We start from the raw sequence: 57671 nt of genomic DNA on the forward strand, positions 1-57671 counted from the left end.
CTTAAAAACCTCAAGGTCTTCAAATGAATTGTAATGTGCCATCACTGAATACTTTATCAAAAAGTAATAATAATAGCAATAAAAATAATAATTATTGCTTATTCACCACTGTACTCGAAGCCTGATCTACACTCATTACCACAAGATCTGCGATGTTAACATGATAAGGCCTTGTTACCACAAAATGAATGATATCTGCAATATCATCTGCTTGTAAAGGTTTGAAGCCTTGGTATACCTTATCTGCTTTTTCTGAATCACCTTTAAAGCGTACCTCGCTGAATTCGGTTTCTACCATTCCCGGATTTACCGCACCTACGCGTATGTTGTAACCGTTGAGGTCTAAACGCATTCCTTGATTAATGGCGTCTACAGCATGTTTACTTGCGCAATACACATTGCCTTTAGGGTAAACTTCTTTACCCGCGGTAGAACCAATATTGATGATGTGGCCACTGTTTTGAGCAATCATTTTTGGGATGATCATATCGCTTACATAAAGCAACCCCTTTACATTGATGTCAAACATCGCATCCCAATCATCTGAGTTTCCGTCTTGAATAGGGTCTAGACCGTGAGCGTTTCCGGCATTGTTGATGAGAATATCTATTTTCTGAAAGTCTTCCGGCAAGTTTTCGATCGCTTCTTTAACTGCTGATTTATCACGTATATCGAAGCTTAACGTATGAACATTTACATGATTTTTTAATTCTTCCTTTAAAGCAGTAAGTCGCTCCTGACGTCTTCCGCAGAGAATTAGATGGATTTCATTTTTTGCAAAATATTTTGCAGTTGCAGCGCCTATACCACTAGTAGCACCTGTAATTAAAGCTGTTTTAGCAGACATGGTTTTTTATTTTGTTTGAGTAAGTATTAAGTATAAAGTTGGTGATTCACTTTTTAGAGTTTATTAAAGGAATATTAAACTTCGTTAATTGCTGTTAAAGATTTTTTTGACAGTAAGAAATCACCTCATTTTTGAAAATGTATTTAAAAACAAATAGAATATTATGAAAAATACTTTGAAATATGGGCTGTTATTAGCCGGAATACTGGGATTAAGTTCGTGTAGTGATGATGATAATAATTCAAGCTCAGAGCGCGGAACTGCTAAGATGGCTGTTCGTCTTGTAGACGCGCCTGGAGATTATAACAATGTCTTTGTAGATGTAGAGGCTGTTGTTGTGAAATATAGTGATGATTTCATCGACGATGAGTTTGACGATGATGATGACTTTATACTTGTTGATGGTGAATTAGAGCTTGATACTGATGATGAGGTTTACGATCTTCTTGAGCTTACTGGTGGAGCTTATGCAATACTGGCAGATGAAGATATCCCTGCAGGTTCAATTAGCCAGGTGAGACTTATTCTTGGTGATGATAATACGGTTGTTGTAGATGGTGAAACATTCCCATTGCAAACTCCAAGTGCGCAGCAATCTGGACTTAAAGTTCAGTTTAACCAAACGCTAGAAGCTGGTGTTGTGTATACTGTAGTTCTTGACTTTAATGTAGAAGAGTCTATAGTAGAGCAAGGTGATGGCGGTTATTTATTAAAGCCTGTTATTCGTGCAAGTGCTATTGAAGCAACCGGCATGATCTCTGGTTCTTTATTGCCACTTAATGTGCCTGCAACAATAACTGCAGCAGGAGAAGGTATTGTAGTGAGTACTAATGTAAATAGTGACGGAGACTTTGTATTAAATGGCCTGCCGAAAGGAGTGTATGATTTAACTATAGATGCAGAACTTGTAGCAGATGTTATTACCAGTATTACTGTTGAAGATGTAGCTGTTGTAGATGGAGAAACTACCGCTCTAGGAAGTATTACAATTGAATAAAATTTAAATATCACGTATATTTGAAAAGCAATCTGAAAAAGGTTGCTTTTTTTTTTGCAACATTTATTTTTAAAGACCGTCTTTAAAAGCACCCCTTATTCAGCTTCCTGAAGCCTTTAAAATATGGGGTTTTTAACGATTGATTAACAATATCATTAGTAATAAAATTTAACCTTGTAGACCTCAGAGTCATATTTTAAACAGCATAAACATATGGAAGATACAGGCGCATCTGTAGATATAGGAGCGATTAACGAAAAGATTGAAAAAGAAAGTGCATTTGTAAAGGTTCTTACTATGGAGATGAATAAAGTCATCGTAGGACAAAAGCACATGATAGAACGTTTGTTGATAGGTCTTCTGGGCCGGGGTCATATTTTGCTTGAAGGTGTTCCCGGACTGGCAAAAACCTTAGCAATAAATACACTTTCTCAAGCAGTACAAGGTAGTTTTAGTCGTATTCAGTTTACGCCAGATTTACTTCCTGCCGATGTTGTGGGAACGCTAATCTACAATATGAAGCTCAATGATTTTAGTATTAAAAAAGGTCCCATTTTTGCAAATTTCGTATTAGCAGATGAAATCAACCGTGCTCCTGCAAAAGTACAGAGTGCGCTACTTGAAGCGATGCAGGAAAAACAAGTTACCATAGGTGATGAGACTTTTGTATTAGACAAGCCGTTCTTAGTAATGGCAACTCAAAACCCAGTAGAGCAAGAAGGTACGTATCCACTTCCTGAGGCTCAGGTTGACCGTTTTATGTTGAAGACTGTAATTGACTACCCTAAACTAGCAGACGAGCAACTTATCGTGAGACAAAATTTAAAAGGGTCGTATGAGAAAGTAAATCCTGTGGTTTCTGTTGAGCAAATTCTACGTGCTCAGGAAGCAGTTAAAGAAGTGTATATGGATGAGAAAATTGAGAAATATATCCTCGATATCATCTTTGCAACCCGTTATCCTGAGAATTATAAACTGGCAGATTTAAAGCCGTTAATCAGCTTTGGCTCTTCTCCTCGAGGTAGTATTAACCTTGCGACAGCTTCTAAGTGTTTTGCATTTATAAGAGGTCGTGGTTATGTGATTCCAGAAGATGTGCGTGCGGTAGTACACGATGTATTGCGTCACCGTATTGGAATTACCTATGAGGCAGAAGCCGAAAATGTAACTACAGAAGAAATAATAAACAAGATCGTAAACGAGATCGAAGTACCCTAGCCCCCTAACCCCCACGCGGGGGGAACGCCAATCAGACCGAAAAAATTTCTTAAAATTTCTGAAAACAAAATTGATTTGAACGCTAATCAAAAAAGAGTAATTAATAATTCCCCCTTCGGGGGCCAGGGGGCTTATGGACACTAAAGAGCTTTTAAAAAAAGTACGCAAAATTGAGATCAAAACCAGAAGGTTGTCTGATCACATTTTTGGTGGGGAATACCATTCTACCTTTAAAGGAAGAGGTATGACCTTTAGTGAAGTGCGTCAGTATCAGTTTGGCGATGATGTGCGTAATATAGACTGGAATGTCACCGCGCGTTACAACGAACCATACATTAAGGTCTTTGAGGAAGAGCGCGAACTCACCATGATGCTTGTAGCCGATGTGAGTGGTTCAGAATTCTTTGGTACAGACCAGCAGTTTAAGTCTGAAATTGTTACCGAAGTTGCTGCAACGCTTGCTTTTTCGGCATTACAGAATAATGATAAAATAGGTCTCATTTTATTCACTGATGAAATAGAGCTTTATATTCCTCCTAAAAAAGGAAAATCTCACGTTTTAAGAATTATACGTGAATTACTGGAGTTTAAACCAAAAAGTAAAAAAACCGACTTAACGCAAGCCTTAAAGTTTTTGTCTGGTGTGATGAAGAAAAAGGCAATTGTTTTTGTGCTTTCAGATTTTATAGCAGACGGTTACCGCGATACGATGAAAATCGCTGCAAAGCGACACGACATTACCGGGATTCGCATTTATGATAAACGAGAAGAAGAGATCCCTAGCCTCGGAGTTGTTCAGATGGAGGATGAAGAGACTGGTGAATTACTTCTGGTAAACACGACTTCAAAAAAGGTACGCAGTAATTATTCAAAATATTATCAGGACCGCGTTAATTATTACAAAGAGAGCTTTACCCGTAGTGGTGCCGGTGTGATCGATGTGCGTACTGATGAAAGTTATGTAAAAAAACTATTAGGTTATTTTAAACGAAGAGGATAAAAATAAAATGAATAGTAACCCTAATACACTTCAAAATACAACCTGCTTCTTAAAATACAAATCTATAGTTTTAGGTTTTGTACTTTCAGTTTTTGCATTGACTCAGGTACAGGCGCAGCAGGTTACAGGAGCTGTCGATACGACTTCAATCCGTATTGGAGAACAAATCACCTATGAAGTTTCGGTAGAAGCTGATTCTACAGATCTTGTATTATTTCCAGAAGGGCAAACCTTTCAGCCTTTAGAGATGATAGAGGCTTATAAAATAGATACTTCTTTCGCCGGTGCAAAAATGAATTTGATAAAACGTTACGGCTTAACTCAGTTTGATAGCGGATCGTATACTATTCCACGCCAGTTGGTTTCCATTAATCAGAAACCTTTCTATACAGATTCTATTGCGATTGAAGTGAACAATGTAGTCGTTGACACAACCAAGCAAGGTTTATACGACATTAAAGATATTGTTTCAGTAGAACGTGCAACTAGTAAATTCTGGACGTATTTACTGTATTTTCTAATTCTTGCCGCTTTAATAGGTGCTTTTTTATATTTCATAATCCGTAGAAGTCGTAAAAAGGCTGAAGCCGAAAAAAAATTACCTCCCTTTGAACAGGCAATATTTTCTCTTAAACAATTAGACGAGGAATATAAAGAACCTGCTCGGGGTGTTGATGAGCGTGATGTAACTAAGGCTTACTACTCAAAACTTACAGACATTGTAAGACGTTATCTTGATGAAGAAGTCTATGATCGCTCTATGGAAAGTACTTCTTCTGAGTTGATAGATCGCTTGATGCAGGAAAAACAAGAAGGCAAGATTGATTTGAGTAAAGAAACAATTCTCAAACTGGATCAAATCTTAAGACGTGCCGACCTTACTAAGTTTGCCCGTACCTCTCCGGGAACCGGTCAAGCTGAGGCAGATCGACTTGTAGCCGAAGAAATTGTAAAAGAAACTAAAGAAGCTATCCCAGAGCCTACTGAGGAAGAGTTGATGCGGGATGCAGCATATAGGGAGGCATTAGCAAAACGTCGTAAGAGAAAGCTCATTTTAACTTCGGTAATTGGAGTGTTTGGAATTTTAGTTATTGCAACTGGTATTTTGGTTGCAACTAAAGGTTTTGATTACGTAAAAGATAATTTTATAGGTCACCCGTCTAAAGATTTATTAGAAGGTGATTGGGTGCGTAGTGAGTACGGTTATCCACCTGTGATTGTGAGTACACCGCGCGTATTAGAACGCAATGAGATTGCGCTGCCGGATTCTTTAAAAACTCAGATGGATATGAGCACTTTTACATACGGAAGCCTCATAGATGAGTTTTATATTGTGGTAAATAATACCCGTTTTGGTGGTAAAAATGAAGCTGATTTAGAAGCTTCGTCACAAGGATTTATAAGTACACTAGAAGCGAGTGGGGCCAAGAATCTGATTGTAAAATCTGAAAAGTACACAACACCAGAGGGCACTGAAGGTTTACGCGTTTACGGTACAGGTGAATTTCCAAACAGTATTAATGCACAGAAATTCAGTCCTGGGGCATACGAGATGTTGCTATTTACAGCTCCGGGAGTTTTGCAGCAGGTACTAGTAGCGCATCGTGAAGATGATCAATATGCAAAAGAAATGGCCGCCCGAATCATAAATTCAGTAGAACTTCAAAAAACAGTACCTACCGATGTTAAGTAATTTTGAATTTCAAAATCCTGAGTTTTTCTGGTTGTTTTTAATACTACCGGTAGTTGTGGTTTGGTATTTTTTTAAAAGAAATAAACTTACTGCACAGGTTAAAATTTCCAGTTTAAAAGGTTTTAAAACGGGTAGTGGTTTACTGGCAAAGTTTAGACCTATACTTTTTGTGTTGCGCTTGCTGGCTTTGGCTTTTTTAATTACTGCTTTAGCAAGACCGCGTACGGTTGATGTTTCAACTAGAACAAATACCACGAGAGGAATTGATATTGTGATTGCGATAGATGTTTCGGCGAGTATGCTTGCAAAAGATTTAAAGCCTAACCGTTTGGAGGCACTTAAGAATGTTGCGGCACAATTTATTGCAGATCGTCCCAATGACCGTATTGGGCTAGTAGAATATGCCGGCGAAAGCTATACACGTACTCCAATAACCAGCGATAAAAGCATTGTGTTGAGTTCGTTAAATGATATTCAGTATAACACTATTATTGAAGGCGGAACGGCAATAGGAATGGGGCTTGCTACTTCGGTAAACCGATTAAAAGACAGTAAAGCAAAAAGTAAGGTGATCATTTTGATGACTGATGGGGTGAACAATGCTGGATTTATTGAACCGACCACAGCGAGTGAGTTGGCACAAGAATTTGGGATTAAAGTGTACACCATAGGTTTAGGAACTAATGGCACAGCACTTACTCCTATTGCATTGCGAGGTGATGGAGGATTTCAATACGGAAATGTTCCTGTAGAAATCAATGAAGAACTATTAAAGGAAATCGCAGATAAAACGGGTGGATTATACTTTAGAGCGACAGATAACCAGTCGCTTGAAGAGATTTACGATGAGATCAATAAATTGGAGAAAACAGACGTTGAAGAGTTTAAGTATACCAATTATGAGGAGAAATACAGACCGCTAGTTTTATTGGCTGGTTTGCTGCTTATGTTTGAGCTGTTGCTGAGGTATACCGTTTTCAAGAGTTTCGTTTAAAAAATAGTAATAACAGTAATATTTTAATTTGTGTATTTACTAGAAGAAAAAATATGGTTTTGGGCATTTTTAGCTATTCCAGTAGTGGTTCTGCTTTATTTTGCAGTTACACTTTGGAAAAGAACTGCACAAAAACGCTTTGTAGTAAACCGCGAATTGCTGGAGAAATTAACGCCGCAACGATCGGTTTTTAAACCTGTATTGAAGCTTATTGTGTTTTGTCTCGCACTTGCTTGTATGACTGTAGCTCTGGTAAATCCTAAGATAGGGACCAAATTAGAAACGGTTAAACGTGAAGGTGTAGATGTGGTTTTTGCGGTAGACGTTTCAAAAAGTATGGATGCAGAAGATATTGCACCCAGCCGAATTGATAAAGCAAAACAGCTGGTAACTCAGATCATTAATAATCTGGGTAGTGACCGTGTAGGTATTATTGCTTACGCAGGTAGTGCATATCCACAATTGCCTATAACTACAGATTACAGCAGTGCAAAGATGTTTCTCAACTCGATGAATACAGACATGCTGTCAAGCCAGGGTACTGCAATAAAAGATGCTATAGAACTTGCGAAGACCTATTACAATGATGAAGAGCAGACTAATCGAGTTTTGGTTATCATTTCAGACGGGGAAGATCACGAGGGAGATGCCGCTTCAATTGCTGAATCTGCACAAGAGCAAGGCATTCGTATTTTTACGGTAGGAGTAGGTTCTGAAGCGGGTGATCGTATTCCTATTAAGCGAAACGGAGTGGTACAGTCTTATAAAAAAGACCAGAACGGTGAGACCGTGATTACAAAATTAGACGCTGAAACCCTTAAGCAAATTGCAGCAGAAGCCAACGGAGAATACATTGACGGAAACAGTACACAAAAGGTTGTAGATAAGATGAAAACTGCGCTCAGCCAGATGGATAAGAAAGAGTTTGAGGCCAAGCAATTTGCAGATTTTAAAGATCAGTTTCAGTGGTTTGTCGCTGCGGCATTATTCTTGTTATTTATAGATGTCTTCTTGCTTGAGCGCAAAACAGCTTGGGTTAGAAAACTGAATCTGTTTAATGAAAATAAGACTAAACCTTAATCTGATTGAAGATGAAGTATTTTAAAAATATACATACGCTACTAGCCATATTCTTTATGTTTTTAGTGGGTGTTGTTTTCGCGCAAAGCGAAAAACCAGATCCCGCGATTATAGAGGCGCAAGATTATGTAGCTGAGGCAAATGATGACTTTGTTTCTAATGAATTTGCTGCTGCAGAATCTAGTTACAGAAAAGCTGTTGCTAAAGACCCTGCAAATACGACCGCAAAATACAATATGGGTAATAACTATTACCGAAACAAAAAATATGGTGAGGGTATGAACAGATATCTTCAGGCTGCTGAAGTAGCACAAACGAAGACTGAAAAGCATAAAGCGTTTCACAATTTGGGCAATGCGTTTTATCAGCAAAAAGATTACAAGAAAGCCGTAGAAGCATACAAAAATGCGCTGCGTAATGATCCTACAGATGAAGAAACCCGTTATAATTTAGCTCTAGCTAAAAAAGAAGAAGAGAAGAACGGTGGTGGCGGTGGTGACGACGATAAAGAAGATCAAAATCAGGATCAGAACGAAGATAAAAAAGATCAGGAAGGCGATGGTGATGATAAAGAAAGCGATGATGGCAAGCCAAAAGATTCTGATGATCAGGGAGATGAGAAGAAAGATCAGGGCGACGATAAAAAAGACGATGAAGGAAAGCCTGAGGATAAAGATGGTGATCAGAAAGATAAGGGTAAAGATGGCGATAAAGAAAAAGAACAGCCTCAGCCACAACCGGGTCAGGGGCAGTTATCTCCTCAGCAAGTTAAAAGTTTGCTAGAGGCTATGAAAAACGAGGAAAATAAAGTACAGGATAAAATGAATGCTCAGAAAGTTAAAGGTGCTAAAGTTAAAACAGATAAAGACTGGTAAGCTACAGCTGAGCGATAAAGCAGCAATTACGATGAAGATGAAGTTAAAATTTTTGCTGATTGTCTTTTTTGCAGGCTTCTCTGCATACTCACAGGTAGCGTTTGATGCCGTAGTGAGTAAAGAAACATTGGGTGTTAATGAGCGCCTGCGTGTAGACTTTGAGATGAATAAAGATGGGGATAATTTTAGACCTCCCAGCTTTCAGGGATTTACAGTGGTAGGTGGTCCCAATCAGTCAATCAGCAAGCAATGGATTAATGGGAAAGCAAGTTTTTCAAAAACATTCTCCTATTTTTTACAACCCAAAGCCACCGGAAAATTAAAAATAGGTCAGGCAGAGATAGAAATAGAAGGTACGGTTTACAAAACCATACCCATAGAGATCAATGTTACGGGTGCTGTAGATTTGCAGAAAGATCCTAACGATCCTCAAGTTGCCGCAACTGAAAATGTGCATTTGGTTGCTGAGGTTTCCAAATCTGACCCTTATTTGAACGAAGCTTTTACAGTGGTCTATAAGCTCTATGTTTCTCGTGAAACAGCTGTAAACGGCTGGAATGAGCTTGACGCACCTAAGTTTGCAGACTTTTGGAGTCAGAGTATAGATGAGAAACAATTTAAGGTTTATGATGGTTCGTTTAATGGGAAACCCTATCGCTATGTGATCCTGAGAAGAACATTGCTCTATCCACAGAAAACAGGAGAATTAACTATTGAACCGCTCGCTTTAAATATTAATGTGGAAGCACCAACTAATCGTAGAGATATCTTTGGGATGCGCATTACCAGACCGGCAAAAATTACTGTAACTGCTCCTACTCGCAAAGTCAATGTAAAAAGCCTGCCCGAAGATGGTAAACCTGAAAGTTTTACAGGTGCTGTAGGTAGTTTTGATTTTGATGTAACTGCCAGCAAAACTAAACTGGATGCACAAGAAGCGCTTGATTTAACTTTAACAGCTAAAGGAAACGGGAATCTTAAGTTGTTCACCTTACCAAAACCAAAATTACCAAGTTCACTAGAAGTTTATGAGCCTGAGAATGATCAGGATGTTCGGGTTTCTCTGAATGGTATGGCAGGTTCAAATTCTGCACGATACACCATTGTTCCGCAACAAAAAGGAAATTATCCTATTCCGCCGATACGTTTTTCTTATTTTGATCCTTCTACAGAGCAATACAAGACATTGAGCAGTGATGAAATTATAATTGATGTAGAGAACGGTCCTGAAGTTTTAGCTTCAAACGATGATAACAAAGTACCTGTTAAAGCTGTAAATCAATTCAATTATATAAAGTCTGATGCTAATCTGGTTGCTCAGAATAAGGATTCTTTTTTTGCGAGTACAACATTCTGGGGTATGCTGGCAACACCAGTTATTTTAATTCCGTTAGCGATTTTATTTGGAACTAAACGCAGAGCATATCAAAATGATGTAAAAGGGAACAGACTGCGTAAGGCAGATAAACTGGCTCGTAAATATCTGGGAGATGCCAAGAAAAGTCTGGGAGATCAGACCGCTTTCTATCTCGCCCTTGAAAAGTGTCTGCATAATTTCTTAAAAGCTCGTCTCAATATACAGACTAGTGATATGAGTAAAGAGCGTATAAGTAAGTTGCTTCAAGAACGTGGTGCTACGGTTGAAACTACTGCAGATTTCCTGAAGCTTTTAGAAAGCTGCGAGTTTGCACGATATACACCATCAAGCAGTGATGCGATGCAACACGATTATGAGCAGGCTTCCCGTGTAATTTCTGAAATAGATAAACAGTTATGAAAATACAGGGTTTAATGTCAAGATATAGCAGTATTTTAGTTGCGCTTGTTGTAGTGCTATGTGTTTTTTCAGCAAGTGCTCAGACTGCGCAACAATTGTTTGAGACTGGTAATTCACAATATGCGCAGAATAATTATGAAGAGGCAATTAAGAATTATGAGCAGGTTTTAGATGCCGGTTATGAGTCTGCAGAAGTGTATTATAATCTGGCAAATGCCAATTATAAGCTCAATAGGATTGCACCTAGCGTTTATAATTATGAAAAAGCATTAGCACTAAAGCCTAACGATAAAGAGATTAAAAACAATCTTCAATTCGCTCAGAATATGACGGTTGATGGAATAACACCTTTACCTGAAAACACGTTTAAAAAATGGTGGAATCAACTCTTAAATTTGTTTACACTTGACGGTTGGGCACTTGTTACAGTAGTTTTAATTGTGTTGTTTACTCTTAGTTTTCTTGTGTATTACTTTGGAAGCAAAACAGTTTTAAAACGCTCTTTTTTTACCATTGCTTTCGTTTCTTTAGGTTTAGGATTACTCAGTCTGACTTTAGCATTTCAGGCACGATCTAATGAAAAAAACAAGCGCTTTGCTGTCGTTTTTTCACCAGAAGCAGAAATAAAAAATGCGCCTAATATGGGTAGTGAAGAAGTGTTTGTTTTGCATGAAGGCACTAAGGTGCGTGTTATTGAAGAACAAGGAGACTGGCAATTAATACGTCTTGCAGATGGTCAAGAAGGTTGGATACCTAAAACTTATATAAAGCTGCTGTAAATAATATAGGTAAACACAGTATCTTGGCTTTACTCAAATGTTTTACTCTATAGTGGAGATGTAAATGCCCAAGATTGTTTCTAAGTCAAAAGTTATATCCTTTTCAGGTCTTGTTGACTCGAGCTAATTATTTTTTTAAATTAAGGTTTTTTTAACTTTTCTTTTATAGATTTACGAATAACAAGCTATAATTCAGGTTTTGATTAGTAAATCGTATTTTTTTATAATAATATTTGTGTCTTTTTTAGTCACGCCTTTTGTTGTATCTATTTTGCAACAGGATGACTATGACTACGCGCTTACAATTTCAGAAGAAGAAAAAAGCGCAGACGGAACCTATGATTTTGAAAAAGATCTAAAGGTAAAACAAGACTTTGTAGTTTACTACTATGAGGAATCTGAGCGATTTTTGCAACCCACTTTCTATCAAGGATTTTTATTAAGCAGCGGTTATCTTGACCCTGTCTTCCCTCCTCCTAAAAGTATTTAATTTTTATTTTAGCGACTTATTAATAGATTGTCATTGAAGTTATTCATAGTTTCAATAGCTAAAGCGCATATCAGCGTTTTATAATTCTTATTTATAACCAAAAAACAAATAGCATGGATATTAAGAAAATATTCGAGAACAACAAGGAGTGGGTTCAGGAACGTTTAGATATTGAGCCTGAATATTTTAAAAAATTATCTCAGGGGCAATCTCCTGAGATCCTTTATATAGGGTGTAGCGATAGCCGCGTTTCTTCTGAAGAGTTAATGGGCGTAGGTCCCGGAGATGTTTTTGTACATAGAAATATTGCTAATATGGTACCTAACACAGATCTAAACTCGATGTCTGTAATCAATTATGCTGTAGAGCATCTAGAGGTTAAACACGTGGTGGTTTGTGGTCATTATTACTGTGGAGGTGTAAAAGCAGCTATGCAGTCTGCTGATCTCGGGCTTTTAAACCCGTGGTTAAGAAATATCAGAGATGTTTACCGTATTCACAAAGATGAATTGAGCCTTATTGAAGATGAAGAAGAGCGCTATAAAAAATTTGTAGAGCTTAATGTGCAGGAGCAGTGTGTAAATGTGATTAAAACTGCCGATGTACAAAAGGCGATTCGCAATAGAAACCTTACGGTTCACGGATGGGTATTTGACATCCACTCTGGGAAATTGATCGATCTTAAAATTGACTTTGATGCAATTCTCGAGAACATCATGGAAATTTATCGATTAGACGAATAAAGAAACGTATTGATCCAGAGTAGTAGTTAGCTGCTCTGGATTCTTTATTTAAAAGTTGGATATACTTGACAGAATTGTACTCTTCATAAGTTGTAATGATCTTAAAATTTACAGTATTGAAAAAAAACTAACAAATTAAAAATTAAAACTATGTTTAAACATTTAAAGAGCGACTTGCCATCTAGTATTGTTGTATTTTTTGTAGCACTACCGCTGTGTTTAGGTATAGCACTTGCAAGTGGAGCACCATTATTTTCAGGTCTTATTGCAGGTATTGTAGGTGGTATCGTAGTAGGAGCTTTAAGTGGATCTAGTTTAGGAGTAAGTGGACCTGCTGCGGGTCTTTCCGCAATCGTTTTAGTGGCGATTTCAAGTCTGGGAGGTTATGAGAATCTTTTAGTAGCTGTTGTTTTAGGTGGAGTAATTCAGTTGCTATTTGGAGTTCTTAAAGCAGGGATTATTGGATATTATTTTCCTTCTTCAGTAATTAAAGGAATGCTTACTGGTATAGGTATCATTATTATTTTAAAGCAAATCCCTCACTTTTTTGGGTATGATGCAGACCCTGTGGGTGATTTAGCATTTGCTCAGGTTGATGGTAGGAATACATTTACTGAAATAGCCAGAGTCTTTGATGGTATAAGTCTTGGGGCAACTTTAATTGCAATTATAGGAATGGCAATTCTGGTTCTATGGGAAGCAGTTTTAGGTAATAAAGGGAAGGTTTTTAAGTTAGTGCAGGGACCTTTAGTCGCTGTCGTTCTGGGTATATTATATTTTGTCTTTACTCAGGATTCTGAAACTTGGGGTATTTCAAAAGAACATCTCGTTAAAGTGCCTGTTCCAGATGACTTTAATTCATTTATAGGTCAATTTACATTTCCTAATTTTAAAGTTATAGGGGAGCCACAAATCTGGATAACAGCTTTTACAATTGCATTAGTTGCGAGCTTAGAAACACTTCTATGTGTTGAAGCAACAGATAAGTTAGACCCTAAGAAGCGAACAACACCTACCAATCGCGAACTTTTTGCACAGGGAGCTGGTAATATTATTTCAGGAATGATAGGAGGTTTACCGGTTACTCAGGTAATTGTGCGCAGTTCGGCTAATATTCAGTCAGGAGGACAAACCAAAATGTCTGCGATCATTCACGGCTTTTTATTGCTCATATCTGTGATTCTTATTCCCAATGTTTTAAACCTGATCCCCTTGTCTGTATTGGCAGCTGTGCTCTTACTTGTAGGGTATAAGTTGGCAAAACCAGCAACATTTAAACGCATGTGGGATTTAGGGTGGAAACAATTTTTACCTTTTGTAATTACAATAGTGGGGATTGTTTTTACCGATTTACTTATAGGAATCAGTCTGGGGCTTGCAGTAGGGATTGTTGTGATACTTATAAAGAATTATCAGAATTCTCATTTTTTACATATTAGAAAAGAGGAAAAAACAGGTCAAGAAGTAGTAAAAATGACTTTAGCAGAAGAGGTAAGCTTTATTAATAAAGGTGCTATTTTAAAAGAATTAAATAAGTTGGGTGATGACTCATTCCTTGAAATAGATGTGCGTAAAACGCGCTATTTAGATCATGATATTATTGAAATTCTTGATGACTTTAGGTATAAAGCAAACGATAAAAATATTGATGTGAAAATAATTTCAGAACGTGGAATTATTGAAAACCCTAAAGATTATGAGATGTTTTTCAATCAAGAAAAAAAAGAGAATTTAAAAGTTACTAGATAAAACCTATATTAAAAATCCCTGAACAATTCTTTTTGGGGTTTTTCGTTTTAGGCAGATTGAAGCTCTAAGGAATTATTTTCATCTTGATCATTCCTGTCTCTAAACTCATCGACTTCCTTTAAAATACTGGGAAGAAATAAAGGGCCTAAGGGTTCTATGGTTTTATAGAGAACAGATTGTTCTCTTGTCTCTTTATCTATAATATTTAAAGTGTTTGTCATTGCAGCAAGAAACATAAGGATCACACTAAGAATAAAGGCCGTTTTAAGAAGTCCAAAGACTGCGCCCAGAATTTTATTTACGATACCCAGCATAGCAAATGAAGCCACTTTGGTAAGCACTTTCCCAGCTAAAGTGATCACAAAAACAATAATGATAAATGTTATGGCAAAGGCAGCGAGATTTATGGTTTGTTCACTCCAGCTTACTTTTTCATTTAAAAATTCTACAGCATAATATGAGAAATGAATAGCACCATACACTCCTAAAATTAAGGCAATAAGTGAAGCTACTTCAATTAGCAATCCATTTTTTAGACCTTTAAAGAGCCCAAAAATCAGTAAAATTCCGATTACGATATCTAGATAATTCATAGGTTAAAGATACTATTTTGCCCAATATACCCTCTTGTTGTGCTGAGATCAAAAGGAGTATGCTTAATCATTAGTTAAATTATAAAGGTTTATTGATTAGTAAACTTACGTGTGGTATTAGATTGTAGCTTCTTACCTATATTTGCGGCATGGCAAGAGATGAACAATTAAAAGAGCGGTGGGACCAGATCGTGAGTAAACTTTCTGACCGTTTTGCAGATGGAGAACAATTAGATCTGGATGCTATTATTTACTTAATTGGTGTTCAGGAGTTGGGTAAACCGGGAATGCGCTTTAAAAAAGACGATAAACTCAATCTGATGCATATAGCAATATGCAGATTATTAGAGCCTTTTGGGTTTTATAAGTTTGATTTTCAAGATGAAGATGGATGGCCTCATTACGAAATGTTAGAAGCTTTACCACCTTTAAAGGCTGGTGAACAGACTTTGTTGATGAAAGAAGCAATAGTTCAATATTTTGTTGAAAAAGAACTCGTGCATTAAAAGAATTGAATAAAATGAGTTTGTCTAAACCATGCTACTAGCCCTGCTACAGGAAGTTTTTCCTAACGATACCGGCCCTATTTACAAAGAGACAATTGCTGGCAGATTTCCTGTTGAACCGTTCAACACGTATAGTAATCTGATTTTTTTGTTTATTGTAATTTACTTTGGTATAAAAATTTACAAAAAGCCTAGAAATCAGTGGTTTTTAATAATCGCTTTGCCTTTTGTATTTATAGGCTATGTGGGCGGTACACTCTATCACGGTTTGCGCAATGAAGAAGCCTGGTTGCTTTTAGACTGGGTGCCCATTCGCGGACTCAGTTTTGCAGCAGTGCTGTATTTTATTTTTAAATGGAAAAAAACCTGGGGAAAACGCCTCATTTTTATTAGTACAATTGGTGCTGCATTCATCGGTTTGCGGTATTTACCACTTCCGGTTAAATTAGAGCACAACATAGGTTATCTCATAAGCGCGTTAAGCATTTTGATTCCTGTCATTGGATATTTAATAAAAACAAATGGACGACACCTTAGGCCGGTGGTAACAGCATTTGTGATTTTTGGTCTAGCAGTTTTATTTCGGTTTTTAGATAAACGGCTTGATTTTGAGTTTTTCTGGATGGGAACCCACTGGCTTTGGCATCTACTAGGTGGTACGGCAGTATTCTTTATCCTGCAATATATTTACCGGGACAATAAAGCCGAAGCCGTTGATATTTCCTAAATTTGTGACTTCTAAAATTGCGTGAAGAACACTTTTCTAGAAGCTGTTTATAATGCAAAAATTATCGCAGATTAAAACCCAAAAATGGGATTGAAGAAGAATTATGTTAGATAAAATAAAAGAATTAATTGCGGAAGCAGAGGCTTTTACTACAACCTCACTTGAAGAAGCGGAAGCTTTTAGAATTAAATTTTTAGGAAAAAAAGGACTGTTTAATCAGTATTTTTCAGAATTCAAAAACATCCCTAACGAGCAGAAGAAAGAGTTTGGGCAAACAATGAACACCCTTAAAACTGTGGTTCAAGATAAAGTAGATGCGCTTAAGGCAAGTCTAGAATCAGCAGAAGAAAAAGGTACTTATGGTGATTTGACCAGACCCGGTGATGCAATCACTTTAGGTTCTCGCCATCCTATCTCAATTGTAAAAAATCAGATTATTGATATCTTTTCAAGAATAGGTTTTAATGTTTCTGAAGGTCCTGAGATTGAAGATGACTGGCATAATTTTACCGCGTTGAATCTACCGGAATACCATCCGGCTCGTGATATGCAGGACACGTTTTTCATTCAGACAGATCCAGACGTTCTGTTGCGTACACATACCTCATCGGTACAAGTGCGGTATATGGAAGGAAACAAACCACCTATACGTACAATTTCTCCTGGTAGAGTTTTTCGTAACGAAGCTATTTCAGCGCGTTCACACTGTTTTTTTCATCAGGTAGAAGGTTTGTATATAGATAAAGATGTTTCATTTGCAGACCTTAAGCAAACACTTCAGCACTTTACTACAGAGATGTTTGGTAAGAGTAAAATTCGCTTAAGACCTTCTTACTTTCCATTTACAGAACCTAGTGCAGAAGTTGATGTGTATTGGGGTCTGGAGACAGAAACCGATTACCGAATGACAAAAGGAACCGGTTGGTTAGAAATTATGGGTTGTGGTATGGTAGATCCTAATGTATTAGAAAACTGTGGTATAGACTCTAAAGAATACAGTGGCTTTGCATTTGGTATGGGGATAGATCGTATCGCTTTATTATTGCACCAAATATCAGATATACGCTTATTAAGCGAGAATGATTTGCGTTTCCTGAACCAGTTTAAGAGTGCATTGTAATATCTGATTCAATTCAGAAAGAAATAAATATTTGCTATGAAAAAGTATATTGTAATTGCGATACTTCTTATCGCATTAGCTGGTGTTGCCTATTTGACTTTTGTCATAGCAGCAATTAAGATTGTTATAGGAAGCATTTTTTTGGGTATAATGGCGCTCGCGCTATTAGCCTTATGGATTATGTGGAAGGTTAACGACGACTAACTATGCGAAAAGACATCAACATTCCTGAGGTTAAAGACGTTTATGTAGCGGCAGTTAAAGAGTTTAATGAGGCGCATCGTACATATGATTGGAATGCTTATATCATAAATGATTCAGAGCAGCCATTAGAACTTGTTCTTATCGTTTCTAATGGTTATAATGAGAAGAAAACAACCAGCCAGATGCGACATAAATTGCAAATTTTGCCTGCAAAGTCTTTTGCTAAAATTGAATTTATAGAGGATAGTGTTTTAGAGCTGACTAATGAATTTGCAGTCACCTATTTTCTAGACGGAAAAATGTTTGAAAAGAAATTTATTTTTCCTGGCGGAAGCATCAAAGATAAAAACAAAGGTCCGGTTCCTTCTATGCTAAAAGAAGGAGTTTTAGCGAGCTAATCTATTTTATCTGTTAACTTTTTAAAGGTTTGTTTAGGATCTTTTCCTTTGTATAAAACTTGATAAACCGCATCTATTATGGGTGTTTTTGCACCCAATTCCTGATTGATTTTATAGGCACTTTCTGCTGCGTAATAGCCTTCAGCAACCATACTCATTTCCATTTGAGCGCTTTTTACAGTGTATCCTTTTCCTATCATATTGCCAAACATTCTGTTACGGCTAAATACAGAATAACCCGTTACCAATAAATCTCCCAAGTAGGCAGAATCATTGATGTTACGCTTCATTTTATGAACCTTCTTTATGAATTTTTTCATCTCTCTGATCGCATTGCTCATCAACACACTCTGAAAGTTATCACCATAACCTAAGCCGTGTGCGATTCCGGCAGCAATTGCATAGATATTTTTAAGCATTGCGGCATATTCTGTACCTATAGTATCATCACTAATTGTCGTTTTGATGTACCAGCTTTTAAGATGGTCTGCAACCACTTGAGCGTGTTCTTCATCAGCGCAAGCGATAGTTAGATAAGAAAGACGTTCAAGCGCTACTTCTTCCGCATGACAGGGGCCTGTTATTACACCAATATTCTCAAAAGAAATGTCATATTCTTTGTGAAAATGAGCGCCAACGATTTGCCCGGTTTCTGGTACAATCCCTTTAATCGCCGAAAAAATAATCTTGTTTTTAAAGCTAGCGGTAACCTTTTCCAATTCTTTACCCACAAAAGCAGATGGCACTGCAAAAATGAGATAATCTGCGTATTCTATAATCTCATTAATATCGTTACTTAGTTTCAATCGGGTGGTGTCAAACTCTACAGCACTCAGGTAATTAGGATTGTGTTTTTCTTTTTTTAAATGCTCAAGAGCATAAACACTGCGCATATACCAACCTATTTCTTCTACATTTTCTGAAAGCATTTTTACAATCGCCGTTGCCCAGCTTCCACCTCCTATAACACCAAATTTTAAGGTCATAATTTTTAATTTTTCCACATTGTGGAATTAAAATATATCGTGATCTATATCACTTATAAACCCAGTTACCGCAAGGTTTTAACTGAATTTCATTATTCAAAATTTAATATCTAAAGGTACAGATTTTAGACCGCACCTAAAATCTTGAAAACCACTTTAATAATTTTTTGGCACGCGGTTTGAATATGTTAAAACACAATTCAGAGCATGACGTCAACGCTAAGAATCTAATTGCAGCTTTTGTGATCGCAAGAGCACCAAACTTAAAAACGAACAATTATGAGTACATTAAAACTACTTAGCGGATTTTTATTAATACTTACTGTATTCACATCTTGTTATACAGATGTATATGTAGAAGATGAAGTTTTAGAACCGGTTGTACCTCTTTCTAGAGTGCTTGCTGATTATGAGCTTTGGTATGTAGATATCAACCAGACTCAAGGTAATGGCAACATCCCTTTTATGGAAAAAGCTTTTACACTGTCTTTTTTAAGCGGAACAGTAATGGCAAATAACAACCTGGCAGGAATAGGTGATCAAGGTAGCGGTTATGGTATAGAGATCGGTTACTATGATATCTTTGATTATGATTTAGACATCAGTCACGATATAGATGGTTTTTATTCTTTTGAAATACGTGTATTGAATACTAATACACTTGAGCTGTACAATAGCTTTTCAAATACCTCCTATATATTAAAGGGGTACCAGCGTAATACGTTTGATTATGACCGGTTGTTTTATGACAATATTCATTTTTTTCTGCAGGAATATGCTGCCTGGGAAAAAATATATACCAGTGCTTCAGGCTCAATAAATGAATTTGATGCCGAAAATTTCTTGCAGTTTTTGCCAGCAAATTCCGGAGGAAATTTTCAGAGTTCACAAGATGTACGTGGTACTTCTGTAAATAACTTGTATTGGGATTACTCCGGTATTTATGAAGTACAGGATGTACAGAACAATGCATTGTTAAAAACGTTGACATTAGATTATGATTATTTTGCAAATGAATTCTTTGAACTTTCAATAGTAGATGATGCAACCATTGCTTTGTATCACCCTTCTTCAGGAACAGAATACCGTTTTAGAGGTAAAGGCTACATTCAGTATAAAACACCTTCAGAAGGTAAGAGTCGTTTAAAGCAAAGCGAAATAGAACAAAATATTAAGACGATAAAAGCGTTAACTAAATAGGCAATAGAAGATTTTTTTGGTTGGTTAGTTGAGATCGCCCTGTTGAGTTATTCACAGGGCGATTTTTATTAGCACCGCCAAAAGGGTTAATACCCCAAGGCTTGCCTCAAAATTGAAAATTTGTTTCTAACGAATACCTCGTGAGCCTGCCCCGAAGTATTTTACTAAGAATCAGCTGTAAACATTCACATACATTTAAGTAGGCATTATTAATAGCTTAAGACGGTATTTTGTAAATTGAATCTTTGTAACAGAAACTAACTAAAGAACACAAAAATGGGATTATTTTCATTCATTAAAAATGCAGGAGCAAAAATAGGCATCGGTAAAAGCACAGCTGAAGAAGCTGCAGAAAAAAAGGCTGAAGTGGCCGCAGCCGCAGCTGCCGCAAATAAAAAAGCAGAGGCTTCTTTAAAAGAAACAATAGGCGATTTAGGTCTTGAGGTTGAAAATCTTGATATCTCTATTGATGGTGAGAAGGCAACAGTAACAGGTAAAGCTAAAGATCAGACTACAAAAGAAAAAGTAGTACTTGTTGTGGGTAATGTAGAAGGTATTGCTCAGGTAGATGATCAAATGGAGGTTGAGCATAAAGAACCAGAAGCACAGTTTCACACAGTAGAATCAGGTGATACATTAAGTAAAATTGCAAAGAAATTTTATGGCAATGCAATGAAATATCCTGTAATATTTGAAGCAAATAAGCCAATGCTTAAAGATCCAGACAAAATATATCCGGGACAGATGTTGCGAATCCCGAATTTAGATTAAAGTCATAATAAAAAAGCTTCAATAAATACTGAAGCTTTTTTATTTGTAAAAGTTCATTTCGTCAATATACCGCCATACAGATTGTGGTAATAAAGGCTGGCAATTTTTGCCGGCCTTTATTGCTTTACGAATAGCGGTAGACGAGATTTCAACAACCGGGGCTTCAATAATATGAATACGCTTGTTTTTTAATATTTCGTGTTGCGTTTGATCCTTACTGTCCGCAATACGCGGATATACATAGATATCGTGATGCTCTAAAATCACTTCATAATTCTTCCATTTATGAAGGGTGCGCAAATTGTCTTCGCCCATAATCAGGCAAAACTCGTGTTGTGGATATTTCTCTTTTAAATGCGCTAGCGTATTACTTGTGTAATTGGGTTGCGGCAAATTAAATTCAATAGTACTGGCTTCAATAGTAGGATATTCTTCAACAGCCTCAAGTACTAGCTGATAGCGGTGATTGTTATCTAGAAGTGTTTTTTTCTTTTTAAATGGATTATGAGGGGTAATTACCATCCAGATTTTGTCGAGGTCACTGTATTCTGCGAAATGATTTGCAATGATTAAATGCCCTACGTGTACTGGATTAAATGTCCCAAAATAAAGTCCAATTTTCATATCTACTTCTTGACGTGCTTTTTGACTAGTTCATAAGCTTCTGCAAGTGCTGTGTCTAAATCATTGTTCTCTATGATGTAGTCAAATTGTGGAGCTGTAGCAAGTTCTATGCTGGCTTTTGCAACACGCATATTAATGCGGTCTTCACTCTCAGTCTTACGTTTTTTGAGTCTTATCTTAAGCTCTTCAATACTTGGTGGCTTAACAAAAACAGCCAGAGTACGCTCGGGATATAACTTTTTAATATCTAAACCGCCTACCACGTCAATATCAAAAATCACATGTTTGCCAAGCTTCCATATGCGTTCTACTTCACTTTTTAAAGTTCCGTAGAAATTATCGCGATATACTTCTTCCCACTCTAAAAACTCATCATCTTTAATGCGTCTTTTAAATTCTTTGAGCGAGAGAAAATAATAATCTACTCCGTGCTTTTCATTAGGTCTTGCTTCGCGCGAAGCTGCAGAAATACTGAATTCCAGATTTAATTCTTTTTTTTCAAGAAGCCATCTTACGATGGTGGTTTTACCACTTCCGCTAGGTGCAGAAAAAACGATAAGTTTTCCTGTATCAGCCATTTTAAAGTACGTTTAGAAGTTGCTCTTTAATTTTCTCTAGTTCATCTTTCATGCGCACAACGATCTGTTGCATAGGAGCGTAATTTGACTTAGAACCTATTGTATTGATTTCCCGACCCATTTCCTGGCTTATAAAAGCAAGCTTTTTACCATTAGAATCTTCAGAATTTAGGGAGCTTATAAAATATTCCAGATGGTTGTTTAAGCGAACCTTTTCTTCGGTGATATCGTATTTTTCTAAATAGTAAGTGAGTTCTTGCTCAAAGCGGTTTTCATCAACCTCAGCTTTAAGATCGCTAACAGCTTTTGTAAGACGCTCACGAACTCCTTGCATACGCTCAGGATCAATAGTTATAACTTCTTCAAGATTAGTAGAGATGTTCTTAATGCGAAGTTCAAAGTCTTCTTTAAGTACCTTTCCCTCATCGGCACGGTATGTTTCTATTGCATTTAGAGCTTCATTAAGCCCTCCTAAAATAGTCTGGTATTCTTCTTCGTCAATCTCATCACGCTCTGTTTTTAAAGCGTCTGGTAAACGTGTTGCTATCTTAAGAAGTTCGATAGGCGCGGCGTCTGGAGTAACAGCTTGTAACTGCTTCATGTATTGTTTAACAACATCAGTATTGATAGAGCTGCTGGTTTCTTCGCCATTCAATTCAACATAGAGACTAAAATCTATTTTACCACGCTGTAATTTTTGAGCAATCAGATTTCTTAGTTCTAGCTCTTTCTCTCTGTAGAAAGAAGGTATTCTGGCATTTAGGTCTTGATTTTTACTATTTAGGGATTTGATTTCAATAGTAATTTTTTTAGTGGGAAGCTGGCTTACAGATTTTCCAAAACCGGTCATAGATTTAATCATGCGAAATATTTAAACGGCAAAGATAGCAAAACCTATCGGCTTGTTACTATGCTTACTGTTTATCGTATAAATTAATAATCCCGTATATGAAGTATACGGGATTATCTAGCTGTTATAATGAAATAGATTGCTATAATTTACGCACCCAGATGTTTCTAAAACTTACAGGATTACCATGATCTTGTAATTTAATAGGGCCTTCACCGTGTGCAGGATTTTTAGGCTTTCCTATATACTCTGTGGTTCCTTTTATCTCGGTGTTATCTTGTACTAAAACACCATTATGCAAAACCGTTACTGTAGCAGATTTAGTTTTAGTTCCGTCAGCATCAAACTCTGGTTGATGATAAATAATATCATAAGTCTGCCATTGCTCTGTAGGTTTTGTAGCATTTACTAACGGAATACTTTGCTTATATATAGCAGTTGCTTGTCCGTTGGAGTAGGTTCTGTTTTCGTAGCTGTTAAGCACTTGAACTTCATATAATCCCTGTAAAAAAATACCGCTGTTTCCACGACCTTGACCTTCGCCCTCAATAACTTGAGGAGCTTGCCATTCTATGTGCAACTGCATGTCTCCAAAACTCTCTTTGGTCTCAATATCTCCGGTGCCACCTACAACTGTCATCGAACCATCTTGATTGATTTGCCAAGGCGCATTTACAACAGACTCTTTAGTGCTTTCCCATGCATCTAAATTTTTGCCGTCAAAAAGAACGATTGCATCAGAAGGAACCTCTTTATCGTTAAAAGAAACTACAGCAGGTTCTGGCTCCCACACTTCTGTAGCTTCAGGGTCTGTGATGGGAGCTTCTTCTGCTACTTTGGTGGTGTCTTCAGCAGTAGTGGTTGTCTCATCACTCTTTTTTTCTGCAGATTCATTACATGAAAAAAGCATACCTGCAACAAGAAATGGAAGGATTAGATTTCTATTCATAACTTAAAGTTTTTTAATTTTTATGTTTTTAAAAGAAACCTGATGCCCATGATCTTGTAAAGCAATGAGGCCAGTTTCGGCTTTGCCAAAAGCCTCCCAGTCTGCAAATTTAGAGTCAGCTACCATTGCTTTCCATTCTTCGCCTTTTACCGGAAAAGTCACGACCTCTTCACCGTTCATTACAACAATACCTTTATTGTTATTGTAATCAATTGTGATCTCATAACTGTTCCATTCTCCGGCAGGGTTTACTACACCTTCAGGGGCACCAATCATATCGTATAAAGCTCCTGAGCGGTGCGTGGTTCCTGCTTTTGCATCAGGGTGACGCTCATCATCTAGTATCTGAATTTCTGGCCCTGTGGCATAGGGTTCATGATATTTTGGGTTTTCTTCTACAGCCCACATAATACCGCTGTTTCCGCCCTCAGAGATCATCCAATCCAGAGTTAAAATAAAGCTGGTATATTTTTCATTTGTTACCAGATTTTCGGTTCCTTCTCTGTTTTCTGCAGGTGTGAAAACTAAGGCGTCATCAACGATTGCCCATTGTGTTGGAGCTTCGCCATTATAAGCATGCCATTTGTCTAAATTACTTCCGTCAAATAAAACTTCCCAGTCGTTATCTTCAGGTTGTGTTTCTTCGGTAGTTGTTACTGCGACATCTTCAGTTTTAGATTCTTCGGTTTTTTCTTTACAAGAAGTAAAAAGGGCCGTCGCAAGACCAACTGATAAAATTAGTTTTTTCATGATTTGTTTTAATTAATTCCTAAAATACGTTTCAATTTAGCTTCGTCAGTTTCTGCTCCTGCAAAATCATCAAAGGCTTTTTCTGTTGCTTCAATAATATGACTGGCGATAAACGGAGCACCCTCTCGAGCTCCTTGCTCTGGGGATTTTATACAGCATTCCCATTCCATAACAGCCCAAACGTCACAATTATATTCGGTTAATTTGGTAAAAATAGTTTTAAAATCTATCTGCCCATCACCCGGAGAGCGGTAACGACCGGCACGGTCTATCCAATCTCCATAACCACCAAAAGCTCCTTTCTTTCCGGTAGAATTGAATTCTGAATCTTTTACATGAAACATTTTAATATGCTCATGGTAAAAATCTATGTATTGAATGTAATCCAATTGCTGAAGCACAAAGTGACTGGGATCGTATAATATATTCACACGTTTGTGGTTTCCGGTAGCTTCTAAAAAGCGCTCAAATGTTACTCCGTCGTGAATATCTTCTCCCGGGTGTACTTCATAACACACGTCTACGCCTTGCTCGTCAAAGGCGTTCAGTATAGGCATCCAGCGATTTGCCAGCTCTTTAAAACCTAACTCTACCAATCCCGGTGGGCGCTGTGGCCACGGATGAAAGGTATGCCAAAGCAAAGCTCCACTAAAGGTGCCGTGAACGTCTATATCTAGATTTCTACTGGCTTTAGCAGCACACATCAATTGATCTACAGCCCATTCTTGTCTTTTCTTTGGATTGTTTTTGTAGCCATCTGGCGCAAAGTTGTCAAACATCTCATCATAAGCAGGGTGTACAGCAACAAGTTGCCCTTGAAGGTGCGTGCAGAGTTCAGTTATTTCTAGTCCGTAGCTATTTACTTTGCCTTTAAGTTCGTCGCAATAGGTTTTACTTTCTGCAGCTTTTTTAAGGTCTATTAAGCGAGTTTCCCACGTAGGTATTTGAATACCTTTATAGCCTAATTCGCTCGCCCATTTACACAAACCGTCTAAAGTATTAAACGGTTCTTTAGTATCCATAAACTGAGCAAGAAAGACTGCAGGGCCTTTAATGGTTTTCATAGTTGTTTGTATTTATAAAAAAGCAAGCGCCTCATCGAGACGCTTGCTTTAAGTTGTTATTCTGTTAAACTTACCCAAGCAGCATTATTGTCATTAGAAGCAACAGCAGCATAAATAAACTGCATACCTCTTAGACCGTCATCAATGGTTGGAAAATCTGGTCGCTCACTAAAAGTAGCACCATCTTTTACTGCAAGTACTTCTTTAGCAAAACTTCTGTAAATGGTAGCAAAACCTTCTAGGTATCCTTCAGGATGCCCAGGAGGAACCCGGGTATATTCTGTAGACTCTGGGTAAGTGCCGTTTCCGCCAGGCGTAAATATTTGCTTTGGCTTATCTAACCAGTAGGCTGTTAATTCATTCGGGTTTTCCTGACACCAAGCCACGCTACCTTTAGTACCGTAAACGCGTATAGCAAGATTGTTTTCTTCACCGGTTGCAATTTGAGAAATACTTAAAGTTCCTTTTGCGTTATCTTCTAAACGCAACAAAATATTACCATCATCATCCAGCACACGGCCGGCACCAAAACTGGTAAGATCTGCCGCAAGTTCCAGGATTTTCTTTCCGGTAATGTATTCGGTTAGATTTTCGGCATGAGTGCCAATGTCTCCAAGCGCACCGCCAATTCCAGATTTTTTAGGATCTACACGCCAAGAAGCTTGTTTATTTTCGGTTTCTTCTACAGCCGTAGACATCCACCCTTGCAGGTATTGCACTACCACTTTACGAATAGCACCCAGTTCTCCGTTACCAACCATCAAGCGAGCTTGTTTCACCATTGGATAACCGGTATAATTATGTGTTAGAGCAAAAATTTTTCCGCTCTTTTTTACCGCTTTTTGAAGCTCAAAAGCTTCTTCCAGACTTAAGGTAACCGGCTTGTCACAAATCACGTGAAAACCTTTTTCTAGCGCTAATTTTGCGGGAGGAAAATGCATATGGTTTGGGGTCACAATAGACACAAAATCCATACGGTCTGATTCAGGAAGTTCGGCTTCTTTTTCAATCATTTCCTCAAAGCTTTTGTAAGCACGCTCTGTAGCTACACCTAAAGCTTCGGCAGATTTTATACTGCGTTCCGGGTTGCTGCTAAAAGCACCACAAACCAGGTCAATCATTCCGTCAATTCGAGATGCACGTCTGTGTACATCGCCTATAAAAGAGCCCTGGCCGCCACCGACCATTCCCATTTTTAATTTTTTCATCGTTATACTTTTTCGCCTTTATATTCTATTTTTTCATTTTTAAATGCGATCAGGAAGAACACAAATACTAGCGCAGCAAAGCCCGCAGGATATAACCAAATTGTCTTCCAATCGTGTATTTCTCCCACAAGATAATTATCTGTAATCTGGCCTGCAACCCAAAATCCTATTAACATTCCTACTCCATAAGTGGCTAGTGTTATAAGTCCCTGAGCAGCACTCTTGTTGCTCGATCCTGCTTTAGAATCTGTGTAAATTTGTCCTGAAACAAAGAAGAAGTCATAACAAACTCCGTGTAAAGCAATCCCTATTAAGAGCATAAACGAAAGCTCATCTGCGTTTCCGAAAGCAAATAATACATATCGAATTACCCATGCCAACATCCCGAAGAGTAAGGTTTTTTTGATGCCAAAGCGTAACAGGAAAACAGGGATTAGAAGCATAAACAATACTTCAGAAATTTGTCCTATAGATTGTTTAAGTGTTGGATTTTCCATTTGCAGTTCGGTTAGGAACGGATTAGTATTTTGATAGTAAAAGGCTAATGGAATACAGATTAAGATTGATGAAACAAAGAAAATTAAAAAGTTCTTATTCTTAAGCATGGTGATAGAGCTCAATCCTGTTTTTTCTAAAATAGATTGATTTTCATCGGATTTAATAGGTGGTGTTTTAGGTAATAAAAAGCTGAAAACTCCTAAAAATGCTGAAGCAATGGCAGTCATCGTAAATGTATTGCTTAATAGTCCGTCTTGAATTCCGCTTTGTGAATCCCAGCCCAAAAGACTAATTATAAAACCTGCCACAATCCAGCCTACAGTCCCAAAAACACGAATCCATCCAAAATCTTTTGATGGGTTGTTCATTTGCCTAAAGGCGACAGAATTGACTAAAGCCAAAGTGGGCATATAAGCAATCATATATCCTAAGACATACGGATAGAACACAGCAAAATCTGTGGTCTGGCTCATTTGATACATTAAGTAAGCACCAACTAAATGTAAAACGCCTAAAATACGTTCTGCATTAAAAAATTTATCAGCAATAAGCCCTATAATAAAAGGAGCAATGATTGCCCCCCAAGACTGTGTAGAGAATGCCATTGCACTTTGTGCTCCGGAAGCCTCTAAATTGTTTCCTAAAAATGTTCCTAAGGTTACAAACCAGCCTCCCCAAATAAAAAATTCGAGGAACATCATTAGTGATAATTGAAATCGAACAAGTGGTTTCATGTATTTATTTTAGTGATTATTTTAAGTTTTGAGCAGTCTTGATTAAAAGCTCTTTAGTAAGCAGTATTCCTTCTTCTGGAGTATGATTTTCTCCTTCATATTCTACACCTATAAAACCGGTGTAGCCAGCATCTTTTACGATTTGTAGAATTTTTGTAAAATCCATTGATGTTTCTTCACCAGCCTCATTGAAGTCATAGGTTTTAGCACTTACAGCAAGAGCTTTAGGCATCATTTCTTCTATTCCCTTGTATTTATCGTATTCTTTTACACAAGGAGCATCCCACATTTCACCATTTTTCCGTTCTATACAGAAGTTTCCAAAGTCTGGTAACGTACCGCAGTTTTCTTTATCAATGGTATTGATGACTTCCATAAGTAGTGCTGCATTTGACGAATACCCGCCGTGATTTTCTACGGTGACCTCAATGTTTTGAGTTGCGCCGTAATCTGCGAGCTTACCCAGACCATCAATAGCACTAGTTTTCCAGATTTCTTTATCTGCAGCACCGATAAGATTTACGCGAATGGCATGACAGCCTAAATATTTTGCGGCATCTACCCATTTCTTATGATCTTCTACTGCCTGATTACGCTCAGATTCTGACGCTGCTGCCAGATTACCTTCACCATCAACCATAATGAGTACATTTTTTACCTCAAATTCTTCACTTTTAGCTTTCATTTTAGGAAGAATAGAATCAAGTGCAACCTGATCGTTTTTGTAAGTTTCCATCAAAGGAGTATACAGTTGACTTACATATTCAATACCTTCAAAACCCATTTCGTGAGCCTTTTCTGCGAAATCTAAGGGGTCCATTTCTCCGCTTCTTATGGCTTCATTAAGCGACCATTGGGCCAGAGAAATTTTGAAAAAAGGTTGTTTTTCGGCTACTACAACGCTTTCATTTGTATTTTTTTCAGTTTTTTTTTCGCTTTTACACGATAAAACAGCTACCGAAATTAGAGCCGCCAATACGAGTTTAATGTTCATTGAATTAGCAATTTAGGTTGTTTGCGAGGGATTGCTGAAACGTGCGAACCCCCTATAAATATATAAGTTCTCTAAATTATACTTTTTTTAGTTTACCTAAAAAATAACTTAAAATTTATATATTTGATAGCATAGGCTAGATTATTTTATTAAAAACTAAATAAAAGTGAGTAGTATTAAACCTGAAGAAATGTATGATGCCATTGTGGTGGGTACAGGAATTAGTGGTGGCTGGGCTGCCAAAGAATTGTGTGAAAACGGACTAAAGACTTTAGTTCTTGAGCGGGGGCGTATGGTAAAACATATTGAAGATTACCCGACTATGAATATGGATCCCTGGGATTTTAAATTTAAGGGGCAACCTACTAAAGAGGAAGAGGCTAAACAATTTAAGCAAGCCCGTACCGGCTATACTACAAACAAGGCTCACAGCCATTTCTTTGTAAATGACTTAGAACATCCTTATAACGAAACTAAGCGTTTTGACTGGATGCGTGGTTACCACGTAGGGGGTCGCTCTATTATGTGGGGACGTCAGAGTTATCGCTTGAGCGATATAGATTTTGAAGCAAACAAAAAAGAGAGTATAGCTGTTGACTGGCCCGTGCGTTATAAAGATATCTCCCCTTGGTATGATAAAGTTGAAGAATACATTGGGGTAAGTGGTGAAAACTTAGGTCTGCCACAGTTGCCTGATGGTAATTTTGGCCCGCCAATGGAGTTGAACTGTGTTGAAGAACACCTCAAGAAGAACATGGCGCAAAATTATAAAGACCGCTTACTTACTATAGGTCGTACAGCGCATATAACGTATACAGATAAAACATTTGAAGGACGTTCTGCTTGTCAATATAGAAATCGCTGTATGCGTGGGTGTCCTTTTGGAGCTTATTTTAGTTCTAACTCATCTACTTTACCAGCTGCAGAACGTACCGGTAATATGACGTTAAGACCATTTAGTATTGTAAGTGAAGTTATCTATGATGATACTACAAAGCTTGCTACGGGAGTTAAGGTTATTGATGCTGAGACCAAAGAAGAGATGGTTTTTAACTCAAAAATTGTTTTCTTGTGTGCATCAGCAATCGCCTCAGCATCTATTTTAATGCAATCTAAGTCAGATCGTTTTCCTGAAGGATTGGGTAATGATAGTGGAGAGTTGGGCCATAATATTATGGATCATCATTTTAATGTAGGAGCATCTGCAAAGTTTGATGGTTTTGAAGATAAGTATTATAAAGGTCGCCGTGCCAACGGACTTTACATCCCTAGGTTTAGAAATGTAGGTGGGGATTCTGATCAACCTAACTTTAAGCGTGGTTATGGATACCAAGGTGGAGCAAGTCGAGGAGACTGGACTGAAGCGATTTCTGAAATGAAATATGGTGAAGATCTTAAGAAAGCTATTTCAGAACCGGGAGGTTGGACTATAGGTATTAATGCTTTTGGTGAATGTTTACCGTATCACGAGAATAAAATGACCCTAGATTATGATAAAGTAGATAAGTGGGGATTACCTACTATTACCTTTGATGCTGAATGGAAAGAGAATGAGTGGGAGATGCGTAAAGATATGAAGCAGCAGGCAGCAGATATGTTAACTAATGCAGGCTTTAAAGATGTGCAGACTTACGATAATCCCGGTGCACCTGGTTTAGGTATTCACGAGATGGGAACTGCTCGTATGGGAAGAGATCCTAAAACTTCTGTACTTAACGGGAATAATCAACTGCACGCTGTACCTAATGTTTATGTTACAGATGGTTCTTTTATGACTTCAGCAAGTTGTGTGAATCCGTCATTAACTTATATGGCATTTACTGCAAGAGCAGCTAATCATGCGGCAGAACAATTTAAAAATGGAAAATTCGCTTAATTATGAAAAGAAGACAAGTATTAAAAAATATAGGTCTGGGCGCTGGTTATGTAGCCGTTGCTCCAGCAGTTTTTAACTTATTGCAAAGTTGTAAGAGCGAACCAAAAAATGAATGGCAACCTGTTTTCTTAAATGTTGCTAACGGTTTTGCATTGACTCAGGTTTTAGATGTAATTCTACCAAAGAGCGATACTCCCGGAGCATCAGAATTAAACATAGCTCAGTTCATAGACAGTTATATGGATGAGGTTGCGGGTGATAAGCAAAAAGAAGAATTTAAGTCTGGAGCTAATGCATTTGCATTAAGCTTTAAAGAAAATTTTGATAAAGAATTAAGCGACGGAGAAGCCGAAGATTTTGAGAAAGCTGTCGCTAAATATTTAGGGGCAGATAAAGAAACTCGTGATGCCTATGTGAAGCGAATTTCAGAAACTCAGGATCCTGAGGCTCCTAAAGCAGGCTTTGATGCACATGCAGGTTCTTATGCGTATCTGGGTGTAGTACGAGATTTAGGGATCTGGGCTTGGAAAAACAGCGAGGCTGTAGGTGAGAACGTACTTTGGTATGACCCGATTCCAGGAGCTTACATAGGCTGCTTACCAGAATCTGAAGCTGGTGGAGGTAAAGTAATGTCGTTATAATGAAACGTAGAAATTTTATACAGAAAGGAGCCTTAAGTGGTTCCTTTTTGGCTTTAAATGGGCCTAAGCTTTTTGCGATGCAAGAAGGTTTAGGTGTCACTCCTTATCATCAATTCAATCTAAATTATGCTCCCCATTTAGGGATGTTTAAAAATCTGGCAGGCGATGACCCTATAGATCAGTTAAATTTTATGGCAGATCAGGGCTTTACTGCTTTTGAAGATAATACTATGCGTGATCGCTCTGTGGCTTTGCAACAGCAAATGGCAGATGTGATGCAAAAACGTGGTTTACAAATGGGTGTTTTTGTAGCCCACAAGATTTATTGGACAGAGCCTAACCTTACAAGTGGAAAAAAGGACAAACGCGACGAGTTTCTAGCAGACATTAAAGCTTCTATAGAGGTTGCTAAACGCGTAAATGCAAAGTGGGTTACCGTTGTGCCGGGTTATGTAGATATGACGCAGGATATCAATTATCAGACGGCTCACGTAGTAGAGAGCCTAAAGCAAGCTACTGCTTTATTAGAGCCTCACGGAATCATAATGGTTTTAGAGCCTCTTAACTTTTACAATCACCCCGGATTATTTTTAAAAGAAAGTCCACAAGCATATCAAATTTGTAAAGCGGTTGATAGCCCTTCGTGTAAGATACTTTTTGATGTGTATCATCAGCAGATTCAGGAAGGAAACTTAATTCCTAACATTGATGCTTCCTGGGATGAGATCGCATATTTTCAAATGGGAGACAATCCCGGAAGAAAAGAGCCTACTACCGGTGAGATCAATTATAAGAATATTTTTAAGCATATTTATGAAAAAGGCTTCACCGGAGTTCTGGGTATGGAACACGGTAACTCTATGCCGGGAGCAGCAGGAGAACAGGCTGTCATAGATGCTTATGTGAGCTGCGATAATTTTCTATAAAAAACTTCTAAATAAAAAAAGAGACTTTATTTGAAGTCTCTTTTTTTGATTGACTTTTTGTGGTCTAATCTTTTTTCAGGTCTAAATAGACTCCATTAGTCCACCCAAAGCCATCCTGTGTGGGATATTCGCCGCCACCGGCGACGAGGGTAGTATCTATAACGTTGTATTTTTCAAGCATTTTACCGGTGCGTTTATAGACCCGGTCATTGAGGTGTAACCACCTCGTGCTAATTTCTTCAGCTAAATTATTAAACCCATATGTTTGAAGTCCGCGTACCGCCAGCCATTGATGCGGAGGCCATCCGTTAGGACTGTCCCATTGTTGCTTGTTGTTCACCAAAGAAGTTACGAGTCCGCCCGGTTTTAAAAATTGAGTTTCTAAAGTTTTGCTCACGGCTTCTGCTTGTTGAGGAGATGCGACTTTAAAATAAAGTGGATAAACCATTGCTAGTGAAAGAGTAGGTGAAATCGTTTCTGAAGCTAAATTATAATCTATATAAGTGTTTTTTGAGGCATCCCATAAATAAGCGTCAATCGCATCTTTACGATCAGAAGCAGCCTTTACCATTTGCTCTGCACCTTCAGTATTATCATTAAATCTACGAGCTTTAGCTAGAGTTTCCTCAAGGTTATACAGCAGAGCATTTAAATCTACCGGAATGATATCAGTAGTTTGAATGGTGGCAATATCATCAGGGTCTGCAAACCATCTGCTGCTAAAATCCCAACCGCTCTCACACGCCGCCGAAATATTTAAATATACTTCTGAAGCTTTACGGCCAGACTCTTCAGCTGTAGTAATATCTTCAAGATAGCTCTCTGCTCTTGGTGTTTGTGTATTGCTAAAATATCTATTAAGAATATGACCGTCACCTAATTTTACAACACGACCTGTAGCTCCTTTTTCTGTTAACGCATTGGCACCTTTCATCCAAAACTCATATTCTTTTTCTAAAGCATCTTGATATTTTAGATAAACGGTTTTCTCATCTTTAATACCGGCGAGAAGATTTACCATTTCTGCAAAAAATGGCGGTTGAGATCTACCTACATAATAGGTTCGGTTTCCGTTAGGAATAAAACCAATAGTATTTATTTGATATGCAAAGTTATCAAGTATATTCTCTATCAATTCGATTTCACCAGCTTCTTTAAGCCCTAAAAGAATAAAATAACTATCCCAATAATATACTTCTTGAAAGCGACCTCCCGGAACAATATAAGCATTAGGTAATGCGATTCTCGAACCGTTTTCTACGGCATCGGCATCTCGTTTTAAATACGACCAGAGTGCATTAATGTGTTCGGTAGTAGAACGTGTAGTGTCTGACTCAAAATTTGAAGTGGGTGTGTCAGGCAACGTGAAATATTCTAAAACAAAAGATTTAAGGTCAAAACCTTCTTCATCTTTCTGGGAATTATATTCTTTTAGAATCTCTTCTGATGGAATTTTAGGTTCGCAGTCTACAAAAGTCTTTCCGTCAGGAAAAATACGATTGGTCTGCACAGCCACAAGTAAATCTCCGTAGCGATCTATAGGGTTGAGGTCTTTATCCGGAAAATTTACAACCAGATCTGAAGCATCAGTTTGTGATTCATTTTTACAAGAGGAAACAATAAGTACCAATAAAAGGGCGAGTATTTTAAAATAATTAGTGACCATGATTTTTTACTTTTTTAAGCTGAAAACGCCCAAAAATTAATCACTTCGGATAACTTTTGGGCGTTAAATTATATTTGAAAAAGAAGTGTTTACTCTACGATAAACTTTCCTTTCATCACACTATAGTGACCAGGGAAACTACAGATAAAATCATAAGTACCGGGCTCTGGAGCATCAAATTCTATTGTGTCAGATTGACCACCACCTAGCATTTTTGTGTGTACAATTACAGCGTCTGTACCTTCTGGGATATAACCATTATCACGTGCAGCAGAAGCTTTAGCTCCAAAAGCAGGAATCTCAGTCCCCATAGTTAAAAGCACAAAGTTGTGACCCATAACTTCTACTGGTTGTTTGCCGGTGTGACGTAAGGTAAGTTTTACTTTTTTACCTGCAGGTACGCGTATTTCATTTTTATCAAATTGCATCATATCTGTCGCAAGAAGAACAACCTCAGTCACATTCTCGTCAGATTTTTTTGCACTTGAAGACGAAGAAGAACTTGCTCCAATTTTTACAGATTCTTTTTCTTCTTTCTTTTTGTCATCGCCGCAATTCACTAAAATTAAGGAAAGCGCAAAAAGAAGGGTGATTTTTAAAGTTTTCATTAGTATTTATTTAGGTAATTGCTAATATACACAAGATATAAGCGTACTGCAAGACTTATCTGAGGCTCTTTTCTTTTTTCTGTGAATTAAAAAAATATAAGGTTCTTTTTTCATTATAACTAACTTCATTTGAGGTCATAAACCCTACGTGACCTCCAAAAGCAGGTATTTCTAAGTAAAGGTTTTTATTCTGTTCTGCTTCTTTTTTGGGGTAACATTTCTCATTTAAAAATGAATCGTCAAAAGCATTAATGATAAGCGTAGGGATGTTTATATTCCCTAAGAACTGCTTACTGCTGCTTTTTTTATAATAGTCTAGCGCATTCTCAAAACCATTTGCAGGTGCTGTGTACAGCTCATCAAAAAGCAAAAGCGACTTTATTTTGCTTTTGTTTTCTTTGCTCAATTCGTTAGGAAATACTTTTAACTTTGCATTATATTTCTTCTTGAGATCTTTAAGAAAAGACCACCGATAAACCCAGTTAGTTCGTTTTTGTAGTGCTCCTAAAGAACCGTAAAGATCAACCGGTGTAGAAACAGCAACGGCTGCTTGTATTAGGTCAGGTCGATCTCGGGTTTCACCTAAATACTTTAAAATGATATTACCACCTAAGCTAAAACCGCACAAGTAGATTGCTTTGTATTTATTTTTTGAGACAATATAATTTACAACATCTGCAAGATCCTCAGAAGCACCAGAGTGATACGAACGAATTTTTGTGTTGTCTTCTCCGCTGCAACCCCTAAGATTAATAGAAGCGCAGTCAAAATCATTCTGATTTAGAATGCGTGCTGTACCCTGCATATAAGGTCTTTTTGCGTGACCTTCAAGACCGTGAACAAGGATAGTCATTTGTGAGCTCTTTTTCTCGCTCTGCGAAAAACTAAAGTCTACATCTAGAAAATCCCCATCACTTAGGGTGATGCGCTCCCTGTTGTAAGTAACACCTTTTATACGTCGTATTTTTGCCGCATAAATGGTATTAAAGTGACCGTTTGTAAACGGAGTTTTAGGTTTGTATGTAGATGAGACAAGGGGCATTAATACAATATTTCTCCTTTTGGTTTTATTGATTTTGGTAAATCTTTCTCATTGAGCATATCGCGTAGATCTATCTCTATGGTGCGGCACAGTGCAGTCATAGGTACGTCATTTGCCTTGCCCTCAAAAGGATCTTCACTGTTATCGCCTATATATTCCATAGTGGTGAAAATCCACATTATGAGAATGGTGAAGGGGATCATTTGCAGGAATAAAATTGAAATTTGCTGCGAAGGATGTACTGAATCTGTTACGTGAATTTCAAAAATATTAAGTAAACCTAGCGGAAGCAAAAGCGCAAAAATCCATGTAAATAGTTTAGAGAAATACCCGTATTGTCTGGGGAACGGTGTGTTTTTTATGCGCTCGCACATTCCCTGAAAATCATAAAACTTAGCCAGAGCCTCCTGAAGTTGCATTTCTTGAAAACCATCTATCACATTGTCTTTTCTGAGACGCTGAATGATTAAACTTTGATTTTTTATAAGATGCGTTGCCGGGTTTTCTCGTTTTTTAATTTCTTCATATTCATCCTGTCCTACAAATTGATAGGCTTGGTTACTTTCAATATTCCGCTCTGCATGACGATCAAATAGTCGCTCTACTAATGCACCTTCTTGTAGTGTCCAGGAGCGTGGCTGACGTAGTTGTACACGTAACGCATTGAGCCAGGCGATATGTCGGTAAATCAAATCTCTTTTAATTTCTTTTTCAGCCTCTTTATCTTCAAAATCGATAAGACTCAATACCCGTATTCCCCAAGTACGACTCCAGTTTACGATCATTCCCCAGATCTTTCTTCCTTCCCAAAAACGATCATAACTCTGACTGTTTTTAAAACCCAGATAAAAAGATACCGCAATACCAATTACGGTTAATGGTTCAAAAGGAATATCCATAAATTCCCAACCCAGATCGTGATACAGGTAAAATATGACAAGTGAATAAATAAGGAAAAATACGAGGTTTTTCCAGGTATAGCGTAGAATAAGCTTCCAGCTAATATTTCTTTTGATGAGCATTGGTGTTCTTTTGTTTTTAAAGATACTTTGAATGTACAGAATAGCAGAACTATTAAGGTAATTTTAAAATAGTATGCACGCACAGTACTTTTAGGTATCTTTGTTTTCTAATTGAGAAACTATGTATACTAAAGAATTTGAGATACGCTGGAGTGATATAGATGCTAATAGACACCTTGCCAATAGCGCTTATATCAATTTTATGAGTCATACCCGAATGGCTTTTTTGATGGAAAACGGTTTTGGACAGCAACAAATGGCAAAACACAGTATAGGTCCGGTGGTTTTTTATGAGCATATGTATTATTTTAAAGAAGTATTTGCCGGGAAGCCGGTGCGTGTTACACTTCAGTTAAAGGGTATTTCAGATGACGGAATGTATTTTGAATTTGTACATAACTTCTACGATTACAAAGGCCGAAATTTTGCTAGTTGTGAAATGATGGGAGCCTGGATTGATTTAAAAGAGCGCAAGCTTATCGCTTTACCAGAAGAACTCTATAAAAACCTCTCATCTCTAGATCATACTGATGATTTTAAAATCATTACTAAGGAGGATACGCGTAAATTTGGTAAAAAGCCGAAAGATCTAGACTAAGTTATTTTTACTAGATAATTGAGATCTAAATTTTCTGAGACTGTCCCGAAGTCAAAAGTTGTCTTCTTTTAATGACTTTTGGGCTTTTCAAAAGGTGTCTTGTTTCGGGTAGAAAGGTAAACTCCGACAAAAATTAAAAGAGCTGCTCCCGCTCGCACTGGTGTTATTTTATCTGCGCCTACCAGCATAGCAAAGATCACGGCAATTACCGGTTGTAAGTAAATAAATGCTCCTACGGTAGACGCTTTGAGCGTTTTTAATGCATATAAGTTGAGTAAATAGGTAGAAAAGGTTGTCCCTACAACTACAAAGATCATAATCCCTATTGCGCGAGGCGGAAGCTCTAACCAGTCTACATCTGTAAATTCTGATAATGTGAATGGAAGGTTTAAGACTACACCGGTTAGAAAGAACCATTTCATCAAAGTAATGGTTGAATATTTTGAGGTAATGGGCTTTACGAGTATGAGATAGACGGCATAGGTGCCCGCATTTACAAAAAACAGTAAATTCCCTAGCGGAATATTAGGAGCATTAGGTTGTTCTGAAGCTCCAAATAACACCAGAATCAATGCGCCAAGCATTCCGGTAAAAATACCAACTGTCTTTACCCAGGTTATTTTTTCTTTTAAAAAAAGGGCTGATAGAATCAAAAGAATAACCGGACTCAGCGTGATAATAACTGAACTGTTTATAGGAGTTGACAGGCTCAATCCTTTAAAAAAAGCAAGCATATTTACAAACATCCCAAAGACAGCACATCCCAGAAATCGCCAGTAATCAGCGGGATCTACTTTTTCTGATTTTGTAAAAATACTTATCGACCAGAAGAGAACAGAGGCACCCAGTACGCGTAATAGAATAAAACCATAAGCGCCTATATAGTCAGGCATAACACCTTTAGCAAGTGTATGGTTAATACCGTAAATAGTACTGGCTCCTGTTGCTGCAGCAAGTGCAAGCATGCGCTTGTTCATAAATCTGTTTAAGAATGTATAGCCTCTTTTGCCGCTGCAACCGTCTTTTTGCTGTTGCCTATAAAGATCTGATCATTATTTACGATCACTGGTCTTTTTAAAAACGTGTATTGCTCCAGAATAAGTTCTTCAAAATCATCTTCACTAAGATTCTCATTATTCAGACCTCGTTCTCTATATAGACGAGCACGTTTATTAAATAAAGCTTCATAGCTATTGCTTAAATTATAGAGTTGGTCAAGTTGCTCTTCAGTAATAGGGTCTGTTTTAATATCCTGTTTGATAAACGCAGAAGGTAATTCGATCTCATCCATAATTCGTTTACAGGTATCGCAAGTTGAGAGGTAATATATTTTCTTCAAAACAACAGATTTTAAAATTTATAATTACTTAAAAAATTCAAGCTGTGTTTTGTTTTTTAGAAACACAGTTTACGGGTGCAAAGTAATTGCTTTTCGCTGTAAAAAGGTATTTTTGATTAAAATTATACAGATGGCATTCACTTTTGACTACGCTTTAAAAATCACTTATAAAACTCGGGTAATCTTAAAAAACTACCTCGAGACAATTTCTCTCGAAGATTTAAACAAAATACCAGAGGGCTATAACAATACTATTTTTTGGAATATAGCACATCTTGTGGCTACACAGCAAATACTGGTTTATAAGTTCTCAAACGTGCCGGTATTAGTTTCTGAAGAGATTATTGATAAATACAGAAAAGGTACAAAGCCTGAAGCAGATGCTTCTCAGGCAGAAGTAGATGAGATAAAAGAATTGTTATTCACTACGCTAGATCAAACAGCAAAAGATTATGAGGCCGGTGTCTTTAAAACCTACAATACCATTACCACATCAATGGATAGTACGTTGAGTAATGTTGAGGAGGCAATCTCTTATAACAATTTCCACGAGGGGATTCACTTAGGTTCTGTCTTAGCTTTACGTCACGCTATAGGTTTGGTCTAAGGTATTTTTGAACTTCTGTAATAGGGAATTCTAAAATAATCTGGCCATCTGCATAAGAGGCAATTTCATAAGGATTGTAAATAAGTATGATCTTATCGTCTTTAAACCCTATGTTTTCAGGTAAAGAAAAAGTGTCATTTTCAAAAGAGTAACCGCTGCTGTTGATATTTTCACGTTCAGAAATACCTTTTTGATTTCTAAATTGACCTTCGGTAAATTTTAAAAAACCGGCTTTATCGGAGAATAAAGCTTCTTTAGAAAGTTGCTCGTGGGTTTCTTTATCAAAATTGATGTAGGTGGTGCTGCCATAACCGTGTGCTCCACCCCAATAGGAATAGTTGTCAAAAATGATACTCAATACATTTTCACTCTCATAGCTAATTTGAGACTTACTGTTTATTTCATATTCAATAGCAGCTTCAGGAAAATCATTGCGGTAAGCACGATAGCTGGTGATGAAGTTTGCTAACGCCTGATCTAATGTTTTGATATTTTGGCTGTCATCTGGTGAAATAGTAAGTGTATTCACAAGCACCTGTTCAATGGCTTTATTAATCGTATCAGAAAAATTATCATTACCGGAGGCAGTGAGTTTTTCGATTTTGATCACAGGACACATTCCTTTGTCGCAAGCGTCTAAATTTTCAGGATTATAGGTTTTAGTATCAAATACTAACGGAGTTTCTTTTTTTTCACAACTGATAAGTACAACAATAATGGTCAGTATTGAAATGATTTTCTTCAAGGCAACTATGGTTTTGGTGTTAAACAAAGAATAAAGGTACAAGCAATTTTGGGAATAGGTTTCTTGCTTCCTACATTTACGAATAGATTTAATGAAAGATTAAGAATTATGAAATTCAATACCAAAACTATTCACGGTGGTCAACACAATACAGACCCTGCATACGGAAGCGTGATGCCTCCTATTTATCAAACGTCAACTTATGCGCAGTCTACTCCGGGTGGTCATAAAGGTTTTGAATATTCGCGAAGCGGAAATCCTACTCGTAAAGCTCTAGAAGATGCTTTAGCCAGTTTAGAGAATGGAGCGTTTGGGCTAGCTTTTGGCTCTGGTCTTGCTGCAATTGATGCGGTTTTGAAGATGTTTAAACCAGGAGATGAGATCATATCTACTAATGATTTGTATGGGGGGTCTTATCGATTATTTACTAAGATTTTTGAGGATTTTGGTCTTAAATTTCATTTTGTAAGCATGCAAGATACCGCTGCAATTGAGTCTGTAATCACAGATAAGACTAAGTTGATTTGGGTAGAGACGCCAACTAATCCAATGATGAATATTATAGATGTCGAAGCGGTTGCTCAAGTTGCTAAAGCGCACAAAATCCTATTGGCAGTAGACAATACTTTTGCGACGCCTTATTTACAACAGCCGCTAGGTTTGGGAGCAGATTTGGTTATGCACAGTGTTACAAAATATTTGGGTGGTCATAGTGATTTGGTAATGGGCGGTCTCATTGTAAGAGATAAAGAGCTTGCAGATAAGTTGTACTTTATTCAAAATGCAAGTGGAGCTGTTTGTGGTCCACAAGATAGTTTTTTGGCCCTTCGCGGAATTAAAACGCTACATGTGCGTATGCAACGTCATTGTGAAAATGGAAAAGCAGTTGCTGAGTTTTTAAAGAATCACCCTAAGGTAGATAAAGTATATTGGCCGGGTTTTGAAGATCATCCTAATCACAATATCGCAAAAAAGCAGATGAAAGATTTTGGAGGAATGGTTTCATTTACAACAAAAAAAGATTCGCTTGAAGGCGCTGTTGAGGTTGTTGAAAAATTAAAAGTATTTACGTTGGCCGAAAGTTTAGGCGGTGTAGAAAGTCTTGCTGGCCATCCTGCGAGTATGACGCACGCCAGTATCCCTAAAGAAGAACGTCAAAAAACAGGAATAAAAGATTCCTTAATACGTTTAAGTGTAGGCATAGAAGATGCAGAAGACCTTTTAGCAGATTTACAACAAGCTTTAGATTAGGCTGTACGTTCTTAAAAATTCAGATAATAGATGTAGCCAATGTTTAGCCATACGATAGAATCATCGTATTTGTTAGGTGGGTAAAATTCAGGATCAGGGTTTAAGCCGTCTACCCAGTTGGAGTAATATTTGTGATATCTTAATTCTAAATTGATATCACTTAATGTAGTGAGTTTGTATCGAATGCCCACACTACCGGTTAGCGCCCAAGTCGTTCCTGAATCATCACTAATACCGCCTAATTCGCCACCATCGCCTATTAAAAAGCGGTCAAAATAGATATCTTCTGGAGAAGCTCCGGGTACATCTTGTACTGATGAATATTTAGGTTTGAAAGAAACAAAGTGTGCTCCGAGGCTAATATAAGGTGCGATTTTATATCCGCCTGCTTGAAAATCCCGTATGCTTAATGGGAAATACTCAAGCTGCATTCCGAGTTCAAAAACGAGAGAACTTCCTTTGTGATCTCTTAAGTCTTGACTTTCTGGAGTATCTTTTTGAGCTTCAACGCCCTCGTGAGTAAAAGGAGTATAATGCAAATCTGCTTCAGAACGCAGTTTAAAATGATCATTAAAATAGCGATCTCTGGTATAGCAATTACAATCTGCTCGATAAGAGAAGTTGAAGTAATGCACGATACCTATACCTAAACCTTGATTATTTATATTAGTATCAAAATTGTTTCTAAGTCCAAAATCAGACTGAAAAAGAAGTGGACCCGCAATTACACCGATTTCGTTAGAAAAAGCAAGTTGTGCCTTACCGGCGAAAGGTATTGTCAGGCAGAGTGTTAATACCGAAACTAGAATTCTGGTATTCATTAGGTTTGGGGACTTAAGATGCAACAAATATAGTAAAATTGAAGTTTTAATCTAAAATTGCTCGCGCACTACAACTTTAATGATAGATATAATAAAAACGAAGTGTCAATATTAAGAATTTCTAAAAATTAGACACTTATTTTTATCAATATCATATATTTGCATCGCCAAAGAGCAATAAAAATTATAAATTCAAAAAATATTATAATGACAGATAGCATTAAAAACTTTGTTGATTCTGTTGCGAAAGCTAATCCTAACGAGCCTGAGTTCATTCAAGCTGTACAGGAAGTAGCAGAAACTGTTATTCCTTTTATAGAAAAAAATCCTAAATATCAGGGTAAAAAGCTTTTAGAGCGTATGGTAGAACCAGAGCGCGCTATTTTGTTTAGAGTGCCTTGGGTAGATGATAAAGGAGAAACTCAAATCAATAAAGGATATCGTGTTGAATTTAATTCTGCAATAGGCCCTTATAAAGGTGGTTTGCGTTTTCATCCTTCTGTGAACTTAAGTATTCTAAAATTTTTAGGTTTTGAGCAGGTATTTAAAAACAGCCTTACTTCATTGCCTATGGGTGGTGGTAAAGGTGGTTCTGATTTTAATCCCAGAGGTAAAAGCGATGCTGAGGTTATGCGTTTTTGCCAGAGTTTTATGACAGAATTATACCGTCACATTGGTCCTAATACAGATGTTCCTGCCGGGGATATTGGTGTAGGTGGTCGTGAGATTGGTTATATGTTTGGTCAATATAAGCGCATTAAAAATGAATTTACCGGTATTTTAACCGGAAAAGGTCTTTCTTACGGCGGATCTAAAATTCGTCCGGAAGCTACAGGTTATGGTAACGTTTATTTTACTAAATATATGTTGAATAACATTGGTGAAAAGCTTGCCGGAAAAACTGTTGTAATTTCAGGTTCTGGTAACGTGGCGCAGTACGCTGCAGAAAAAGCAACTCAACTTGATGCAAAAGTGGTAACGCTTTCTGATTCTGATGGTTTTATTTACGACGAGGCCGGTATAGGTAAAGAAAAGCTCGCGTATATCATGGAAATCAAAAATGAGCGTCGCGGTCGTATTAAAGAATATTTAGATAAGTATCCTGAAGCAGAGTTTCTTGAAGGGAAAGCACCTTGGGGAATTAAATGTGATATTGCTTTGCCTTGTGCAACTCAGAACGAACTGGATAAAGAAGATGCAGAACTGCTCGTTAAGAACGGCGTCATGGCTGTAGGTGAAGGAGCGAATATGCCTTCTACACCAGAGGCGATTGAAGTTTTCTTAAAAGCGAAGATCTTATTCTCTCCGGGTAAAGCTTCTAACGCAGGTGGTGTCGCAACATCAGGATTAGAGATGTCACAGAATAGTATTCGTTATAACTGGTCTGCAGAAGAAGTAGATAAAAAGTTACACGAGATTATGTATGACATTCACAATGCTTGTGTAGAATATGGTAGACAAGAAGATGGATTTGTAGATTATGTAAAAGGTGCGAACGTTGCAGGTTTTGTAAAAGTTGCAGACGCGATGCTTGCTCAGGGAATTGTATAGAAATTCCATTTTTATATAAAGAATTAGTTAAAGGCTTCGGTAATTACCGAAGCCTTTTTTAATATCATAAATTGTACTTTTAACTGCTGTGCTAAATGCATTTTATGAAAAACAGAATCTTAGTTTTACTGTTTTTGATTTTTCATCTTTTTCAGATGAAGGCGCAAGACTTTGGTCAAAATTGGACAGGTTATTTCTCATACAATACCATAACAGCTGTAGCAAAAGGAGAAACAAAAATCTATGCAGCCGCTCAGAATTCAATATTCAGTTATGAGCTTGCTACAAACAAAATTGAAACACTTTCTACTATAAACGGGTTAACGGGTTCTGCCATTAGTACCATTCATTTTAGTGAAAGCACAGGTATTCTTTTTGTGGGTTATGTTTCGGGAGTGGTTGATATTGTACGACCAGATAGATCAGTTTCAACCGTTGTTGCTATACGTGATAAACCAGTGATCCTTCCGTCAGAAAAAATAATCAACAGCTTTACCGAATTTGAAAATATCCTATACATTGCTACAGGTTTTGGGATTTCGCTATTTGACTTAGCGCGTTTAGAGTTTGATGATTCCTATTTTATTGGGGATAATGGTGCGCGTTTAAACATTATTCAAACAGCAATATATGATGAATATATTTATGCGGCTTGTCCAACGGGAGGTTTGAGAAGAGCTTTAGCCACTGCACAAAACCTGATCGATTTTAATAATTGGGAAACTGTAAATGCTGGCAGTTGGCTTGGAATTCAAACTTTACAGAATGGTCTTTTTGGAGTTAAAGGAGATCAAACCTTGCAGCAATATGATGGAAATACCTTTAATACGATTGCAACTTTTGAGTTTGTACCGGCATTGCTAAAAGCATCAGGCAATTCGTTAGCAATCATTTTTCAAAGTAGAGTTTTGATTTATAATGATACAGGTATTTTGAATACATCAGTTAATACACTTGCAGAATATCCGGACACTTACAACACAGCATTGGCAGTGGATGGACAAATTTACTTAGGAACGCAGTCTAATGGGCTTCTGATTACTTCAGAAACTAATACCACTAGCGCTTTGCAGATTTTACCAGACGGTCCTTTACGCAACGATCCGTTTAATATTGAAGCGGCACCGGGGCAACTTTGGATGGTTTATGGTGATTATTCTTCTACTTACAATCCGTATCCTTTAAAGCGCCGCGGAGTGAGTCATTTAACCGAAGAAAGTGGCTGGTACAATATTCCTTTTGAAGACTTACTCAATACAAACAGCATCACAAATATTACTTACAATCCGGCGGATGTTAGTCAGGTTTTTATGAGTTCGTACAACGCCGGACTTCTTGAAATTTCAGAAGAAATACCGGTACAGTTGTATGATGAAACGAATAGTGGGCTGAGTGATATTTCTATTAATCCTACAGATGTGCGTATCAATGGAGCTGCTTTTGACCGTAATGGGACCCTGTGGATGACAAACAGCTTAGTAGAAAATGCTTTGGCACGTAAAACCGGAAACCAGATCGCAGGAATATCTGTCGCTGATGTTTTACCAGATTTTGATCAGGTAAATGGATATTCAGAACTCGTTATAGGGAGGTTAGGAACTATATATTTTGGGTCTTCAAATCGCGGATTGATAGCATACGACCCTAATACAAATAGCTTTCAACTTTTAAATGCAGAACGTTCAAATCTACCTTCAGATAACGTGCAGACTTTAGCAATTGATGCAAACGGTACGTTATGGATTGGTACGACTTTAGGGCTTCGTATTTTAATCAATCCGGCGCAAGTTTTTGAGAATGCAGAGTTGCAGACGCAACCTGTGATCATAGAAGAGAACGGTGTTGCTTTAGAATTACTCAACGATCAGGTTATACAAACGATTACCGTAGATGGTAACAATAATAAATGGATAGGAACGGTAAACAGCGGTGTGTTTCAGTTCAGCTCTAATGGTAAGGAAACCTTACAACAGTTTGATCGCTCCAATTCACCGCTTCCTTCTAATACGATACAGGATATTAGTATCGACAATGCATCTGGTGAAGTTTATTTTGCAACTCCATTAGGATTGGTCTCCTATTCAGGAACTGCGGTAAGTGCACAAGAAACTTTAGAAAATGCACGGGTATTTCCCAATCCCGTTCGCCCTGATTTTAACGGGCAGGTTACTATTGATGGCTTAACAGATCGGGCAAATGTAAAGATCACAGATTTGAATGGTAATCTGGTTTATGAAGAAGTTTCGCAGGGTGGAAGCATTCAGTGGGATACTACAGCTTTTGGAAGGTACAAGGTAAGGTCTGGTGTTTATTTTATCTTAATTACTGCCGAAGATGCCGTTGAGACTAAAATCGTTAAATTGATGATCATTCGCTGATGTTAGTCAATACTAAAGCCATTGTGATTTCAGCATTAAAATATGGCGAAGCAGACCTTATCGTGCGTTGCTTTACAGAAGAAGCCGGTGTTAAATCATACATTTTAAGAGGTATTTTAAAGTCAAAAAAAGGAAAGCTTCGTACTGCCATGTTTCAACCGGCAACCCAGTTAGAGCTTGTTGCGATGCATAAAGATAAAGGTACGCTTGAGAGCATCAGAGAGGCAAAAGTTATTCAGCCTTATGTTAGTTTGCATACTGATATTTTAAAGTCGAGTATGGTATTGTTTCTTTCTGAAATGTTGCGTAACGCAATACAGGAGGAAGAAGAGAACCGGGGGCTTTATGCTTTCTTAGAGCATGCTTTTCTTTGGCTTGACCTGCATCAACAGACGGCTAATTTTCATTTATTTTTCTTGCTGGAACTCACTAAATATTTAGGGTTTTACCCAGACACTTCTGCGATTGAAAATACACATTTTAATCTAGAGACCGGCACATTTGAGCCTGTTGAGCGTTTTTACAGTATTTCTGAAGAAAATTTACAAACACTAAAAGCCTTATTGGGTATAAATTTTGATACACTTTCTAGTGTAAAGCTCAATCAGAAAAGGCGTGCAGACTTTGTAAATATGCTGTTGGCCTATTATGAATTACATTTACACGGCTTTAAAAAGCCTAAATCACTGGCTGTTCTCAGTTCACTTTTTAACTAACTCTAATTGATGAGATTAACTATTGCCTTACTATTTTTTATTTATTCAATAAATTCTTTGCAGGCTCAGGTCATTAAAATTTTAGATCAGGAAACGCAAGAACCTATTGAAAATGCTGCATTATACAATACTGCAAAATCTACATATGTGGTGAGTGCAGCAGACGGTACAGCAGATATCTCAGCATTTAGCAAATCTGAAACAATTATAGTAACGCACGTTTCTCATCTCACGTTAAAAACAACAAAGGCTGCATTAATTGCTAAAGGAAACATGCTTTACTTGGCTGATAGTGAAAACGAACTGAACGAAGTCGTACTTTCGGTTTCAAAATTTGAGCAACAAGCTAAAGGTATTTCGCAAAAAATAGTGAGCCTCGATGCTGAAGACGTAGAACTTAAGAACCCACAAACTGCAGCAGATTTTTTAACGCAGAGCGGACAAGTATTTGTTCAGAAAAGTCAGTTGGGTGGTGGTAGTCCAATGATACGTGGTTTTTCTACAAACCGGTTGCTATTAACTGTTGACGGGGTGCGCATGAACACCGCTATTTTCCGTTCAGGAAATTTGCAAAATGTGATTAATATAGATCCCTTTACCATAGATCAGACCGAAATTATTCTGGGACCGGGTTCTGTCGTTTACGGCAGCGATGCGGTAGGTGGCGTAATGAATTTTTATACCAAAAAACCTATATTTTCTTTTGAGGATGACACTTCGGTTTCCGGGATGGCGCTTACGCGTTATGCGACTGCAAACAACGAAAAGACCGAGCACGTTGATGTTAATTTAGGTTTTAAAAAATGGGCTTTTCTTACGAGTGTTAGCTATTCAGATTTTGACGACCTGCGTATGGGCGAGCACGGTCCAGACGATTACTTGCGTCCAGAATATGTTGTCACTCAAAATGGCATAGATACCGTTGTTGAAAATGATGATCCTAATGTGCAAATACCTACCGGTTTTGATTTAGTAAACCTCACGCAAAAAGTGCGGTTCATGCCAAATAATATATGGGACTTTAATCTGGGGCTACATTACAGCACTACTTCAGATTATGCGCGTTACGATCGTTTAACTCGTAAACTTGGTGATCAATTGCGTTCTGCCGAATGGTATTATGGGCCGCAATTGTGGTTTATGGGTAATTTGCAAATCGATAAAAAGGGTAATGGAGATTTTTATGACGATGCAAAACTTACTGTTGCCATTCAATATTTTGAAGAAAGTCGGAATGATCGTGATTTTGGAGACCCTATACTTTTTACCACGCAAGAACAGGTGAATGCCTATTCTTTAGATTTAGATTTCACAAAAAAATTGAATGATAATCGTTTGTTTTATGGGGTGGAATATGTGTATAATAAAATTGGTTCCTACGGAAAGCAAACCGATATCAACACCGGCGACCAAGCGGCAACTGCAACCCGATACCCTGATGATTCCAGCTGGCAATCATTGGCAGCCTATTTAAGTGGACAATTCAATTTGGCTGAAAGTTTAACCTTGCAAACCGGCCTGCGGTACAATCATATATTGATCGATGCCACTTTTGACGATACTTTTTATGATTTTCCATTTGAAAAGGCAGATGTAAGTTTCGGAAATTTTACCGGAAATGCCGGTTTGAATTGGCAAACTGCAGAGAATTTCAATTTAAAACTGAATTTAGGTACAGCCTTTAGAGCACCCAATATTGACGATATCGGAAAGATTTTTGATAGTGAACCCGGTTCTGTGGTGGTGCCTAATCCCGATCTTAAAGCAGAGTATGCCTATAATGCTGAGTTGGGTGCAGCGTGGCGTATTGATGAAAAGTTACGTCTGGATGTCGCAACCTATTACACGCATTTGAACAATGCGCTTGTGCGTCGTGATTTTAGTCTAAACGGAGCAACAACGGTAGATTATCAAGGAGAGCCGAGTACTGTGCAGGCAATTCAAAATGCTGCACGTGCAGAGGTGTATGGCGTTGAAGCCGGTTTAGAATATTTATTTACTAAAAACATAAAACTCACCTCTCAGATCGCTGTTACCGAAGGAAGTCAGGAGGAAGACGATGGTAGCGATGCGCCATTAAGACACGCCGCACCACTGTTTGGAAATACGCACCTTATTTACCGTATGAAGCGCTGGAAGTTTGACGCTTCGGCAGAATATAATGGGCAATTTGATTATGACGAACTCGCGCCATCGCAACAGGGTAACGCCTATTTGTACGCGCTGGATGCTGATGGAAATCCGTACTCACCGCGCTGGTACACTTTGAATGTCTACAGTGAATACCAGATCGCCCAAAACTGGAAAGCAACAGCCGCTCTAGAGAACATCACAGATCAACGCTATCGTCCCTATTCTTCAGGAATCTCAGCTCCCGGAAGGAATTTGATTCTGGCGTTGAAGTACAGTTTTTAGAAATGCACTAACTTCAGCCTAAACTAAAACCGGGATGAACTTAAAACTACATCACGTTTTCTATTTAGGTTTTGTACTGTTACAGATTATTTCTGTGCAGGCTCAAAGCTATTCGCCTAACCGTACATATAACGATACACTCGATTACCGCCCTGTAAATTCTGATTTTATCAATACCAAAGTTGATTCCATAATGAATCTGGGAATTAAAAATCAGGCATTTCCCGGAGCGCAAGTGTTGGTGGCTAAAAACGGCAGTATTATTCTTCACAAAGCTTATGGGTTTCATACGTATGACAGTCTGCAGCCGGTTAAAAACGATGATTTATACGACCTGGCTTCGGTGACCAAAGTGACGGCAGCTTTACCCGCGATTATGAAGCTGGTTGATGCAGGTAAACTCGATTTAGATTCAGCTTTTAGCACCTACTGGACCCCCTGGAAACGCCGCCGCGATAAACGCGATTTGACCCTTCGGGAAATTCTTTCACATCAGGCCGGTCTCGAACCCTATATTATTTTTTTAAGCGATGTACTTAAAAAAGACGTAAGCTTTAAACACCGGTTTGTACGCGATAAAAAATCCCACCGTTTTTCTGTACAGACGTATAACAATCTGTGGTTAAACAAACGTTTTGTGCGCAAAATGTATCGTAAAATCAACCGCTCTGAAGTTTCCGAAGAGAAGAAATACACCTATTCGGGGCTTTCATTTTTGCTCTATCCGCAGATTGTGGAGAACCTAACCGGTGTGCCGTACGAGCAGTATCTTGAGGAACATTTTTACGGTCCGCTAGGTGCTAAAACCTTGATGTTTAATCCCGAACAACACGGTTTTTCACAGGAACGCATCATTCCCACCGAAGCTGATTCCATCTACCGTAAAGCGGAAGTTTTAGGCTGGGTACACGATGAGAATGCAAGTTTGATGGGCGGTGTTTCGGGCAATGCAGGCTTGTTTGCGACCGCAGCTGATTTGGCCAAACTGATACAGATGTATATGAATATGGGCATCTATGACGGCAAGCGTTATATTTCAGAAAAAACCATGCGCGAATTTACCCGGGTTCAATATCCGGATAACGATAACCGCCGCGGTTTGGGTTTTGATAAACCTTATTTGGACAATGCCGAAAAGCCACTGGTAGAAGCCTATCCCAATCCCGAGGTGAGCCCTGCAAGCTTTGGTCACAGTGGGTTTACCGGTACTTTTGTTTGGGCAGATCCTGAGCATGAACTCGTATTTATTTTTCTGTCAAATCGGGTATTTCCTTCTCGTACTAATACAGCGATTTATGATTTTAATATACGTCCTAGATTGATGCAGGTTTTTTATAAAGAGCTTTTAGTTTTGGAGAGCGAACACGATTGAGATTATCGTTGCGTTAACCCAATATTTTTATAGGGTTTTTTCTAATCTAAATTCCGTAATTTTGCACACTTATTAGAAAACGCATATCATGAGCACAAAGTTCCCTGAATATAAAGGACTTGACCTGCCTAAAGTGGCTGAAGAAATTTTAGCCTATTGGAAGGAAAACGACATCTTTGAAAAAAGTATTTCAACCCGTGAAGGCAATGATCCCTATATCTTTTTTGAAGGTCCGCCATCTGCAAACGGAATGCCTGGTATTCACCATGTTATGGCGCGTGCGATTAAAGATATTTTTTGTCGTTTTCAAACCCAAAAAGGAAAGCAGGTAAAACGTAAGGCCGGTTGGGATACCCACGGACTTCCGGTAGAACTGGGTGTGGAGAAAGAACTGGGTATTACCAAAGAAGATATCGGAACAAAAATCAGTGTTTCAGAATATAATGAAGCTTGTAAGAATGCGGTAATGCGTTACACTGATGTGTGGAACAATCTTACTGAGCAAATGGGCTACTGGGTGGATATGGAAGATCCGTATATCACCTACAAGTCTAAATACATGGAAACAGTATGGTGGCTGCTTAAAAATATTTATGATAAAGGTCTTATTTACAAAGGCTACACCATACAACCTTATTCGCCAAAAGCAGGAACCGGATTAAGTTCGCATGAGTTGAACCAGCCGGGGACCTATCAAGATGTTACCGATACTACGGTAACAGCGCAGTTTAAGGTCGTTGAAGATGATACGTATAAAGCATCTCCGCTTGCGGCTTTTGAAGGAACAAAATACTTAATGGCCTGGACGACCACTCCATGGACACTGCCTTCTAACACTGCGTTGACAGTTGGTAAAAAGATTGATTATGTGTTGGGTAAAACCTTCAATCAATACACATTTGAGCCTATTCAGGTGGTTTGTGCGAAAGCTTTGGTGGGTAAACAGTTTACTAAAAAGTTTTTTGCTGCGGAAAGTGACGAAGATTTCACAAACTTTAGCGAAGCAGATAAGAAGATACCCTATCAAATCTTAACCGAATTTAAAGGTAGTGAACTCTTAGAATTGCGTTATGAGCCGGTGATAGATTATGTGCAGCCGCATGAAAATCCGCAGGATGCATTTCGCGTGATTTCCGGGGATTTTGTGACTACAGAAGACGGTACCGGTATTGTACATACTTCACCTACTTTTGGTGCAGATGATGCTATGGTTGCTAAGCAAGCAGAACCTCCTGTACCACCTATGCTTGTCAAAGATGAGAACGGGAACTTGGTGCCGCTTGTAGATTTACAAGGACGTTTCCGTCCCGAGTTGAAAGAGTTTGGAGGTAAATACGTTAAAAACGAATATTATGACGACGGTAAAGCTCCTGAGAAGAGTGTAGATGTTGAGATCGCCATTAAACTAAAAGAAGAAAATAAAGCCTTTAAGGTAGAAAAGTATGTGCACAGTTATCCTAACTGCTGGCGTACCGATAAGCCTATATTATATTATCCATTAGATTCCTGGTTCATTAAAGTTACTGATGTGCGAGATCGTATGCACGAGTTGAATTTAGGCATCAACTGGAAACCAAAAGCGACCGGAGAAGGTCGTTTTGGTAATTGGCTAGCCAATGCCAACGACTGGAATTTATCTCGCTCGCGTTATTGGGGAATTCCATTGCCAATCTGGAGAACAGATGATGGTAAAGAGGAAATCATCATTGGTTCGGTTGCCGAACTAAAAGAAAAAATCACCGAAGCGGTAAAAGCCGGGGTGATGGATGCCGATCCGTTTGCAGATTTTGTGCCGGGCGATATGAGTGAAGCCAATTATGGTTTAATCGACCTGCATAAAAATGTAGTAGATGAGATCAAGTTGATTTCACCAAGCGGAAAACCAATGCGTCGCGAAGCAGATTTAATTGATGTGTGGTTTGATAGCGGAAGTATGCCGTATGCACAATGGCACTATCCTTTTGAGAATAAAGAGAAGGTTGAAGATACCTGGCGCAAGGCAGATTTTATTGCAGAAGGTGTTGATCAAACTCGTGGATGGTTTTACACCTTACACGCGATTGCTACAATGACTTTTGACGATGTGGCGTATAAAAATGTAGTTTCTAACGGATTGGTTTTAGATAAAAACGGACAAAAAATGTCTAAGCGTTTAGGTAATGCTGCAGATCCTTTTAAAACGTTAAGTACTTACGGTCCTGATGCAACGCGCTGGTATATGATAAGCAACGCGAATCCTTGGGACAATTTGAAATTTGATCTTGACGGAATTACCGAAATACAGCGCAAGTTCTTTGGTACACTATACAACACCTATTCGTTCTTCTCGTTGTATGCCAATCTGGATAATTTTAAGTATGCAGAAGCAGATATCGATTGGAAAGACAGGCCTGAGATTGATCGCTGGATTCTTTCAGAATTACACACGTTGATTGCTCAGGTAGATAAATTTTATGCAGAGTACGAGCCTACTAAAGCGACCCGTGCGATTTCAGATTTTGTACAGGAGAATTTGAGTAACTGGTTTGTGCGTTTAAGCCGGCGCCGTTACTGGAAAGGTGAGTATGCACATGATAAGATTTCAGCATATCAAACACTTTATCAGTGCCTAGTGACTGTTGCAAAATTAGGAGCTCCGGTAGCACCATTTTTTATGGATCGCTTGTATAAAGATCTTAATGGTCTAACGCAGCAAGAAGATTCAGAAAGTGTGCATCTGGCAGATTTTCCGGTGAGTAATGCAGCATTTATAGATACGACTTTAGAGCATAAAATGCAGAAAGCACAGACGATATCCTCATTAACGCTTTCACTTCGCGCTAAAGAAAAGATAAAAGTGCGTCAACCTTTGCAGCGCATTATGATACCAGTTCTTGATGAAGCGCAACGTGCGGAAATTGAAGCCGTGCAAGATTTAATAAAATCTGAAGTTAATGTTAAGCAAATAGAGCTAATTGATGATGCTTCGGGCATCTTAGTTAAGAATATTAAGCCTAATTTTAAAGTGTTGGGACCACGCTTTGGTAGAGATATGAAAGTGGTTGCAAATGCTATTAACGCGATGACTGCCGCAGATATCATAACTATTGAAAATCAGGGGCAAATCAATGTGGACATTAATGGAAAAAGTGTTACTTTGGCGCCCGAAGATGTAGAAATAACTTCCCAAGATATTGAGGGATGGTTAGTTGCAAGTAGTGGTTCGTTGACAGTAGCTCTAGACGTTACTTTAGATGATGAATTGCGAAATGAAGGAATTGCCAGAGAACTGGTAAATCGTATTCAAAACTTAAGAAAAGATTCTGGTTTTGAAGTGACCGATAAAATAGAAGTACAATTACAACGTAACGGTAAGGTCGAGCAAGCCGTTAACGAGAATTTAGAGTATATTAAAACGGAGACGCTCACCGCAAAACTCGAAGTTGCAGAGCAAGTTACTAACGGTATAGCCATTGCATTTGACGATGTAGAAACAAAGCTGGCTATAAAAAAACAGTAAATAGAATATGGCGGCAGACATCAAAGAACGGTATAGCGACGCAGAATTAGAAGAATTTCGTGTGCTTATTCAGCAGAAAATAGATAAGGCTCAGAAAGATTTAGATCTTATTAAAAGTGCTTATATGAATGACGGTAACAACGGTACCGATGACACCTCACCTACATTTAAAGCTTTTGAAGAGGGTAGTGAGACAATGAGCAAGGAGGCTAACTCTGCGCTTGCAATCCGTCAGGAAAAGTTTATACGTGATCTTAAGAACGCTTTAAACCGTATACAAAACAAAACTTATGGTATTTGTAGAGTTACAGGTAAGCTTATTAACAAAGAACGTTTAAAATTAGTACCTCACGCTACATTGAGTATTGAGGCTAAAAATATGCAGAAGTAAGACACCTTAATTGTAGTTTTCCAAACGCTTCAGGATTTTCTGGAGCGTTTTTTGTTTCAAGAATTTTATGTTTAAACCTCATTTTCTTCTTTGTTTAGGTTTTTTATTTGCTGTACTCAATTCGGGTTACAGTCAGAAGCAAATTTTATACACCCAGCCTGCAACTGATCTAGAAGGAGTTTTTGTAAATTCTGATGAGGTTTTTCAAATTCATGTTACAAGTACGAATACAAATGCTATTGAGTTGAAAGCTGAAATAGAAGGTGAAACTTTTGAAACCGTTTTACTGGATGTACACGTAGAAAACAGATTGTGGGTTATAAGTACCAAACGTGCTCCTGGTTATCAAAAAATTGATGATAAACTAGCCGCACATAAAGTGTTGTCAGTCGTTCTAAAAATTAAAATGCCACAGAACAAAGAACTCTGGGTAGATTCTTCTTTGACTTCGGTTGAGCTAACCGGTCTTTTTAAGTTTATAAATCTGAATCTTTCTAGTGGTGATTGTAAGTTGAATGCTTTTCGGGGTAGCGGAATCATAAATACGTTGCGGGGTGGTATCGAGGTGGAAACCGAAGATAATCAGATAGAAGCAATCACCAGACACGGAAAGCTTCAAGTAGAGAATAATGCTTATGGAAGTCAACATTTAAATCTCAAAAGTGTAGATGGGGATATAAGAGTAACCCAGTCTGAATAAATTAATTATTTTTACGCGATAGTCGAACAGAATTGCTTTAGGCTTGTCTTAGAGTTAAACTGTTTTTCCGATAAATACTTTGAGGGCTTTACCTCAATTAATAAAAAGCACATGTCATTAAAAAAGGCCGTAGGCATTATAGTTCTTATTTTACTTATTGATCAGATCAGTAAAATTTATATTAAAACACATTTTGTCTTACAGGATCAGGTAGTCGTTTTTGACTGGTTTAGAATACTATTTGTAGAAAATGAAGGAATGGCCTGGGGGGCAAAAATACCTGGTAATTACGGTAAAATTATTCTTACACTATTTAGAATAGGTATTTTGCCATTAATTGGCTACTGGCTTTATGATAGCGTCAAAAAAAATGCTTCAAAGATTCTTATTGTAGGAATCTCATTAATTTTTGCAGGTGCCTTTGGGAACATTATAGACTCTATTTTCTACGGAGTTATTTTTGATAGTAGTGCAGGGCAATTAGCGACCTTTATGCCAGAAAACGGAGGTTATGCCGGTTTGTTTTACGGAAGAGTTGTAGATATGCTCTATTTTCCTATGTGGGAAGGTTATTTACCAGATTGGTTGCCTATTTGGGGCGGAGATTATTTTACATTCTTCAATGCGGTATTCAATATTGCAGATATGGCGATAAGTACTGGAGTAGGACTTTTATTAGTATTCAATAAAAGAGCTTTTGCAAAAGAAAAGTAATTATAATTACTTATAAGGTGATTATAAACTTTGTGCCATAACCCAGTTTGCTGGTTACATCTATTTTTCCACCTAGAGCCTCTACTTCGTTTTTAACGATAAACAGGCCTACAGACTGACTATTCTCATTATTGTCTGAACTACGAGTCATATGAAAAACGTGATCGGTTTTTCCATCTATATCATAACCTTTACCGTTATCCTCTATTATGAGTGACAGTTTTTTGCTATTTTCCAGACAGTAAGCCTTAATCTCTGGTTTACGATCGGGGCTTTTATTAATGATACCATTCTTGATTAGCGTATAAAGAATATTGTTTAAAAAGTCAGGATTGTATTCAATAGTAGGTATCTCAGAAAAATCAGAATAGAGGTAGGCTTCTTCTTGCTCAATTAAAGGCCTTAGTTTAGTTTTTACCCGTTCAAAAGCATCTTCGAGATGAATAGCTTTTAAAGGTTCTGATGCTTTATTTTGAATCGAAACCACTTCATTAAGTCTTGCTACGGTACCATTTAAACTGGCAGCAATTTGCTTAAAATTATTAAAGAGCTCTCTTTGGTCTTGTGGTAGTTTATTAACATCTACAAGTTCACTGGTAAGTTCTAGATTATTAACATGTGACTTAATATTATGAGAAACATAGTTTGCAAATGTAAAAAGGCGTGAGTTATTTGCTTCAACAGTTTCTATAGCTTTCTCAAGCATGAGTTCACGTTCTTTCTCTTGATCAACGTTTACAATAACTCCTTTTAGACCAATTATTTTGTTGTTTTTATCTAGGTCAGGTTTGCTAATGGCGTGAGCCCAAAAAGGTTGATTGGTATAGGTAACCATCTTTATAACTTCATCAAAAACGGGCTTGCCTGAAGCAAGATCTGTGAAGCTTTTGATTACCATATCATGATAATCCATGTCAAAAAAATGAAGCGCGTGCTTAAGAGAAGGTCTGTAATTTTCCGGAGTTTCAAGAATAGCCTTCATTTGCTTGTCAAAATAACTCTTCTTGTTGATGAAATCTATACGCCATCCACCGGCACCAACCATTGAGGCAACCTGCTCATAATAAAAACTTTCCTCTAAATTTTGATCCTGCGATGCAGGTATTTTTTTCAAAAATGAAAAAAAGCCACTTTGAGGTTTATTCGACATATCTATTTGTGCGTTTGAAATGGGAGGTTTAATATAGCAAAAAAATCGGTGTCGTGTTAAAACGTGTATGTTTTATTAGGTGTAACACAGTGTGTTAACCTAACATCATTACTGTCAGTTGGGAGCTCGTTTTCGGGTTCGAAAAATGAAAGTCCTATTTTTAAACAATCGGGCTTACAAGAAGATAGGAATCTGTCGTAGAACCCTTTACCGTAACCCAGCCTATTGCCTTCTATGTCATAAGCAAGTAGTGGTACAAATACAACATCCAGTTGTGAAGGGTCTATTTCAATACCACCTTGAGGTTCTGGAATGCCCCAACAATTAATTTTAATCAAGGTGTTGTCTGTAAGTAAAAAGTGACGCATTGTTAAATTAGTAAAATCACTTTGCGCTATAACCGTATTCTTATCTTTGCCATTGAGAATATTGAGTATATACTCGGTGTTGATCTCCTTAAGTTTTTCAATAGTCAGAAAAATGTGATAGAATTCTAGATTCCAAATGGGTAGTTTCAAGAGTTGATTGGCAATATCAATACTCTTATTATCGCACATTTCTAAGCTTAAATTTTCACGTAAGCTTTTGTATTTTTTTCTGAAAAACGGCTTATCCATTTGCATTATTAGCTGTTGAAATATGAAAAA

General features: G+C 37.8%; 58 protein-coding genes (2 of these 58 cut by a window edge). 34 read left to right on the forward strand and 24 right to left on the reverse strand.

Features of this window, described 5'->3' with window-relative positions; translation table 11 throughout:
- On the reverse strand, positions 1-42 hold the 5' end (the start) of the coding sequence (locus DSM02_RS08210; RefSeq protein WP_128765169.1) for a four helix bundle protein. It extends 348 nt beyond the left edge of the window; only the first 42 of its 390 coding nucleotides appear in the window; its start codon is at positions 40-42; the stop codon falls past the left edge of the window.
- A gap of 49 nt (positions 43-91) precedes the next feature.
- Positions 92-847, reverse strand: coding sequence for an SDR family NAD(P)-dependent oxidoreductase (locus DSM02_RS08215; RefSeq protein WP_128765170.1), 756 nt, complete (start codon positions 845-847; stop codon positions 92-94).
- Positions 848-1010: 163 nt separating this feature from the next.
- Between DSM02_RS08215 and DSM02_RS08220 the strand changes: the two genes are divergently transcribed.
- From DSM02_RS08220 to DSM02_RS08275, 12 genes are all read left to right on the forward strand, one after another.
- A complete protein-coding gene (locus DSM02_RS08220; RefSeq protein ID WP_128765171.1) occupies positions 1011-1844 on the forward strand; it encodes a DUF4382 domain-containing protein in 834 nt (277 codons plus the stop codon).
- Between the two features lie 213 nt (positions 1845-2057).
- Positions 2058-3062 (forward strand): AAA family ATPase, encoded by a 1005-nt coding sequence (locus DSM02_RS08225; protein ID WP_128765172.1) that lies wholly within the window; start codon positions 2058-2060, stop codon positions 3060-3062.
- A 133-nt stretch (positions 3063-3195) separates the two neighbouring features.
- Positions 3196-4062 carry a DUF58 domain-containing protein gene (locus tag DSM02_RS08230; RefSeq protein WP_128765173.1) on the forward strand — a complete coding sequence of 289 codons (867 nt, stop codon included), beginning with the start codon at positions 3196-3198 and terminating at the stop codon, positions 4060-4062.
- 7 nt (positions 4063-4069) lie between these two features.
- Positions 4070-5755, forward strand: coding sequence for a cytochrome c-type biogenesis protein (locus tag DSM02_RS08235; protein WP_128765174.1), 1686 nt, complete (start codon positions 4070-4072; stop codon positions 5753-5755).
- Positions 5745-6749 carry a vWA domain-containing protein gene (locus DSM02_RS08240; RefSeq protein WP_128765175.1) on the forward strand — a complete coding sequence of 335 codons (1005 nt, stop codon included), beginning with the start codon at positions 5745-5747 and terminating at the stop codon, positions 6747-6749. Before DSM02_RS08235 ends, DSM02_RS08240 begins: the two co-directional genes overlap by 11 nt.
- Before the next feature lie 30 nt (positions 6750-6779).
- A complete protein-coding gene (locus tag DSM02_RS08245; RefSeq protein WP_128765176.1) occupies positions 6780-7829 on the forward strand; it encodes a vWA domain-containing protein in 1050 nt (349 codons plus the stop codon).
- A gap of 11 nt (positions 7830-7840) precedes the next feature.
- On the forward strand, positions 7841-8704 hold the full coding sequence (locus tag DSM02_RS08250) for a tetratricopeptide repeat protein (RefSeq protein ID WP_128765177.1): 864 nt from the start codon (positions 7841-7843) through the stop codon (positions 8702-8704).
- A gap of 31 nt (positions 8705-8735) precedes the next feature.
- Entirely contained in the window at positions 8736-10481 is a 1746-nt protein-coding gene (locus DSM02_RS08255) for a BatD family protein (protein WP_128765263.1), read from the forward strand.
- On the forward strand, positions 10478-11260 hold the full coding sequence (locus DSM02_RS08260; protein WP_240674009.1) for an SH3 domain-containing protein: 783 nt from the start codon (positions 10478-10480) through the stop codon (positions 11258-11260). Before DSM02_RS08255 ends, DSM02_RS08260 begins: the two co-directional genes overlap by 4 nt.
- A gap of 235 nt (positions 11261-11495) precedes the next feature.
- The gene (locus DSM02_RS08265; protein WP_128765178.1) at positions 11496-11750 is read left to right on the forward strand and encodes a hypothetical protein; all 255 of its coding nucleotides are present in this window, start codon (positions 11496-11498) and stop codon (positions 11748-11750) included.
- Between the two features lie 113 nt (positions 11751-11863).
- Positions 11864-12493, forward strand: a complete 630-nt coding sequence (locus DSM02_RS08270; protein WP_128763057.1) for a carbonic anhydrase — start codon at positions 11864-11866, stop codon at positions 12491-12493.
- 150 nt (positions 12494-12643) lie between these two features.
- Positions 12644-14242 carry a SulP family inorganic anion transporter gene (locus DSM02_RS08275; RefSeq protein WP_128765179.1) on the forward strand — a complete coding sequence of 533 codons (1599 nt, stop codon included), beginning with the start codon at positions 12644-12646 and terminating at the stop codon, positions 14240-14242.
- A 47-nt stretch (positions 14243-14289) separates the two neighbouring features.
- Here DSM02_RS08275 and DSM02_RS08280 read toward each other — a convergent pair whose 3' ends face one another.
- Positions 14290-14835 (reverse strand): CvpA family protein, encoded by a 546-nt coding sequence (locus DSM02_RS08280; protein WP_128765180.1) that lies wholly within the window; start codon positions 14833-14835, stop codon positions 14290-14292.
- A gap of 149 nt (positions 14836-14984) precedes the next feature.
- Here DSM02_RS08280 and DSM02_RS08285 point away from each other — a divergent pair, with 149 nt between their 5' ends.
- The 5 genes from DSM02_RS08285 to DSM02_RS08300 all read left to right on the forward strand — a co-directional run bounded on the left by DSM02_RS08285 (position 14985) and on the right by DSM02_RS08300 (position 17790).
- A complete protein-coding gene (locus DSM02_RS08285) occupies positions 14985-15341 on the forward strand; it encodes a hypothetical protein (protein WP_128759676.1) in 357 nt (118 codons plus the stop codon).
- Between the two features lie 31 nt (positions 15342-15372).
- Positions 15373-16068, forward strand: coding sequence for a hypothetical protein (locus DSM02_RS08290; RefSeq protein ID WP_128765181.1), 696 nt, complete (start codon positions 15373-15375; stop codon positions 16066-16068).
- Between the two features lie 103 nt (positions 16069-16171).
- Positions 16172-17188 (forward strand): phenylalanine--tRNA ligase subunit alpha, encoded by a 1017-nt coding sequence (pheS, locus tag DSM02_RS08295; protein ID WP_128759678.1) that lies wholly within the window; start codon positions 16172-16174, stop codon positions 17186-17188.
- 36 nt (positions 17189-17224) lie between these two features.
- On the forward strand, positions 17225-17392 hold the full coding sequence (locus tag DSM02_RS20345) for a hypothetical protein (protein ID WP_164918263.1): 168 nt from the start codon (positions 17225-17227) through the stop codon (positions 17390-17392).
- A gap of 2 nt (positions 17393-17394) precedes the next feature.
- On the forward strand, positions 17395-17790 hold the full coding sequence (locus tag DSM02_RS08300) for a hypothetical protein (protein WP_128765182.1): 396 nt from the start codon (positions 17395-17397) through the stop codon (positions 17788-17790).
- On the opposite strand, the gene DSM02_RS08305 is transcribed toward DSM02_RS08300, so the two are convergent.
- Positions 17787-18776 (reverse strand): NAD(P)H-dependent glycerol-3-phosphate dehydrogenase, encoded by a 990-nt coding sequence (locus DSM02_RS08305; RefSeq protein WP_128765183.1) that lies wholly within the window; start codon positions 18774-18776, stop codon positions 17787-17789. The two genes, DSM02_RS08300 and DSM02_RS08305, sit on opposite strands and share 4 nt — an antisense overlap.
- A gap of 279 nt (positions 18777-19055) precedes the next feature.
- Here DSM02_RS08305 and DSM02_RS08310 point away from each other — a divergent pair, with 279 nt between their 5' ends.
- Together DSM02_RS08310 and lysM are read left to right on the forward strand one after the other, a co-directional pair.
- Positions 19056-19976, forward strand: coding sequence for a nicotinic acid mononucleotide adenyltransferase (locus DSM02_RS08310; RefSeq protein WP_128765184.1), 921 nt, complete (start codon positions 19056-19058; stop codon positions 19974-19976).
- 276 nt (positions 19977-20252) lie between these two features.
- The gene (gene lysM / locus DSM02_RS08315) at positions 20253-20747 is read left to right on the forward strand and encodes a peptidoglycan-binding protein LysM (RefSeq protein ID WP_128765185.1); all 495 of its coding nucleotides are present in this window, start codon (positions 20253-20255) and stop codon (positions 20745-20747) included.
- Between the two features lie 39 nt (positions 20748-20786).
- On the opposite strand, the gene nadD is transcribed toward lysM, so the two are convergent.
- From nadD to DSM02_RS08360, 9 genes are all read right to left on the reverse strand, one after another.
- Positions 20787-21371, reverse strand: coding sequence for a nicotinate (nicotinamide) nucleotide adenylyltransferase (nadD, locus tag DSM02_RS08320; protein WP_128765186.1), 585 nt, complete (start codon positions 21369-21371; stop codon positions 20787-20789).
- A gap of 2 nt (positions 21372-21373) precedes the next feature.
- Positions 21374-21949, reverse strand: coding sequence for a guanylate kinase (gene gmk, locus DSM02_RS08325; RefSeq protein ID WP_128759684.1), 576 nt, complete (start codon positions 21947-21949; stop codon positions 21374-21376).
- Position 21950: 1 nt separating this feature from the next.
- The gene (locus tag DSM02_RS08330) at positions 21951-22811 is read right to left on the reverse strand and encodes a YicC/YloC family endoribonuclease (protein ID WP_164918264.1); all 861 of its coding nucleotides are present in this window, start codon (positions 22809-22811) and stop codon (positions 21951-21953) included.
- Positions 22812-22941: 130 nt separating this feature from the next.
- Positions 22942-23748 carry a 3-keto-disaccharide hydrolase gene (locus DSM02_RS08335; RefSeq protein ID WP_128765187.1) on the reverse strand — a complete coding sequence of 269 codons (807 nt, stop codon included), beginning with the start codon at positions 23746-23748 and terminating at the stop codon, positions 22942-22944.
- 3 nt (positions 23749-23751) lie between these two features.
- Complete coding sequence (locus DSM02_RS08340) at positions 23752-24498, reverse strand: DUF1080 domain-containing protein (protein ID WP_128765188.1); 747 nt, start codon at positions 24496-24498, stop codon at positions 23752-23754.
- Positions 24499-24506: 8 nt separating this feature from the next.
- Positions 24507-25562: a sugar phosphate isomerase/epimerase family protein gene (locus DSM02_RS08345; RefSeq protein WP_128765189.1), complete on the reverse strand. Its 1056-nt coding sequence runs from the start codon at positions 25560-25562 to the stop codon at positions 24507-24509.
- A 56-nt stretch (positions 25563-25618) separates the two neighbouring features.
- A complete protein-coding gene (locus DSM02_RS08350; protein WP_128765190.1) occupies positions 25619-26770 on the reverse strand; it encodes a Gfo/Idh/MocA family protein in 1152 nt (383 codons plus the stop codon).
- 2 nt (positions 26771-26772) lie between these two features.
- Positions 26773-28002 (reverse strand): nucleoside permease, encoded by a 1230-nt coding sequence (locus DSM02_RS08355; RefSeq protein ID WP_128765191.1) that lies wholly within the window; start codon positions 28000-28002, stop codon positions 26773-26775.
- A gap of 16 nt (positions 28003-28018) precedes the next feature.
- Positions 28019-28996: a sugar phosphate isomerase/epimerase family protein gene (locus DSM02_RS08360; RefSeq protein WP_128759691.1), complete on the reverse strand. Its 978-nt coding sequence runs from the start codon at positions 28994-28996 to the stop codon at positions 28019-28021.
- Between the two features lie 190 nt (positions 28997-29186).
- Here DSM02_RS08360 and DSM02_RS08365 point away from each other — a divergent pair, with 190 nt between their 5' ends.
- From DSM02_RS08365 to DSM02_RS08375, 3 genes are read left to right on the forward strand one after another with little or no spacing between them, the layout of a single operon-like run.
- Positions 29187-30872: a GMC oxidoreductase gene (locus DSM02_RS08365; RefSeq protein WP_128765266.1), complete on the forward strand. Its 1686-nt coding sequence runs from the start codon at positions 29187-29189 to the stop codon at positions 30870-30872.
- 2 nt (positions 30873-30874) lie between these two features.
- A complete protein-coding gene (locus tag DSM02_RS08370) occupies positions 30875-31513 on the forward strand; it encodes a gluconate 2-dehydrogenase subunit 3 family protein (protein WP_128765192.1) in 639 nt (212 codons plus the stop codon).
- Positions 31513-32439: a hydroxypyruvate isomerase family protein gene (locus DSM02_RS08375; RefSeq protein ID WP_128765193.1), complete on the forward strand. Its 927-nt coding sequence runs from the start codon at positions 31513-31515 to the stop codon at positions 32437-32439. Before DSM02_RS08370 ends, DSM02_RS08375 begins: the two co-directional genes overlap by 1 nt.
- Positions 32440-32503: 64 nt before the next feature.
- Here DSM02_RS08375 and treF read toward each other — a convergent pair whose 3' ends face one another.
- The 4 genes from treF to DSM02_RS08395 form a co-directional block, all read right to left on the reverse strand.
- Positions 32504-34105, reverse strand: coding sequence for an alpha,alpha-trehalase TreF (treF, locus tag DSM02_RS08380; RefSeq protein ID WP_128765194.1), 1602 nt, complete (start codon positions 34103-34105; stop codon positions 32504-32506).
- Positions 34106-34194: 89 nt separating this feature from the next.
- Positions 34195-34713, reverse strand: coding sequence for a plastocyanin/azurin family copper-binding protein (locus DSM02_RS08385; protein ID WP_128765195.1), 519 nt, complete (start codon positions 34711-34713; stop codon positions 34195-34197).
- 55 nt (positions 34714-34768) lie between these two features.
- Positions 34769-35755, reverse strand: coding sequence for a YheT family hydrolase (locus DSM02_RS08390; protein WP_128765196.1), 987 nt, complete (start codon positions 35753-35755; stop codon positions 34769-34771).
- Positions 35755-36777: a bestrophin family protein gene (locus tag DSM02_RS08395; RefSeq protein ID WP_128765197.1), complete on the reverse strand. Its 1023-nt coding sequence runs from the start codon at positions 36775-36777 to the stop codon at positions 35755-35757. The genes DSM02_RS08390 and DSM02_RS08395 overlap by 1 nt, the downstream gene beginning before the upstream one ends.
- Before the next feature lie 121 nt (positions 36778-36898).
- Between DSM02_RS08395 and DSM02_RS08400 the strand changes: the two genes are divergently transcribed.
- A complete protein-coding gene (locus DSM02_RS08400; RefSeq protein WP_128759698.1) occupies positions 36899-37375 on the forward strand; it encodes an acyl-CoA thioesterase in 477 nt (158 codons plus the stop codon).
- 68 nt (positions 37376-37443) lie between these two features.
- Here the strand turns inward: DSM02_RS08400 and DSM02_RS08405 are convergent, their stop codons facing one another.
- Both DSM02_RS08405 and DSM02_RS08410 read right to left on the reverse strand, forming a co-directional pair.
- Complete coding sequence (locus tag DSM02_RS08405) at positions 37444-38352, reverse strand: DMT family transporter (protein WP_128765198.1); 909 nt, start codon at positions 38350-38352, stop codon at positions 37444-37446.
- A gap of 8 nt (positions 38353-38360) precedes the next feature.
- Positions 38361-38714: an arsenate reductase family protein gene (locus DSM02_RS08410; protein ID WP_164918265.1), complete on the reverse strand. Its 354-nt coding sequence runs from the start codon at positions 38712-38714 to the stop codon at positions 38361-38363.
- A gap of 130 nt (positions 38715-38844) precedes the next feature.
- On the opposite strand from DSM02_RS08410, the gene DSM02_RS08415 reads away from it, so the two are divergent.
- Complete coding sequence (locus tag DSM02_RS08415) at positions 38845-39321, forward strand: DinB family protein (RefSeq protein WP_128765199.1); 477 nt, start codon at positions 38845-38847, stop codon at positions 39319-39321.
- Here DSM02_RS08415 and DSM02_RS08420 read toward each other — a convergent pair.
- On the reverse strand, positions 39305-40066 hold the full coding sequence (locus tag DSM02_RS08420; protein ID WP_128765200.1) for a DUF3298 and DUF4163 domain-containing protein: 762 nt from the start codon (positions 40064-40066) through the stop codon (positions 39305-39307). The genes DSM02_RS08415 and DSM02_RS08420 overlap by 17 nt on opposite strands.
- A gap of 63 nt (positions 40067-40129) precedes the next feature.
- Between DSM02_RS08420 and DSM02_RS08425 the strand changes: the two genes are divergently transcribed.
- Entirely contained in the window at positions 40130-41317 is a 1188-nt protein-coding gene (locus DSM02_RS08425; RefSeq protein WP_262707844.1) for a cystathionine gamma-synthase, read from the forward strand.
- Positions 41318-41328: 11 nt separating this feature from the next.
- Here DSM02_RS08425 and DSM02_RS08430 read toward each other — a convergent pair whose 3' ends face one another.
- Complete coding sequence (locus DSM02_RS08430) at positions 41329-42138, reverse strand: THC0290_0291 family protein (RefSeq protein WP_128765202.1); 810 nt, start codon at positions 42136-42138, stop codon at positions 41329-41331.
- A 207-nt stretch (positions 42139-42345) separates the two neighbouring features.
- Between DSM02_RS08430 and gdhA the strand changes: the two genes are divergently transcribed.
- From gdhA to DSM02_RS08475, 9 genes are all read left to right on the forward strand, one after another.
- The gene (gene gdhA / locus DSM02_RS08435) at positions 42346-43689 is read left to right on the forward strand and encodes an NADP-specific glutamate dehydrogenase (RefSeq protein ID WP_128765203.1); all 1344 of its coding nucleotides are present in this window, start codon (positions 42346-42348) and stop codon (positions 43687-43689) included.
- Positions 43690-43793: 104 nt separating this feature from the next.
- Positions 43794-46067, forward strand: coding sequence for a type IX secretion system anionic LPS delivery protein PorZ (porZ, locus tag DSM02_RS08440; protein WP_164918266.1), 2274 nt, complete (start codon positions 43794-43796; stop codon positions 46065-46067).
- The gene (gene recO, locus DSM02_RS08445; RefSeq protein ID WP_128765205.1) at positions 46067-46783 is read left to right on the forward strand and encodes a DNA repair protein RecO; all 717 of its coding nucleotides are present in this window, start codon (positions 46067-46069) and stop codon (positions 46781-46783) included. The genes porZ and recO overlap by 1 nt, the downstream gene beginning before the upstream one ends.
- Before the next feature lie 9 nt (positions 46784-46792).
- Positions 46793-49198 (forward strand): TonB-dependent receptor, encoded by a 2406-nt coding sequence (locus DSM02_RS08450; RefSeq protein WP_128765206.1) that lies wholly within the window; start codon positions 46793-46795, stop codon positions 49196-49198.
- Between the two features lie 34 nt (positions 49199-49232).
- On the forward strand, positions 49233-50570 hold the full coding sequence (locus DSM02_RS08455; protein WP_128765207.1) for a serine hydrolase domain-containing protein: 1338 nt from the start codon (positions 49233-49235) through the stop codon (positions 50568-50570).
- A gap of 88 nt (positions 50571-50658) precedes the next feature.
- Positions 50659-54069, forward strand: a complete 3411-nt coding sequence (gene ileS, locus DSM02_RS08460) for an isoleucine--tRNA ligase (protein WP_128765208.1) — start codon at positions 50659-50661, stop codon at positions 54067-54069.
- A gap of 7 nt (positions 54070-54076) precedes the next feature.
- Positions 54077-54460 (forward strand): TraR/DksA family transcriptional regulator, encoded by a 384-nt coding sequence (locus DSM02_RS08465; RefSeq protein WP_073096093.1) that lies wholly within the window; start codon positions 54077-54079, stop codon positions 54458-54460.
- A 67-nt stretch (positions 54461-54527) separates the two neighbouring features.
- On the forward strand, positions 54528-55160 hold the full coding sequence (locus tag DSM02_RS08470) for a DUF4097 family beta strand repeat-containing protein (RefSeq protein WP_128765209.1): 633 nt from the start codon (positions 54528-54530) through the stop codon (positions 55158-55160).
- Between the two features lie 111 nt (positions 55161-55271).
- Positions 55272-55874 (forward strand): lipoprotein signal peptidase, encoded by a 603-nt coding sequence (locus tag DSM02_RS08475; RefSeq protein ID WP_128765210.1) that lies wholly within the window; start codon positions 55272-55274, stop codon positions 55872-55874.
- Positions 55875-55884: 10 nt separating this feature from the next.
- On the opposite strand, the gene DSM02_RS08480 is transcribed toward DSM02_RS08475, so the two are convergent.
- The 3 genes in view from DSM02_RS08480 to DSM02_RS08490 are tightly spaced (at most 56 nt apart) and all read right to left on the reverse strand, a layout consistent with a single transcriptional unit that may run on beyond the window.
- Positions 55885-57024 carry a PAS domain-containing sensor histidine kinase gene (locus DSM02_RS08480; RefSeq protein WP_128765211.1) on the reverse strand — a complete coding sequence of 380 codons (1140 nt, stop codon included), beginning with the start codon at positions 57022-57024 and terminating at the stop codon, positions 55885-55887.
- Between the two features lie 56 nt (positions 57025-57080).
- Positions 57081-57641: a 5-formyltetrahydrofolate cyclo-ligase gene (locus DSM02_RS08485; protein WP_128765268.1), complete on the reverse strand. Its 561-nt coding sequence runs from the start codon at positions 57639-57641 to the stop codon at positions 57081-57083.
- Positions 57634-57671: the final stretch of a succinylglutamate desuccinylase/aspartoacylase family protein gene (locus DSM02_RS08490; RefSeq protein WP_128765212.1), read on the reverse strand. 946 nt of this gene lie beyond the right edge of the window; only the last 38 of its 984 coding nucleotides appear in the window; its start codon lies beyond the right edge, outside the window — the gene reads right to left on this strand; the stop codon is at positions 57634-57636. Before DSM02_RS08490 ends, DSM02_RS08485 begins: the two co-directional genes overlap by 8 nt.

Source organism: Leeuwenhoekiella polynyae (assembly GCF_004104075.1).
GTDB classification, from domain to species: Bacteria; Bacteroidota; Bacteroidia; order Flavobacteriales; family Flavobacteriaceae; genus Leeuwenhoekiella; species Leeuwenhoekiella polynyae.

Excerpts from the sequence above, each read along its gene's own strand:
- DSM02_RS08330 (WP_164918264.1), bottom strand. The coding sequence starts at position 22,811 with ATGATTAAATCTATGACCGGTTTTGGAAAATCTGTAAGCCAGCTTCCC.
- DSM02_RS08485 (WP_128765268.1), bottom strand. The coding sequence starts at position 57,641 with ATGGATAAGCCGTTTTTCAGAAAAAAATACAAAAGCTTACGTGAAAAT.
- DSM02_RS08255 (WP_128765263.1), top strand. The coding sequence starts at position 8,736 with ATGAAGATGAAGTTAAAATTTTTGCTGATTGTCTTTTTTGCAGGCTTC.
- DSM02_RS08270 (WP_128763057.1), top strand. The coding sequence starts at position 11,864 with ATGGATATTAAGAAAATATTCGAGAACAACAAGGAGTGGGTTCAGGAA.
- ileS (WP_128765208.1), top strand. The coding sequence starts at position 50,659 with ATGAGCACAAAGTTCCCTGAATATAAAGGACTTGACCTGCCTAAAGTG.
- DSM02_RS08340 (WP_128765188.1), bottom strand. The coding sequence starts at position 24,498 with ATGAAAAAACTAATTTTATCAGTTGGTCTTGCGACGGCCCTTTTTACT.
- DSM02_RS08305 (WP_128765183.1), bottom strand. The coding sequence starts at position 18,776 with ATGACCTTAAAATTTGGTGTTATAGGAGGTGGAAGCTGGGCAACGGCG.
- DSM02_RS08235 (WP_128765174.1), top strand. The coding sequence starts at position 4,070 with ATGAATAGTAACCCTAATACACTTCAAAATACAACCTGCTTCTTAAAA.
- DSM02_RS08220 (WP_128765171.1), top strand. The coding sequence starts at position 1,011 with ATGAAAAATACTTTGAAATATGGGCTGTTATTAGCCGGAATACTGGGA.
- DSM02_RS08350 (WP_128765190.1), bottom strand. The coding sequence starts at position 26,770 with ATGAAAAAATTAAAAATGGGAATGGTCGGTGGCGGCCAGGGCTCTTTT.
- DSM02_RS08225 (WP_128765172.1), top strand. The coding sequence starts at position 2,058 with ATGGAAGATACAGGCGCATCTGTAGATATAGGAGCGATTAACGAAAAG.
- nadD (WP_128765186.1), bottom strand. The coding sequence starts at position 21,371 with ATGAAAATTGGACTTTATTTTGGGACATTTAATCCAGTACACGTAGGG.
- DSM02_RS08470 (WP_128765209.1), top strand. The coding sequence starts at position 54,528 with ATGTTTAAACCTCATTTTCTTCTTTGTTTAGGTTTTTTATTTGCTGTA.
- DSM02_RS08250 (WP_128765177.1), top strand. The coding sequence starts at position 7,841 with ATGAAGTATTTTAAAAATATACATACGCTACTAGCCATATTCTTTATG.
- gdhA (WP_128765203.1), top strand. The coding sequence starts at position 42,346 with ATGACAGATAGCATTAAAAACTTTGTTGATTCTGTTGCGAAAGCTAAT.
- lysM (WP_128765185.1), top strand. The coding sequence starts at position 20,253 with ATGGGATTATTTTCATTCATTAAAAATGCAGGAGCAAAAATAGGCATC.
- DSM02_RS08360 (WP_128759691.1), bottom strand. The coding sequence starts at position 28,996 with ATGAACATTAAACTCGTATTGGCGGCTCTAATTTCGGTAGCTGTTTTA.
- DSM02_RS08480 (WP_128765211.1), bottom strand. The coding sequence starts at position 57,024 with ATGTCGAATAAACCTCAAAGTGGCTTTTTTTCATTTTTGAAAAAAATA.
- DSM02_RS08375 (WP_128765193.1), top strand. The coding sequence starts at position 31,513 with ATGAAACGTAGAAATTTTATACAGAAAGGAGCCTTAAGTGGTTCCTTT.
- DSM02_RS08370 (WP_128765192.1), top strand. The coding sequence starts at position 30,875 with ATGAAAAGAAGACAAGTATTAAAAAATATAGGTCTGGGCGCTGGTTAT.
- DSM02_RS08215 (WP_128765170.1), bottom strand. The coding sequence starts at position 847 with ATGTCTGCTAAAACAGCTTTAATTACAGGTGCTACTAGTGGTATAGGC.
- DSM02_RS08475 (WP_128765210.1), top strand. The coding sequence starts at position 55,272 with ATGTCATTAAAAAAGGCCGTAGGCATTATAGTTCTTATTTTACTTATT.
- DSM02_RS08455 (WP_128765207.1), top strand. The coding sequence starts at position 49,233 with ATGAACTTAAAACTACATCACGTTTTCTATTTAGGTTTTGTACTGTTA.
- DSM02_RS08385 (WP_128765195.1), bottom strand. The coding sequence starts at position 34,713 with ATGAAAACTTTAAAAATCACCCTTCTTTTTGCGCTTTCCTTAATTTTA.
- pheS (WP_128759678.1), top strand. The coding sequence starts at position 16,172 with ATGTTAGATAAAATAAAAGAATTAATTGCGGAAGCAGAGGCTTTTACT.
- DSM02_RS08290 (WP_128765181.1), top strand. The coding sequence starts at position 15,373 with ATGCTACTAGCCCTGCTACAGGAAGTTTTTCCTAACGATACCGGCCCT.
- DSM02_RS08405 (WP_128765198.1), bottom strand. The coding sequence starts at position 38,352 with ATGAACAAGCGCATGCTTGCACTTGCTGCAGCAACAGGAGCCAGTACT.
- DSM02_RS08285 (WP_128759676.1), top strand. The coding sequence starts at position 14,985 with ATGGCAAGAGATGAACAATTAAAAGAGCGGTGGGACCAGATCGTGAGT.
- DSM02_RS08230 (WP_128765173.1), top strand. The coding sequence starts at position 3,196 with ATGGACACTAAAGAGCTTTTAAAAAAAGTACGCAAAATTGAGATCAAA.
- DSM02_RS08280 (WP_128765180.1), bottom strand. The coding sequence starts at position 14,835 with ATGAATTATCTAGATATCGTAATCGGAATTTTACTGATTTTTGGGCTC.
- DSM02_RS20345 (WP_164918263.1), top strand. The coding sequence starts at position 17,225 with ATGAAAAAGTATATTGTAATTGCGATACTTCTTATCGCATTAGCTGGT.
- DSM02_RS08335 (WP_128765187.1), bottom strand. The coding sequence starts at position 23,748 with ATGAATAGAAATCTAATCCTTCCATTTCTTGTTGCAGGTATGCTTTTT.
- DSM02_RS08430 (WP_128765202.1), bottom strand. The coding sequence starts at position 42,138 with ATGAATACCAGAATTCTAGTTTCGGTATTAACACTCTGCCTGACAATA.
- DSM02_RS08390 (WP_128765196.1), bottom strand. The coding sequence starts at position 35,755 with ATGCCCCTTGTCTCATCTACATACAAACCTAAAACTCCGTTTACAAAC.
- DSM02_RS08300 (WP_128765182.1), top strand. The coding sequence starts at position 17,395 with ATGCGAAAAGACATCAACATTCCTGAGGTTAAAGACGTTTATGTAGCG.
- DSM02_RS08240 (WP_128765175.1), top strand. The coding sequence starts at position 5,745 with ATGTTAAGTAATTTTGAATTTCAAAATCCTGAGTTTTTCTGGTTGTTT.
- DSM02_RS08400 (WP_128759698.1), top strand. The coding sequence starts at position 36,899 with ATGTATACTAAAGAATTTGAGATACGCTGGAGTGATATAGATGCTAAT.
- DSM02_RS08355 (WP_128765191.1), bottom strand. The coding sequence starts at position 28,002 with ATGAAACCACTTGTTCGATTTCAATTATCACTAATGATGTTCCTCGAA.
- recO (WP_128765205.1), top strand. The coding sequence starts at position 46,067 with ATGTTAGTCAATACTAAAGCCATTGTGATTTCAGCATTAAAATATGGC.
- DSM02_RS08450 (WP_128765206.1), top strand. The coding sequence starts at position 46,793 with ATGAGATTAACTATTGCCTTACTATTTTTTATTTATTCAATAAATTCT.
- DSM02_RS08365 (WP_128765266.1), top strand. The coding sequence starts at position 29,187 with ATGTATGATGCCATTGTGGTGGGTACAGGAATTAGTGGTGGCTGGGCT.
- DSM02_RS08395 (WP_128765197.1), bottom strand. The coding sequence starts at position 36,777 with ATGCTCATCAAAAGAAATATTAGCTGGAAGCTTATTCTACGCTATACC.
- DSM02_RS08415 (WP_128765199.1), top strand. The coding sequence starts at position 38,845 with ATGGCATTCACTTTTGACTACGCTTTAAAAATCACTTATAAAACTCGG.
- DSM02_RS08345 (WP_128765189.1), bottom strand. The coding sequence starts at position 25,562 with ATGAAAACCATTAAAGGCCCTGCAGTCTTTCTTGCTCAGTTTATGGAT.
- treF (WP_128765194.1), bottom strand. The coding sequence starts at position 34,105 with ATGGTCACTAATTATTTTAAAATACTCGCCCTTTTATTGGTACTTATT.
- porZ (WP_164918266.1), top strand. The coding sequence starts at position 43,794 with ATGAAAAACAGAATCTTAGTTTTACTGTTTTTGATTTTTCATCTTTTT.
- DSM02_RS08465 (WP_073096093.1), top strand. The coding sequence starts at position 54,077 with ATGGCGGCAGACATCAAAGAACGGTATAGCGACGCAGAATTAGAAGAA.
- DSM02_RS08260 (WP_240674009.1), top strand. The coding sequence starts at position 10,478 with ATGAAAATACAGGGTTTAATGTCAAGATATAGCAGTATTTTAGTTGCG.
- gmk (WP_128759684.1), bottom strand. The coding sequence starts at position 21,949 with ATGGCTGATACAGGAAAACTTATCGTTTTTTCTGCACCTAGCGGAAGT.
- DSM02_RS08310 (WP_128765184.1), top strand. The coding sequence starts at position 19,056 with ATGAGTACATTAAAACTACTTAGCGGATTTTTATTAATACTTACTGTA.
- DSM02_RS08275 (WP_128765179.1), top strand. The coding sequence starts at position 12,644 with ATGTTTAAACATTTAAAGAGCGACTTGCCATCTAGTATTGTTGTATTT.